The organism is Virgibacillus alimentarius, assembly GCF_000709085.1.
Lineage (GTDB): Bacteria > Bacillota > Bacilli > Bacillales > Amphibacillaceae > Virgibacillus_B > Virgibacillus_B alimentarius.
In genome coordinates, this window is sequence record NZ_JFBD01000047.1 from 1 (window position 1) to 57,671 (window position 57,671).

Sequence of the window (57,671 nt, forward strand, 5' to 3'; positions counted from 1 at the left end):
ACGTACGGTGGTGTGAGAGGTCGACTAACCAAGTAATGGTTAGTCACCTACTCGATTTATTTATGTGAGGAAAACGAACGCATGATTGTCTTAAAATAGAGAGTGTAGTATTCGATTTATCGAAATTACTTTTGTTGATTAAAGTGTATCCGCGTTTTATTTTGTACTTTATGTCATGAAAGGCTCGTCTCTTGTCATATACCTATAATAAATAGGTATTTGCCTACAGAAGGAGGGGAGGACATGGAACTGATTGGTAACTATCTGATGGCTTATATTGAATTAGGAGGATTATTTGCACCAATATTATTCATAAGTTTCCATTTACTTCGGCCCCTATTTTTTATACCAGTTGTATTTATATGTATCTCTGGGGGCGTGTTATTTGGAACTGTGGCAGGAACTATTTATTCGATTATAGGAATTACTTTATCGAGTATTATTTTTTATGGTGTAATCCGATGGATGCCAAAGACATTAGATAAACTTCTCAGTTTAAAGACAAAATTAATAGGAGAACAATCCAAATTTACAATGTCGCAGATCGCACTCCTTCGACTTATCCCTTTTATTCATTTTCATCTTTTATCTATATGTTTAATTGAAATTTCGAGGAGTTTTAAGGATTATATGAAATCATCTTTATTATCTAATATTCCTTTAGCTTTTGTGTATACTTCGATTGGGAAATGGATTTCAAATTTATCCCCACTTCATGTTTTTATCTTTTTAGCGGTGTTACTGTCATTGATTTATATACTAAGAAGAAAAGAAATCAATATTAAATGGGAAGATTTTTTCCAAGTAAGTACTTATTGATACCATTCATACGTGTGAATGGTATTTTTTTTGATTAGTATCCAAGAGGTTGTTATTAATAAAGGATTATCTTTGAAAAGGTGAATCAAAGGCAGCGATTGAAATCTATGGAGATTCCTACATTAGCAAAAAAATATGCGAAAATAGCCTTTTTAATAATGCAATATGTTACAATCGAAAAAAAGGGAAAAGAGGTTAGCATTCGTGGATTGGAATACGTTGTTTACAATGCAAGAGAAACTTGATGAATATATTGAAGAAAAAAACAATATAAAAAATACGGATGTTTTTCGGGAAAAATGCTTAGCTCTGTTAGTAGAGCTCGGTGAATTAGCGAATGAAACACGGTGTTTTAAATTTTGGAGTAAAAAGCCAAGAAATGATGATTCTGTGATTTTAGAAGAATACGTAGATAATATACATTTTCTTTTATCGCTAGGGATTGAAAAAGGATACCGATACACAATGATTCCAGAGGTAAGAGATACTTTATCTGAATCAGAGCAGTTTATGCATATATTTGACGCATGTGTACAATTTAAAAAAGAGCCAACCAAAAATAATTATGAGCATTTATTTAACCAATATCTATTGCTCGGAAATTTGCTTGGTTATAATGAAACAGATATACAAGAAGCTTATTTCAAAAAAAATGAAGTAAATTATGAAAGACAAAATCAAGGGTACTAATGATACTTTTTAAAAATTGTATTCTTTCTAAGAAAACAGATATAATGAAAGGGTAGAAAGTATTAAAAGGAGGATAAATTTACATATGGCAAAAACAGATGAAACACTTACGATGTTAAAGGATTTAACAGATGCAAGAGGAATTCCCGGTAATGAAAAAGAAGCAAGAGAAGTAATGGAAAATTACATAAAGCCTTATGCTGATAAAGTGTATACGGATAACTTAGGAAGCTTAATCGCAGAAAAAATAGGAAATCAAAATGGGCCTAAAATTATGGTTGCAGGACATTTAGATGAGGTTGGCTTTATGGTCACTCGTATTGATGATCAAGGTTTTATTTACTTCCAGACTGTTGGCGGATGGTGGAGCCAGGTTATGCTGGCACAACGTGTAACTATTTTAACGGCCAAAGGGGATATCACAGGTGTGATCGGCTCTAAACCACCGCACATTTTATCTGCTGAAGCGCGAAAAAAACCTGTAGAAATTAAAGACATGTTCATTGATATCGGTGCATCCAGTAAAGAAGAAGCGAGCGAATTTGGTGTGCGTCCAGGTGATTCTATCGTACCGTATTTTGAATTTACTCCTTTAAAAAATGAAAAGATGTTACTAGCAAAAGCTTGGGATAATAGAATAGGCTGTGCAATAGCTATTAAAGTGTTAACGTTGTTAAAAGAAGAGGATCATCCAAATATCGTATACGGTGTAGGAACAATCCAAGAAGAAGTTGGTTTGCGCGGGGCGAAAACCGCGACAAATATGATTGCCCCAGATATTGGTTTTGCAGTTGATGTTGGAATAGCTGGTGATACACCAGGAATAAGTGATAAAGATGCTGACAGTAAATTAGGTGAAGGACCTCAAATTATTTTATATGATGCATCCATGATATCGCATAAAGGTGTACGTGAATTGATCATAGATACTGCAGAGGAACATAATATACCTTTCCAATACGCAACAATGGCAGGTGGGGGAACAGATTCGGGTTCCATTCACCTAACTGCTAACGGAGTTCCTGCATTGTCGATCACTATAGCAACGAGATACATTCATTCGCATGCAGCAATATTACACCGAGACGACTTTGAAAATGCTGTAAAATTAATCGTTGAAACAATAAAAAAATTAGATACTGATACAGTAAAGGAAATTAAATTTGCGTAGGTTTATTCATATATTGTGATAGGAGAAGATCAGCAATTATTCTGTTGCTGATCTTTTCTATGCTAAATCATTCTTCATTATTTTATTTACATAATTCTTTGTCTCACGGAATGGGGGAACCCCCTGATGTTTATCAACATTACCTGGTCCTGCATTATAAGCAGCGAGAGCAAGTTCTTTGTTTCCGTTATATCTTTTTAGCATTTGACTTAAATATTTTTTTCCAGCTTCGATATTTTGCTTAGGATCAAACGGATCAGATACACCTAACCCCAGTGCTGTTCCAGGCATCAATTGCATCAGACCCTGTGCACCTGCAGAACTTTGTGCTTGTACATTATAATTCGATTCTGCCATAATGACAGAATGAATGAGACTTTCATCGACATTAAATTTTTTTGCCGCTTCCTGTATGTATTGATCAATCGTTGCAGACACAGGATCATGAGTGACCTTGGACCTGGATTGGAGAGAAGAAGCATTATAATTAATAGGATAATGATCATTGCTCGCTTTTTTGTTCGTTTTATTTAGGGCAGTTGCTTCATTTATCTTTGCTTGTAGCAATTGCCTAAATGCATTTGGCATCGATGAATCATGAGATATCCCGTTATTATTCATTCTATGTACGGACATTACTTGATGTTGAATCAGTCGCTGTAAATCGTTTGTTTCCATTTAGTTATTCCCTCCTATAATATATTTTTATTTTACTACAAAAGACCCATAAAACAATGTTCGATTTATAAGGATATTACATTTTCACCTGATTTACTTAAAATATTTTTGTAAAAGGGATCTTCTCCAATACAAAATACACGATCACAGAGATGATTAATTTCATCCATATCATGTGTAGTGTAGACAATTATTTTTTCCTTATTTATTGCATGTTCTAGCAGATAATTACCAATTTCTTTTCGTGACTTAAGATCAATTCCTACAGTTGGCTCATCTAATAATAATACAAGTGGATTATGGATCAGACTGATTGCTAAATTTAATTTACGCTTCATTCCACCTGAAAGTGTTTTTACTGGCTCTTTCCACTTTTCAAGTTTCATATCCAAGCACAGTTGTCTTAATTGTTCTTTATTCTTTCTTTTCCACGATAATTTTTCAAAAAAGATCATATTTTCCTCAACTGTAAACTCTTCCCAAACAGCAATCTCTTGAGGTACAAAGCCAATTTGTTTACGAATATTTGTTTTATTTTTTTGATAAGGTTCACCATTTAAAGCTACCGTACCTTTAGAAGGTTTTAGAGTTGTTGCCAGTATACTGAGTAAAGTAGACTTTCCTGCACCATTTTCTCCAACAAGTCCTATAATTTCTCCTTTAGCTATAGAAAAAGAAATATCATTAAGTATCAACTTTTTTCCGTAAGATTTTGTTAATCCGTGTGCATTAAGCATTGTATTTCTCCTTTCGCCCACACCATAAACCTAATAAAGCAATCAATATAACAGACCATAAATAACTTATTTGTCCTGATAGAAAGGCATGAAGCGGGTTAAAATATTCTACCCAATTATAATTTCTTGTAATGCTTTCAATTGGGAGAATAGCTCCACTTGCAATTGATAAAAATAAAGTAATGATAAATGAAACACTGTAAAATAAGAATATGTTCTTAAAACATAAGGCTAATAGAAATGCTCCTGTATTTAACATTAACCGAAAGGAGAGGATTGCACCAATGAAAGATAAATTTACCGGTTCTTTTAAAAAGGTATGAAATATACCGATCGCCACCATATCAAACATTAGAAAAAGGATCGTGTACAGTAAAAAGTTATACAATAAGTATTTTTTCCATGTAAAGCGTATAAACACAAAACGTGGTAAAATATTTGCATTCTGCTCTTTTATCAACCAATCAAATATAAATAAAGTAGTTAAAATACTTAATAATGCCCAAATACCCCAGGTATCCAAAGTGAATAATTCCCTTTTTGGTCCTTGTTTATCCGTATTGGAAAAGGTAAATTTGGTATAAAGTAGGTTTTCTTCTTTTTGAATGGATTTGCTTTTATTTATAATTTCCTTCCAAGACCATTGTTCTTTTTGTGGGTATTGTTCACTTAGATGTTGGATAATGTGAGCAGCTTTTGATCTGCTAGTTTCTTGTTGAGCATAGGATATTATCATTTCTTTGATTGGTGAAAAGGCAAAGGATAAATCAGATTGATAGCTTGTAATTAATTGATTACGCTTTCCTTGACGTATTTTCTCTTCGTATCCCTCGTGTATGATAAAAACGCTATCCAGCTCATGCTTCTTTAGCCGGTGAAGCGCATCGTCTTCGGTAGTTTCATAAACCCGGATAAAAGGTGTTTCTTTTATGTGCTGATAAAGTTCCATTGACGAGTTTGTTTTTTCTTCCAATATAATTCCAACGGGAACTTTTGTATCCGATTGAATGATATTCATTAAGTTTATAATAGCAAGTGTAGTAAGAATAGGGAACAATAACCAAAATAACAGGCTGAGCCACTGTTTTTTAATATGAATCAAGCGCGTCTTAAGGATGTCTCTCATTGCTGGACACGCTCCTTTCCTAATGAAAGTCCCATAAGGATTAACAAACCTGCCCCGTTCATTAATAGCAATGGAAGATAATCAGCATAATAACGTCCGTTTAAGACAATTTCCTGAAGCCAATGAAAAGTCACACTAGAAAAAATATAAGGCATAAATGATTGAATTTGTAATGGATAGTAAAGACTCGGTATAAAAGATCCGCTTAGCATTAATATAATACCTAGTATGGTTAATTGTAAAAACAGTCGAAGTTTCATTGCAGCTATCAATGTTTCTATCACCGCAAATGTAATGAGTAAAAGTATGCTATAAAGTCCCATAATAATGCTAATTCGCAGGTAGTTCGCTCCCCACACTTGAAAAGATAAAGAGTAGTTTAATATAGCAAACGAAATAATTGCAAATAAAGCAGTAACGAGTAATGTAACGAGCATTCTAGCAAAAATTTGATGCAGTTCTATAACCCCATAAAGTTTCATCCGCGTTTTTATACGCTGTGTTTCTTCTCTATGTAGAAATGTATAAATGATAAAAATCCAAATGGATATGGTTATAAACCAGCTGGCAATACTAAAATAGTCTGTTGGGGATGATGTAGCCTGGTTTTTTAATTCTTTTTGGTCTATGAGTTTATCCTTTCCTATTGTATAAAATAAAAAGTTCTTAAATTGCTCAAACAACATGTCATGTCGTGTTTCATCATCAATAGCCAATGCCTTTGCAAAATGATTAATGGTTAAGATATTAGCTTGTGAGGTACGAATATGTCTTGCTACGCTGTCAATTAGTTCTTTTATTAAGTGACTCTCTGTCACTTGGTTTGGATTCCCTTTGATAGGTATTGTAACAGGGGTTCCATTATACAAGTTTTTGGTAAAGTTTTTTGGTAGTTCTATATAACTGCTGATCCTATTTTTGTTTATACCATTGATTGCTTCATTTTCGGACATATTGGCTAGTTTAATATAATCTCCTAATTGTGATGTTTCGTCAATCATTTCAACAACTAATTGAGTTTCTTCAGATTTATCCAAATCGACTATTCCAACTTTAATCGGTTTACTGTCTGGGGGTGAGAAAAAAGCCACAATGATTGTAACAATTAATCCAATAGTAATGATTGGCAGAAGCAAAAGAAGAGGAAGTGAGATCCACTTCCTCCGTAATTGTATAAAGTTGTTTTTAGTAAAAAGGAACATCTGTCTTAAAAAGTTCATACAATCACATCCAGTTCATTAAAAGCTCATTCCTGGTCCGCCCATAATACCAAGAAACCACTGTTGTGCTTGAGGAGCTACATCTGTTTCGAAATAATTCTTGAGTTCATCCACATTCATACTACCTAGATCTTTGATATTATCTTCTTTAGGCATCTCGACACTCTTTATCGTTTTTCCTTTATTTTTAATATGCAGAGAGGCCATTTCCTGGGTAATGTTTAAAGATGGAAATTCAACTGAAAAACTGTGTTCCGCACTCATTTTATCCTTCTCATAATTAGCATTTCCAGTCCAAATCAATTTGCCACTGTCACCATATTGGTCATCTATGGAAAATTGACGCTCAAATTCACGCTTGCCATCTTTTAGCGTACTATTACCTTCGTATGCCAATTCCATATTCTCGGCAGATAGTTTAATAGAATCAGTTGCTTTATCATCTTTGGTTGAAAAATCTCCAGTAACACTTGCTGAACTTTCTTCATAGTCATCTGAAAATGCAAGTTTATAGTCGAAGATTTGATTGTTATCTTCTAATTTTTGCGTTCCATTCACTGTAAACTTTGCTAATTGGTCTTTTGTTGGTCCCATTTCTACAGAAAATTCGCGCTTAACTATTAATTTGTCTTTTGTCCATATGGTAGATGTTATCCCATCAGGTATTTTAAAATCTTTAAGTCCATCTTGTGCTTCTTTTAAAGCATCATCAAAATCGTTCATCATTTCATCAAAATTCATATCCAAACTAGCGTCTGCCGGCATTCCAAATTGTTGCATTTCAATTTGTTCTTGCATAATTTCTTTTAATCTATCATCTTTTTGCATTTTTTCAAAAATAGCCTTTAAAATATCTTTTACCTCATCCTCGGAAAGATGCATTGTCATTTTTTTGGTGTCTACAGATTCATCGTTTATTTTTACTGTTTCATCTGTAATTTTAAATGCACTATCCGGGAGTTTGTCATAAATCATTTTTAAGTATTCTTCATTGAAATACTTCTGATCTTCTTCAGATAAACCTCGTTTAAAGAAAACTTCAAAGTTTGGATTCTCCTCACCAGTGAATGTCATGGGATCTAGTTCATGAAGGAATTTTCCTATGTCCTTATCTTTTATTTGAAGTAATTCTTCAAGAAATGGCAGGCCGATAGTAGCTTTTTCATCGGTTAAATAAAATTGAACATCGTCAATTTCAATATCCCCAAAACTTCCTTTTATTTCAGAAGCTATTTGTTTTTTTTCCATATCCGCAGAAGTAGTAAGTGTAATTGTTGAGTTATTAATGATTTCTTGTGGACTCATTGCTCCATAGCCTGATGAAGCAGTTGGGTCATTGTATTCTGCTGAAAGGTCTATAACTGTCTCGGTCGGATTATTTTCCGTTTGTTCTAACCAATCAAATTCTGGCTTGAAGCGCTCCTCTACTTTATCCGTAAGAAACTCCATTGATTTTTTTTCTGAAAGGAAGTACTTTTCTTTGTCAGACAAATTTAACATTACATAAGCTGCTACACCACCTCCTATGACAAGAACTGCTGCAATAATAATTGCTACAATCTTTTTTGGAAACCCCTTTTTTTGTCCATCGTTAAGCGTTTCTTCCATTCCTTCTTCTCCTTTCTATTTCTGTTTCATGCTTTCCATATATATGTATTATTCAAGGCACGTAATGATAACTAAAAAGCATGTATATTGATTTTATCTCAATTTATAAAATTTAGTCAAATTATGTCGGGAAATATTTTCCTTCTTCAACATAAAAGATGGATTCTTCTTCATTTAGAAATCCATCTTTTTAAAGAATTGATTTATTTTTAACTTGTTGCTTGCTTGACACCTTGTTCTAATGCACCAATCATTTCTTGTTTTTCTTGTTCTCCAGATTGCTTCCATATCAATTCAAAAAGTACTCCTAACCCCGGAAGCATTTTTTCTTCCCCTTTTTGAATAGCATCAACGATTGTTGCTTCTAATTGTTCTTGATCATTGGAAGCAATATTGGACACAATTGCTTTCCGTAAATTTAGATCCATCTAAAATCACCTCTACTTCAGTTAGAATTTATCGATAGTTTGACCGATATAGGCCGAAATATGTATGATATAACAATAATGAAGAATAGGAATGAAAAATATGATAACATCTGTACAAAATCAAAAAGTAAAATATTGGAAGAAATTACAAAAAAGAAAGGGTAGAATTAAGGCTGGGATGTTCCTGATTGAAGGATACCACTTAATCGAGGAGGCTAAGCGTAGTAATTGGGATATTCATGAAATTATTATCAAAGAAGATCAACAGGTTCCGGATTGGTGCATGGACTTTACAATAGAAAAAGTAAACAAAACTGTTTTTCATCACATTGCACAAACGGAGTCACCGCAAGGAATTATTGCTGTTGTTAAGATGAATCAGACAGAATGCTATCCAGGGAATTATATGCTGCTTATCGATGCGGTACAGGATCCGGGTAATCTTGGTACCATGATTCGGACAGCGGATGCCGCTGGATTTGATGCGATTATCTTAGGAGAGGGGACAGTGGATGTATATAATGATAAGGTAATTCGGTCTACACAGGGTTCTCTCTTTCATATTCCTGTTTTACAGAGGAATCTTTTAGAAACAATATCAATATTAAAAAAAGAAGGATTTCGAATATGGGCTTCGGCATTGTCAGGTGCAGAACCATATAATCAAATAGAGGTTGAGGATAAAGTTGCGCTAATTATAGGCAATGAGGGAGCAGGTATTCAAGATACATTGCTTCACGAAGCTGATTCCATTGTAAATATTCCCATCTACGGAAGAGCCGAATCTTTAAATGCTAGTATTGCTGCTGGCATTTTAATGTATTATATTAGAGGATAAAGCTTGCAATTATTTGTGCGATTCTCTATAATGAAAGAAATTTGTCATAAACGACAAGCAATGAAAGAGCTAATTAACATTCATAGGTACGGAACAGGGAAGAAATGTCGTAGACTGAAAACATATCTACCGCAACGAATGTTAATGTTTCACTCTGGAGCTGACACTTAGACCTTGGAATTCAAGTAAAGGTGTTCCGGTTAATTACCGTTATCTTTATTCAAGTTGGACACAAATCATCTATTAAACCTAGCTTGTTTCGCGTAGGTTTTCACTAAGGTGTTAAAAGTGTCAACAAGGGTGGTACCGCGATAAAACAGCCTCGTCCCTTTTTGGGAAGGCTTTTTTTATTTTAAAGGAGGTATTTCAATATGAAAGAACAATTAGAGTCATTACAAAATGAAGCTTTAGATTCCATATCTAAAACACAAGATTTAAAAAAACTTCAGGAGATAAAAGTATCCTTTTTAGGCAAAAAAGGCTCACTAACCAGTGTTTTACGTGGTATGGGCAAATTATCTAAAGAAGAACGTCCAATTGTAGGGGAAGTTGCAAATCGTGTCCGCTCATCGATTACAGCGGCTATTGAGCAAAAGAATGAAGAACTTGAAGCAAAGGCGATAGAAAAACAACTTGAAGATGAAGCAATTGATGTTACACTGCCAGGACGTCCTGTCCAGGTTGGAGGAAAGCATGTACTGACTAAATTAATTGAAGAAATAGAAGATCTCTTTATCGGTATGGGTTTTGAAGTTCAGGAGGGGCCTGAAGTTGAAACAGACTTTTTCAACTTTGAAGCATTAAACTTACCACCAAACCATCCGGCTAGAGATATGCAGGATACATTCTATATTACAAACGAATTATTGCTCCGCACACATACTTCACCAGTTCAGGCACGAACAATGCGGGAATATAAAGGGAAGAAACCCGTAAAAATGATTTGTCCGGGAAAAGTGTACCGCCGAGATAATGATGACGCAACACATTCGCATCAGTTTACACAAATAGAAGGGCTATATATTGATAGAAATGTTCGCATGAGTGATTTAAAGGGTGTTTTAAATAACTTTGCGAAAAAAATATTTGGTCAAGATCGAGAAATCCGTTTACGACCTAGTTTTTTCCCATTTACGGAACCATCTGTGGAAATGGATATATCTTGCAAAATATGTGGTGGAAAAGGTTGTTCTGTTTGTAAGAAATCAGGATGGATAGAGATTCTTGGAGCGGGGATGGTTCATCCGAAAGTACTAGAGATGGCTGGTTATGATTCCAAAGAGTTTTCTGGCTTTGCATTTGGAATGGGACCTGATCGAATTGCTATGCTGAAATACGGTATAGATGATATTCGCCAATTCTATGTGAACGACACACGATTTTTAAAACAATATCATAATGCATAAGGAGGCTATATAAATTGCTAGTATCATTAAATTGGCTAAAAAATTATGTTGACATCGATTCAATAACGCCAGAAGAACTTGCTGAAAAAATTACCAAATCCGGCATTGAAGTAGATGGAATTGAGTATATTGCCGAAAAAAGTAAAAATGTTGTTGTAGGTTATGTAGAAACTTGTGAAAAACATCCAAATGCAGATAAATTAAATCTTTGTCAGGTTGATGTCGGTGATCAAAAATTACAAATCATTTGTGGTGCGCCGAATGTTCGACAAGGTCAGAAAGTTGCTGTAGCAAAACCCGGAGCAATTTTACCAGGGAATTTTAAAATTAAAAAGGTGAAATTACGAGGTGTAGAATCAAATGGTATGATTTGTTCACTACAGGAACTTGGAATTGAGGAAAAGTTCGTGCCAAAGGATACAGCAGATGGCATTTTTGTTTTTCCAAATGACGTTGAAATTGGAGAAGATGTTGAACCATTATTAAATTTAAATGATGCAATTCTGGAATTTGATTTAACTCCAAACCGGGCGGACTGTTTAAGTATGATCGGGATTGCTTATGAAGTAGCTGCAATATTGGATCAAGATATTCATTTACCTGAGGTAAAAATAAAAACCATCACTGAAAAAGCTCAAAATTATGTATCTGTTGAAGTAGAAGATAAGGAATTAAACCCTTATTATGGCGCATTTATTATTAAAGATATTGAAGTTAAGCCTTCACCATTGTGGATGCGTAATTATTTAATAGCGGCGGGGATTCGTCCAATCAATAATGTTGTTGATATTACAAACTTTGTGTTATTGGAGTACGGGCAACCTTTACATGCGTTTGATTATGACCAGCTCCAATCTGAGAAAATTGTTGTAAGACGTGCTAAAGAAAATGAAACGCTTATTACTTTAGATGAAAAAGAAAGGATGTTAACAACAGATAATCTCGTAATTACAAATGGTAAGGAACCGATTGCATTAGCTGGTGTAATGGGAGGAGCAAACACGGAAGTAAGCGAGCAAACAACTACGATTTTACTTGAGGCAGCTTATTTTGATGGTTTTTCAGTTCGTAAAACAGTAAAAGCTACTGGGTTACGCAGTGAAGCTAGTACGCGATATGAAAAAGGAATCGATCCAAGTCGGGTGAAGATCGCCGGTGAGCGTGCATGCCAACTACTATATGAATACGCTAACGGGAAAGTCTTAGCTAATAGTGTGGAAGTTGACTCCTTAGATTGTACTAAGAAAACCGTTGAAATCACAACAAATGAGATTAATAAACGATTAGGGACGGAAATCAGTACTGAGGAAATTGTCTCTATTCTGGAAAAGTTACGCTTTGCTTTTGATCAAGAGAAGGATCATTTTACTGTTGAAATACCAACAAGACGCGGTGATATATCTATTTTTGAAGATATGCTTGAGGAAGTTGCAAGAATATATGGGTATGACAATTTGCCATACACTTTACCGATTGGAGCTGCTGATGCAGGTGCTTTAACACAAAGACAAAATTTAAAGCGGAAAGTGAAAAATTTCATGGAAAGTTCAGGATTAATGGAAGGAATTACATACTCGTTAACGGATCTAAATAATTCCAAGAAATTAATAAGTCCAGATATAGAGGAGGAAAATATAACTCCTGTGAAACTAGCTATGCCAATGAGTGAGGACCATCAATTTTTACGGTTAAGTATTTTACCTGAATTACTTCGTACATTGGCATATAACAATGCTAGGGGCCAACGGAATACAGGTCTTTATGAGCTTGGGTCGATTTTTATTACGGAAGAAGAAATCTTAACGAAACAACCGGAAGAAAAACTACGTTTAGCTGGTGCACTAACTGGAGAATGGATAAGTCATCCATGGCAACAGGAGAATAAAAAAGTTGATTTTTATGTAGTTAAAGGAATCGTAGAAGGGCTGTTTGAATTTTTAAAACTTCCAGCAACATTTAAAAAGGAAAAACTCTCTGATATGCACCCTGGAAGATGTGCAAGCATTGCTGTAAACAATGAACCGATTGGTTTTATTGGACAAGTACATCCGATGTTTGTTAAAAAGATGGACTTAAAAGAGACATACGTATTTGATATCAATATGGAAAAGGTTTTTTCTGCTTATAAAAAGGAACCAGAAACGAAACCCATTCCAAAGTTTCCATCCATTACAAGGGACATTGCTTTTATCGTAGATGAGAATGTCGTCGCAGGCGATCTAAAAGCTTCGATTGAAGAAATAGGGGCGCCTCTTGTGAAAAAAGTACGTATTTTTGATGTTTATCAAGGAAAGAATTTACCGGAGGGTAAGAAGTCTATTGCTTATAGCCTGGTCTATCGTCACCCGGAAAAAACGTTAAAAGATGATGAAGTGGAAGAATCTTACCAACAGATTATCGATGAAGTAAATAAAAAATACGATTCTTATATTCGATCATAAGTAAAAGCAAAAGCCCATCAGGATTTCTTGTCCTGTGGGTTTTCTTTTATAAATATTTCTTTGCTTTATTTGTATTAGCAAAATGTGTTTTAGCACAAGTGTGTAGAACCTGCTTACCTCTCTTTTTAATAATGTTGGCGATGGTTTGGTCAACTAGATAGGAAGCACCTTTCTGTAAAGGAACTCCGATTTTTTTGGATAATTTATCCATTTCATTTAGAAAACTTGCACGTGCTATAATAGATCCTGCAGCCACTGCAAGCGAGTAGCTTTCTGCTTTTGTTATAAAATAAGTTTTTGCTGAAAGTGATTCTTTCTCGGAGCTGATATATTTTTTATATAAACTTGGCTCACAAAATTGGTCAATTAAAATACCTTTTAAAGGTTGATTATTAATTTTTTGCTGCAGGTTTTTTATTGCGTGATGATGGAGCATTGCTTTCATTTTACCTTGAGACCAACCTTTTTTCTGTAATTTATTATACTTTTCATTGCGCAGTACAAGCAGGGAGTAGGGCAAGCGAGATTTTATTATCTCTTTGGATAATTTCCGTATTTGTTCATCTGATAGATTTTTTGAATCTTTTACACCCAGTTCACTTAAAGCGGCTATTTGTTCTTTTTTAACATATGTACAAGCAACAGTAATAGGACCGAAATAATCCCCGGTTCCAGCTTCATCCGAACCAATATGCGAGTTGTTAAATAATGTTAAAGGTGGCGTGTATAACGACGTTTTTTGTGATGTAACTTTTTGCTGAGATTTAGGCACTTGTTGTTTGTTCATCCATTTTCCCGCCTCTGCTTCTGGAGACGCTCCTTGAAATAATACCTTTCCAGATTTGTAAGCAGTGATTACGGCGTTTTTGGTTTTCGCTCGAAAAACGGATCCTTGTGGGGGATCTTGAAGAAAATGCTGATAATATTTTTTCATTTTATTAATGGTCTCCAAGGTTAACTTATGGACGCTTTGTCCCAATTTCATCTCTCCCATCCTCTGTATATAGTTGACTATAACAAACTCAATTTAAAAAAGAAATGCTTTACTGGTAAATCCATTCGACTAAATAGTTTCGGTTTCCCTAAACCTGATGTTCATGTTAATATAAGGTGAATAATTTTAGATAATAAAAATATAGATTCATATTTCTTAAAATATTAAATTTTTATTGGAGGGTGCATAAATGGCCCATAAAGATAAAATACGTGTATCTGTCGATATTTATAACAGATCATATACAATTGTTGGAGAAGAAACAGCATCTCATGTTCGATTAGTTGCTAGTTTAGTGGATCAAAAAATGCGTGAGATCCAGGAGGCGAATAAACATTTAGATACAACAAGATTAGCAGTTCTTACTGCTGTTAATTCCATGAACGATTATTTAAAATTAAAAGAAGACTATGCAGCATTACTAGGCTCATTAAATAAGAAAGAGGATAAATAAGCCATGGTTACATTAATAATACTTTTCTTTCTCGGATTCGGATTTTTGGCTGGTTTAAAAAGGGGTTTTGTTTTACAAGTATTTCATTTAGTAGGATTTATTATAGCTTTTATTGTTGCATATTTGTATTATGATAAGTTATCTTCAAGCCTTGCAGTATGGGTTCCGTATACAGAATTGCCAAATGATAGCACGTGGGCATCGTTTTTACAATCCCTCCCCCTTGAAAAAGGATTTTATAATGCTATTTCCTTTGCGATTATTTTCTTCGCTACGAAAATTGTGTTGCAGATTATAGCTTCAATGCTTGATTTTGTAGCATATTTGCCAATTTTGAAATCCATTAATAAACTTGCTGGGGCTATACTAGGATTTGTCGAAATCTATCTCATTTTGTTTGTTATATTATACATTTTAGCATTAACACCGATGTCAGGAATACAAGTTTGGCTGAATAGTTCAACGCTTGCATTATTTATCATCGAACACACACCAATTCTTTCTGAATTGATAAAATCATCATGGTTTGCACAAATGAATAGCATATTAACAATCTAGAGGTGTTAAGGATGCCTCATGTACAATTTTCTAAGCAAAGCATATTAAAAAGGCTGATTCAAGTATTAGTGTACACTTTTGTATGTTTCGTACAATAAGTATTACTTTAACTGGAATCAGTCCTTTTAATGAAATGAAGGTATAAAAGAAGGTGACTGGAAAAGTGACGAAAAATAAAAAAGATGTAATAAAATTACTTGAACAAATAGCTATTTACCTAGAAATAAAAGGAGAAAATCCGTTTAAAATATCTGCTTACCGAAAAGCGGCTCAAGCATTAGAACAAGATGAAAGGTCGTTAGAAGAGATTCGTGAATTTACTAACATTAAAGGTATTGGAAAAGGGACAAGTGAAGTCATTCAGGATTATATTGCCAATGGTATTTCTGAAACATTGGAGCAATTAAAACGCGAAATACCAGAGGGATTAATTCCATTACTTCAGCTTCCAGGTCTTGGTGGTAAAAAAATATCAAAATTATATCAAGAACTGGGTATTACAGATGCATCGTCCTTAAAAGAAGCGATTGAAAAAAAACAAGTGGAGAATCTATCTGGTTTTGGAAAGAAAACAGCTGAAAAAATATTAATTGCATTGAAAGAAGCAGGCAATCGACCTGAACGATTACCGATAGCGATGATGCTGCCGATTGCTGAAAGGATACAATCCTTTTTAAGTCATGTTCCTGAGATAAAAGATTTTTCGGTAGCTGGCAGTTTAAGAAGAATGAAAGAGACGATAAAAGATATTGATTTTATTATTGCTGCAGATGAAGCAGCTAAAGTGCGTGATATTTTATTAATGATAGATAATATAAAAGAAATTATAGCTAAAGGAGATACAAAAGTATCTATTGTTTTAGATGACGTATATGATATTAATGTTGATTTTAGAATCGTTGCACCAGAAGAATTTGCTTCAACATTGCATCATTTCACAGGATCAAAGGAGCATAACGTTGCCATGCGACAACTTGCAAAAGCGCGTGGGGAAAAAATTAATGAATATGGCATTGAAATAGAAGATACTAATGAGATATTAACATTTAAGAGTGAACAAGAATTTTTTAAGCATTTCGGGTTACATTATATCCCACCAGAGATAAGAGAAAATACAGGTGAAATTGAAGCTTTTGCAAACAACCTAAACCTTATCGAAAAAAGTGATATACGTGGGGACCTGCATATGCATACAACTTGGAGTGATGGTGCACAATCGATTGAGGAAATGGTTAATCACGCGCGGAAAATTGGTTATCAGTATATAGCGATTACGGACCACTCGAAATTTTTACGTGTAGCTAATGGTTTAAATGAAACAAGATTACGGAGGCAAAGGGAAGAAATTGCTATGTTAAATGAAAAATACCCAGATATTTATATTTTTTCAGGTGTAGAAATGGATATTTTATCTGATGGAAACCTGGATTTTTCGAATGACTTTTTACGAGACATGGACTTTGTGATTGGTGCGATTCATTCAAGTTTTAATCAATCTAAAGAAAAGATCATGACAAGATTATATCATGCTTTGGAAAATCCTTATGTTTCATTAATTGCACATCCAACAGGAAGACTAATTGGACGTAGAGATGGATATAAGGTAGACGTAGAAAAATTAATGGAACGGGCGAAGGAAACGGAAACGGCACTAGAAATAAATGCCAATCCAAATCGGTTTGATTTATCTGCTGACTGGGCAAAAAAAGCGCAGGAAATTGGAGTTACTATTGCTATTAATACAGATTCACATGATTATCAAATGATGGATCATATGAAATATGGGATAAGTGTGGCAAGGAAAGGCTGGCTAAAAAAAGAAACAGTGATGAACACATGGTCACTAGAAAAATTATCTAAATTTATAAATAGTTATTAGTTGTGTATAGATAAGGATATAAAAGGAGTAAGAAAGTATGAACGAACGTATTCTACATGTTCTCGAATACAATAAAATTTTAAAACAATTAAATAACCAGGCAGCAACATCTTTAGGCAAAGATCTTATCGATGCAATAAGTCCCTCAACGGATTATATAGAGGTAAAGCAATTACAGGAAGAAACGGATGAAGCTGTACAAATCATTCGCCTCAATAAAGTAATTCCCTTAGGCGGTATATATGATATTCGTCCTAGTTTGAAAAGGAGTGTCATCGGTGGTTTATTAAATACAGAAGAATGTTTAAATATCGCAAGCACTATTTATGGAGGAAGACAGACAAAAAACTTTATTGAAAATATAGAAGAAACATTCCCTCATTTAGAAAGACTTGTTGATGTAATAACACCACTAAGAGAATTAGAGCGTCAAATTAACAGTTGTATTGACGATCACGGATATGTAATGGATAATGCTTCTGCTAAATTAAAGGGTATTCGTTCTGCGATTCGAACACACGAAACTAGGATACGTGAAAAACTGGATAATTATATAAGAAGCCAGAGTAGCATGCTTTCTGACGCGATTGTTACAATTCGCAATGAACGATACGTTATTCCTGTTAAACATGAATATCGCGGAACGATAGGTGGAATTGTTCATGATCAATCAGCTTCTGGGGCAACATTATTTATGGAGCCTAAATCGATTGTTGATCTTAATAATCAATTACAAGAGTCAGCTTTAAAAGAGAAACAGGAGATCGAACGAATATTACGTGTTTTAAGTGAAGAAATTGCTGCAAATGAGGCTGCATTAAATGAAAATGTAAAGGTTCTTGGAAAAATAGACTTCATATATGCGCGTGCAAAATTGGCTAAGAAAATGAAAGCAGCGCGACCAAAAATAAATAATCAGGGAATAATTAAAATGCAACAAGCGCGTCACCCATTGATTCCTATAGATGAAGTAGTTGCAAATGACATTGAAATTGGCGAATCCTATTTATCTATTCTTATTACTGGACCGAACACGGGCGGAAAAACTGTAACATTAAAAATGGTGGGATTATGTACGTTGATGGCTCAATCGGGTTTACAGATACCAGCTTTGGATGGCTGTGAAGTAGCTGTGTTTGAACATGTTTTTGCTGATATTGGTGATGAGCAATCGATCGAACAAAACTTGAGTACATTTTCTTCACACATGTCAAATATTGTGGAGATAATGAAACAAGTTAATCGTAAATCACTCGTGCTGTTTGATGAGATCGGGGCAGGTACAGATCCACAAGAAGGTGCGGCATTAGCTATGTCGATATTAGATGAAGTTATTTCAAGAAAGGCAAGAGTAATTGCTACAACCCATTATCCCGAACTAAAGGCATATGGTTATAACCGGGAACATGTTATTAATGCATCTGTAGAATTTGACGTTCAGACATTACAGCCGACCTATCGTTTATTAATAGGTGTACCTGGTAGAAGTAATGCTTTTGAAATTTCTAGACGATTAGGATTAAGCGATAATATAATTAATGAAGCAAAAGATTTGATCGGTGTGGATTCGAAAAGTGTGGAAAATATGATAGCTGCTTTGGAAAGTTCCCGAAAACAGGCAGAAAAAGAGTATGAAAAAGCACACCAGATTTTAATTGATAGTGAAAACTTAAAGAATGATCTCCAAAAAGAATGGAAACAATTTGAACATAAACGAGAGAAATTGTATAAGAAAGTTGAAGAAAAAGCAGAAACAGCATTGCGAAAAGCGCGAGAAGAAGCCGAAATCATTGTAGAAGAAATGAGGAACATGAAAAATGAAACTTCATTAAAAGAACATGAATGGATTGAGGCAAAAAAAAATGCTCGAGGAAGCAAAGCCTAATTTAGCATCAAAGAAAAAGAAAGAACATGATAAAAAGGCATCATCAGTAAAAATACAACCTGGTGATGATATTAAGCTGTTAACTGTCAATCAAGAGGGTACGGTGTTAGAACAAATTAGCGATCATGAGTTTCTTGTACAAGTCGGTATTATGAAAGTAAAGGTAAAGCGCGATGATTTACAGCTCATTAAAAAACAGAAAGAAACAATTGAAAAGCCAATTGCAACAATAAAAGGATCTAACCATCATGTAAGTACGGAAATCGATTTACGAGGTGAGCGATATGAAGATGCTCTATTAAGGCTAGAGAAATATGTAGATGATGCCATCTTAGCCGGTTATCCTAAGGTATCTATTATTCATGGTAAAGGTACAGGTGCTCTCAGGAAAGGAGTACAGGATTTCGCCAAAAACCACCCCAATATTCATTCGCACAGATCAGGTTCGGCTGGGGAAGGCGGTAGCGGAGTGACGGTCATTGAATTGATTTAAAAATTGATTACAAAATCATTCCCATTTGAATAACAGCTAGTACCAATGAAGGGGAGAGTATGTTGGAAACATTATCAAAAGTTTTAATTGTAGTTGCAGTTGCTTTTGTTATCGTAGGAATTATTTATTTACTTTAAAACAAAAAACTTGAATGATATCATAATTTGAGAATGTCATTCAAGTTTTTTTAGTTAGAATTAAATAAAATTTCAAAAAATAGAAATTAATCGGTATAATGGTAATAAGCTTATTATTAAAGGAGGAATATTTATGGTAAAAAATTGGCTAGATCATTATCCGGAGGAAATACCTGCGAGCATCCCCTACGATGAAAAACCTTTGCACACTTTTTTACAAGATGGGGCCGCTCGATTCAAAGAAAAGAAAGCGCTTCATTTTATGGGAAAAGAGATTTCATTTTCAGAGCTTTATCTACAGGCAAAAAAAATGGCTGGTTACATGCAATCATTAGGTGTGAAAAAGGGAGATCGTGTAGCAATCATGTTACCGAATTGTCCCCAATCTGTTATTTCTTATTATGGAGCTTTGATGGCTGGAGCAATTGTCGTACAAACCAATCCTTTATATAAAGAAAGAGAATTGGAGTATCAATTAAATGATTCGGAAGCTAAAGCTATTGTATGTTTGGATCTTTTGTTACCGCGCGTTTCCAATGTCCAAGGAAAAACAAATATAGAACATATTATTGTTACTGGTGTGAAAGATTATTTACCATTTCCAAAAAACATGATTTATCCTTTAATTCAAAAGAAGCAAACTAAAATGGTAGTTAAAATAGAGGAAAGCAAAAATATCCATCTATGGAAATCAATATTTGAACAAGAGAATCATACATTTACAGAAGTTCCAATTAACCCTAAAAATGACCTTGCATTACTTCAATATACTGGTGGAACTACAGGATTTCCAAAGGGGGTAATGTTAACTCATTACAATTTGGTTTCGAATGTTCAAATGTGTCAAGCATGGCTGTATAAAGCAAAGCCAGGGAAAGAAGTTGTATTAGGTGTTTTGCCGTTTTTTCATGTATACGGTATGACAGCAATAATGAACTTTTCTATTATGTTTGGTTCGAAAATGGTTTTACTTCCGAAATTTGATGTTAAAGAGGTTTTAAAAACAATCGATAAACAGAAACCTACCTTGTTTCCTGGTGCACCGACCATTTACGTTGGTTTACTAAATCATCCTGATTTAAATAAATATGATATATCGTCTATAAGAGCATGTGTGAGCGGCTCAGCGCCTCTTCCTTACGAAGTGCAGGAGCAATTTGAGCAGCGTACAGGTGGAAAAGTAGTTGAAGGCTATGGACTAACAGAAACCTCTCCTATAACTCATGCTAATTTTCTTTGGTCGAAAAGAGTAAATGGAAGCATTGGGGTTCCATGGCCGGACACAGATTCAAAAATCATCGATGTAAACACATTGGAAGAAGTTGATGCAGGTGAAGTAGGTGAAATTGCAGTAAAAGGACCACAAGTAATGAAAGGGTATTGGAATAACCCTGAAGAAACAGAGCATGTATTAAAAGACGGCTGGCTATTTACTGGGGATCTCGGTTACAAGGATGATGAAGGTTATTTCTACATTGTTGATCGAAAAGGTGATATGATTATAGCTGGAGGGTATAATATCTATCCTAGAGAGGTGGAGGAAGTTCTTTATGAACATGAAGGCGTTCAAGAAGCCGTTGTTGCAGGCATCCCGGATCCATATCGCGGGGAAACTGTGAAGGCCTTTGTAGTATTGAAAGAAGGATATCAATTAAGTGCAGATGAATTGAATCATTTTTGCAGAAAACATTTAGCAGCATATAAAGTTCCAAGACTTTATGATTTTCGCCGAGAATTACCAAAAACGGCAGTGGGAAAAATTCTTAGAAAAAAATTAATTGAAGAAGAAGAAGAACAATTTAAAGTTCAAGAAAATAAATAAATGGAGGTTGTTCTCTTTTTTCTTTCATACTCATACAAGCTCTATATTGACAAAGTGAATGTATCTTTGTACAATAAATAGGAATGAATGATTATTCATTCATATTTTCGTTTTAATGAAGTGATAGGAGAATATTATGAAAAAGAACAGGCCAAAGTACAAACAAATTATTGATGCTGCTGTAGTAGTCATTGCCGAGAATGGCTATCATGCTTCACAAGTTTCAAAGATTGCAAAAAAGGCAGGCGTAGCAGACGGTACAATTTATTTATATTTTAAAAATAAAGAAGATATTCTTATATCTGTGTTTGAAGAAAAAATGGGTCAATTTATTGAACAAATTGTATATAGTACAAATAAAAAGGATAATGCGTCTGAAAAATTGCTTACTTTAATTGAAGAGCATTTCCATCAGCTTGCAGAAGATCTTCACCTAGCAATTGTCACCCAATTAGAATTAAGACAGTCAAATACGGATTTACGATTAACAATTAATAAAGTATTAAAACCCTACTTAGATGTTATAGATGAAATTATCGAAGAGGGGAAAGTCGAGAATATTTTTCGCGAAAATTTAAACACGCCGCTAGTTAGACAAATGATCTTTGGAACATTAGATGAAACAGTCACAAATTGGGTTATGAAAGATCAGAAATATAACTTAGAAAAATTGGCTACTGAAGTTCATGCATTGATAACATCAGGAATTTCAAAAAAATAATCGAAAAAATCTAAATTTCCAATTAGTTCTGTTATACTGAAGTTGGGGAGGGGGGATAACTTGAAAACGATATCATACCAATTAGACGAACATGTCGCAATATTAACAATTAACAGTCCACCGGCAAATGCTTTATCTAGCGCATTAATAAATGATATTGATGAAAAACTAAATGAGATTGAAGCGAATCATTCAGTAAAGGTTATTGTACTAAAAGGTGAAGGTAAATTTTTCTCTGCTGGTGCAGATATAAAAGAATTTACTTCATTAAGAGAGAACTCGGACTATCAAGTATTATCTGAAAGAGGACAACAAGTATTTAATCGAATTGACCATTTTCCGGTACCAATAATTGCAGCAATTCATGGCGCTGCATTAGGGGGTGGACTTGAGCTTGCTATGGCCTGTCATATTCGGTTGGTAACAGCAAACACTAAATTGGGTCTTCCTGAACTAACACTGGGAATTATCCCTGGTTTTGCAGGTACACAGAGATTACCCCATTATGTTGGCACTGCAAAAGCATATGAAATGATCCTTACTGGACAGCCGATTAGCGGAAAGGAAGCGTGCTCCCTAGGACTTGCGAATCATGTTGTAGAAGAGGACCAATTGATTCCAGAAGCAATGAAATTGGCAAAGGGGATTGCTAAGAAAAGTAAAACTACCATCAACCATGTAATGAATTTAATCCCATTTTCAAAACCTGATCAGTTTACAAAAGGTTCGCAAGCAGAAGCAGAAGCTTTTGGTCATGTTTTTAATACAGAAGATGCAGCAGAAGGGATTCAAGCATTCATGGAAAAAAGAAAGCCTAATTTCAAGGATAAATAAACCACATATAATATATTTATTGCATTTAAAGGAGGAACTTACATGAATATTTATGTATTATTAAAAAAGACCTTTGATACAGAAGAAAAAATCATTATAAACGATGGTCAGATTGAAGATGATAGTGCGGAATTTATAATTAATCCTTACGATGAGTATGCTGTTGAAGAAGCCATCAATCAGCGGGATGAACATGGAGGAGAAGTTACAGTTGTAACAATTGGTGATGAGGATTCTGATAAACAGCTCCGAACAGCCCTTGCAATGGGAGCTGATAAAGCCGTTCTCATTGATACAGAAGATGATCTGGAGGACGGAGATCAATATACGACTACAAAAATTCTTGAAGCTTTCTTCCAAGATAGAGAAGTGGATTTAATTTTAGCTGGAAATGTTGCCATTGATGAAGCAAGTGGCCAAGTAGGACCAAGACTTGCTGAATGTTTAGGAATAAACTATGTAACTACTATCACAGACCTAAAAATCGATGGAGACACTGCTAACATTGATAAAGATGTTGAAGGGGACGTTGAAAAAATAGAAACTAGTTTACCACTCCTGGTAACATGTCAACAAGGATTGAATGAACCACGTTATCCTTCATTACCTGGTATCATGAAGGCTAAAAAGAAACCGATGGAAGACTTAGAGATTGACGATCTTGATTTGGAAGAAGAAGACGTAGAGCCAAAAACAAAAACAGTAGAAATATTTTTACCAGCTGAAAAAGAAGCAGGAAAAATACTTGAAGGTGAAGTGGAGGATCAAGTTAAAGAATTAGTATCCTTACTTAAAAATGAAGCAAAAGTACTTTAAATCATGCTAAAGAGAGGAGAAATAATGATATGAGTGATAAATTACTAGTTATTGGTGAATCAAGAGATGGGGAATTGCGTAACGTCACATTTGAAGCAATAGCAGCTGCAAAAAAAATCAAATCTGATGCAGAAATCGTTGGTATCATTTGTGGGAATCAGAATTTGCAGAATCAAGGCCAGGAAATGATTTATTATGGTGCTGATCGAATTGTAACGGTTCAACATGATAATTTGAAAACGTATACTTCTGAAGGTTACGGACAAGCGCTTATGGCAGTTATTAATGAAGAAAACCCTGCTGGGATAGTTATGGGGCATACCGCTATTGGGAAGGATTTGACTCCTAAGTTAGCCAGCAAACTAGAATCAGGCTTGATTTCTGATGCAGTGGATATTGAGCATAATAATGATGAGTTAATTTTCACTAGACCAATTTACTCAGGTAAGGCTTTTGAGAAAAAAGTGATCACAAGCGGAATTATTCTTGCTACGATACGTCCGAATAATATTCCTATATTGGAAAAAGATGAAACAAGATCTGGAGATATCCAATCAAAAGATGTAGATATTACAGAAATACGTACAATTATTAAGGACGTTGTACGTAAAGCATCTGAAGGTGTAGATTTATCAGAGGCAAACGTAATTATTGCTGGTGGAAGAGGAGTTAAGAGTGAAGATGGTTTTAAACCATTATATGAACTGGCAGATTTGTTAGGTGGAGCGGTTGGTGCTTCACGAGGTGCATGTGATGCAGAGTACTGTGATTATTCCCTTCAAATAGGTCAAACTGGAAAAGTGGTCACACCTGATTTATATATAGCAGTGGGAATATCAGGAGCAATACAGCATTTGGCAGGAATGTCAAACTCCAAAATCATTGTGGCAATTAACAAAGATCCAGAGGCAAATATCTTCAATGTTGCAGATTATGGTATCGTAGGTGATTTATTTGAAGTCGTGCCACAATTGACAGATGAAATAAAAAAAGCACTCCAACCTACTAGCTAAAAACTATTCTAATTGAAGATCTTCTTCAATCGAGAAAAACCATCCTACGAAAAATTGATGAAGCAAACTATTAGCATGTAGTTATAAAGGGTGGTATACTCAGTAAAGACTTTATGATTGAGGAGGGTGAATAATGGCAATTGAAAATGTTACAGACCAAAACTTTTCACAAGAAATTGCAGAAGGTCTTGTATTAGCTGATTTCTGGGCACCATGGTGCGGACCATGTAAAATGATTGCACCGGTGTTGGAAGAAATCGACGGTGAAATGTCTGAAAAAGTTAAAATAGTTAAATTAGATGTCGATGAAAACCAAGAAACTGCTGGAAAATACGGTGTTATGAGTATTCCAACTTTACTTCTATTTAAAGATGGAAGCGTAGTTGACCAAGTAATTGGTTTCCAGCCAAAAGAAGCACTTGTTGATTTAATAAATAAACACGCTTAAAAAGTGTTTCAACAACATTTAAAAGACTAAAGTAGATCCCTTGTTACAATTGTAACAAGGGATCTGCTTTAGATGGTTTGAATAAAAGGGATGAAGCATATTGAATCATACAATAAAAGAAAAATTAGCTGTTCTTCCTGCTCAACCAGGTTGTTATTTAATGAAAGACAAGAATAAAACTGTCATTTATGTCGGAAAATCAAAAAAATTAAAAAACAGAGTAAAATCTTACTTTACGGGGGCTAATGATAGAAAAACGCAACGATTAGTACAGGAAATTGTGGATTTTGAATATATTGTTACATCTTCTGAAATTGAAGCACTTATATTAGAAATGAATTTAATTAAAAAGTATGACCCTAGGTATAACGTAATGCTAAAGGATGATAAGTCATATCCATATTTAAAAATTACAAATGAACGCCATCCGAGATTGCTAATTACTCGAAAGGTAAAAAAAGATAAAGGGAAGTATTTTGGACCTTACCCAAATGTTATCGCAGCAAGAGAAACAAAAAGGTTATTAGATCGATTATTCCCCCTAAGGAAATGTAATAATCCTCCTGGACGTGTGTGTCTTTATTATCATATGGGTCAATGCCTGGCGTGCAGCGAAAAACCAGCATCAGAAGAAATGTATAAAGAAATTAAGCAAAGTATCACTTCTTTTTTACATGGAGGATATCATGAAATTAAAAATCAATTAAAAGAGAAAATGTATAAGGCTAGTCGCCAGTTGAATTTTGAAAGAGCACAGGAATTTAGAGACCAGATTCAGCATATTGAAATTGTAATGGAACAACAAAAAATGACGTTAAACGACAATGTTGATCGAGATATATTTGGATATAGCTATGATAAGGGTTGGATGTGTATTCAAGTATTTTTTGTCCGACAAGGGAAATTAATCGAACGTGACGTTGCAATTTTTCCATTCTATGATGATGCTGAAGATATATTTATAAGTTATATTGGGCAATTCTATCTTCATTTAAATCATCCTATACCTAAAAGTATCTTCGTACCAATTGGGGCAGATACCGATTTATTAAAAGAATTATTAGATACTGATGTTCACACCCCTTTTCGAGGACGTAAAAAAGAATTAGTTGAATTAGCAATGAAAAATGCAAAGATTTCATTGCAAGAAAAATTTTCACTTATTGAACGCGATGAAGAAAGAACAATATTAGCTGTTGAACGCTTGGGAAGGATACTGAATATTGAAACACCTCATCGTATAGAAGCATTTGATAACTCAAACATTCAAGGAACTGATCCTGTTTCAGCAATGGTAGTATTTATTGATGGAAAACCAAATAAAAAAGAATATCGTAAATATAAAATAAAAAATGTTAGCAGTCCTGATGACTATGAAACGATGCGAGAAGTGATTCGCAGACGTTACACCCGTGTGTTAAAGGAACAATCACCCTTACCAGATTTAATTGTTGTAGATGGTGGAAAAGGACAGATGAATGTGGCATTGGATGTCCTTGAAAATGAGCTAGGATTAGATATTCCATTATGTGGTTTAGTAAAAGATGACAAACATAAAACAGGGGAGCTACTATATGGTATGCCACCAGTTGTAATGCCTTTAAAGCGTAAATCACAAGAGTTTTATCTGGTGCAGCGCATCCAAGAGGAAGTTCACCGTTTTGCAATTACCTTCCATCGTCAGTTGCGGGGGAAAGGCTTACTTCACTCCGAATTAGATAACATTGCTGGTGTAGGGGAAAAAAGAAGAAAATTATTGTTGACGCATTTTAAAACAATTAAGGAAATTAGAAAAGCATCTATCAAAGACATAACCAATTTAGGAATTCCAAAAAATGTTGCAGAAAAAATCATAACCCACTTAAATAAGGTTAAAAAATAAGGCGCAGTTTTATTACAAACTGTACCTTTTTTATACAATTGATTTTATTTGGTATATACAACTGTAAATTCGATTTGATAGATTTTGTGATTAACCTTTTCAATGCATTCACATTCGTTACCTTTTATTATTTGAATGGCTTCTGCTAAAAATCCAGCTTCTAAACGAAATTCAGAGTTTAATGGGGATTTCAAACGATAAACGATTGCATCATCCATTAAATGAAATATTAGTTCTCTTTTTTTCTCTTTTACAAGCTCTATTTTTCCCCACCCTAATTTTTCATAGATATCATAAATATCTTCTAGTGATGTTATGTCCAGTTTCCTAGCAAGATTCCTACCCATAAAATATAGTAGAGTTTTTGATTCTGTACCTAGTAATTCAGGTAAGCTTATATAGCGTAGGATATCATATCCAGCACCTGATGTATGTAAGTCATCAAGGAGAGAAATGGGGATTTTTTGTTGTTTTTTCGACATAATTCAACGTCTCCTTTTTCATTTGAAATCTATATCGCAAACAATAAAATATCATTACACAATTATTTTTTCATAGTCCCATTATCTACATAAACAAATGAATCTGCAAGCATCTATCTGATTCTAATAAAATTTACTATTCATTTAATTATATGAAGGCAATGGATAATAACTAAAAAGGGTGTATCGTTTCCTTGACGGTTATATAAGTTAGAAGTACAATAAACATGTCACAAATTGTATAATTTTAGATAATAAATTTTTAACTTTATTATTTAAAATTTTACATTACTCATTAATATTAAACAATCTAAGGGGGGTAACTCATGGCAACGCAACGTGAATTTTTTTACCGGAGATTACATTCATTATTAGGTGTAATCCCAATAGGTGTGTTTTTAGTTCAGCACTTAGTGGTGAACCATTTTGCTGTATACGGGGAAGAGAGCTTTAATAAGGCTGCGGGAGTTATGTATGGTTTGCCATTTCGAATCGTACTAGAAACTGTTGTTATCTATCTTCCAATTTTATTTCATGCAATACTCGGTGTCTATATAGTGTTCGTATCGCGTAATAACGTGAAAAACTATGGATATTTTCGAAATTGGATGTTTTATTTACAGCGGATATCCGGAATCATCACATTAGTATTTATTGCATGGCATGTTTGGGAGACACGTATTCAAATCGGTCTTGGGAATGAAGAACTGAACTACAGTCTAATGGAAAGTATACTGACTAACCCATTTATGTTCTGGTTCTACACTATTGGAGTCTTATCTACAACGTTCCATTTTGCAAATGGTTTATGGAGTTTTCTTGTTTCATGGGGTATTATACAATCTCCGCGTTCACAAAAGATTACTACATACGCAACTTTAATTGTATTTTTAGCGATTAGCTATGTTGGTGTTAGAACTTTAATTCAATTTGCATATGGGGTTTAGTTCGTGAAAACGTTATAAGACCAACATATATGGTAATGGAAAAAGTCAGATGCGATACACCGGTCAATTAACTGGTTTTAAAGATCTGATATTAGAAAAAGGAGTTTTTATTATGAGTAATCGTAAAATTGCTGTAGTAGGTGGCGGGCTTGCTGGATTGATGGCTACAATAAAGGCGGCTGAAGCAGGAGTAAACGTTGACCTGTTTTCCATTGTGCCTGTTAAACGTTCTCATTCTGTGTGTGCCCAAGGAGGCATAAATGGTGCAGTAAATACAAAAGGAGAAGGCGATTCTCCTTGGAAACACTTTGATGATACTGTATATGGTGGAGACTTCTTAGCTAATCAGCCACCAGTAAAAGCAATGTGTGAAGCAGCACCAGGCATCATCAATTTACTAGATCGTATGGGAGTTATGTTTAACCGTACCCCAGAAGGATTATTAGACTTTAGGCGTTTTGGCGGCACAAGTGTCCATCGTACTGCATATGCAGGGGCAACAACAGGTCAACAATTACTATACGCACTTGATGAGCAAGTTCGCCGCTATGAGGTAGAAGGTTTAGTAACAAAATATGAAAGCTGGGAATTTCTTGGAGCTATTATTGATGATGATGGTGTTGGAAAAGGAATTGTAGCACAAGATATTAAGACACATGAAATAAAATCATTTCCATCCGATGCAACGATATTAGCTACAGGAGGACCTGGAATCATTTTTGGGAAATCTACAAACTCAATGATTAATACAGGTTCAGCGGCAAGTGCTTTGTATCAGCAAGGTGCAAGATATGCTAATGGAGAGTTTATTCAAATACATCCGACTGCAATACCTGGTGATGATAAATTACGTCTAATGAGTGAATCAGCACGAGGGGAAGGTGGACGTGTATGGACTTACAAAGATGGTGAACCATGGTATTTCTTAGAGGAAAAATATCCTGCATACGGAAACCTTGTTACCCGTGATATCGCTACTCGTGAAATATTTGATGTTTGCGTTAATCAGAAACTTGGAATAAACGGCGAAAATATGGTTTATCTTGACTTATCCCATAAAGATCCGAAAGAATTGGATGTTAAATTGGGGGGTATTATCGAGATCTATGAAAAGTTTGTTGGTGAGGATCCTCGAAAAGTACCTATGAAAATTTTCCCTGCTGTTCACTATTCCATGGGAGGATTATGGGTTGATTATGATCAAATGACAAGTATACCTGGTATCTTTGCAGCTGGTGAATGCGATTATTCCCAACACGGTGGCAACCGTCTAGGTGCTAATTCTTTGTTATCAGCTATTTATGGTGGATCAGTTGCAGGGCCAAATGCAATAAAATACGTTGAGGGTCTCGAAACACATGTAGAAGATATGTCTTCAGAGTTGTTTGAAAGAAGACAAAAGGAAGAGCAGGAAAAATTTGAAGCGTTGATGAAAATGGACGGCGAAGAAAATGCTTATCAAATTCACAAAGAACTTGGTGAATGGATGACAGATAATGTGACAGTTGTTAGACATAACGATAAGCTAAAACAGACAGATGAAAAGATTAAAGAACTGATGGAACGCTGGAACAATATTAATATCAACGATACAGCTCGTTGGAGTAACCAGGGAGTAATGTTTACACGTCAACTTAAAAATATGTTACAGCTAGCCCGTGTTATTACAATTGGTGCACTTAATCGTAACGAAAGCCGAGGGGCACATTATAAACCGGATTACCCAGAGCGAAATGATGTAGAATGGTTAAAAACAACAATTGCAACATATGATCAAGAGAAAAATGAACCGATCTTCACATATGAAGATGTAGATGTTTCTCTAATTGAACCAAGATTAAGAGACTATACAACAAAACACTGAGGGGGGAAATTTTAAAATGGCTGAACAAAAACAAGTTACGTTTATTATAACACGTCAAGACAGCCCGGATTCTGCTCCTTATGAGGAAACATTTCATATACCTTATAAAAAAAATATGAACGTTATTTCTGGGTTAATGGAAATTCGTCAAAATCCTATAAACGCAAAAGGTGAAAAGACAACGCCTGTGTACTGGGATATGAGCTGTTTAGAAGAAGTTTGCGGTGCTTGTTCAATGGTTATTAATGGGACTGCTCGTCAGTCATGTGCCGCACTCGTTGATCAACTAGAGCAGCCTATTCGTTTAGAGCCAATGAAAACTTTTCCGGTTGTACGTGACTTAATTGTAGATCGTGAACGAATGTTTGACGCTTTAAAACAGGTGAAAGCATGGATCCCAATTGATGGAACTTATGATTTAGGTCCAGGGCCACGTATGCCTGAAAAGAAACGTCAATGGGCATATGAATTATCAAAATGTATGACATGTGGCGTTTGTTTAGAGGCATGCCCTAACGTAAATGATAAGTCAGACTTTATTGGACCTGCTGCTTTATCACAGGCACGTTTGTTTAACGCACACCCAACTGGAGAAATGAATAAAAGTGAACGGTTAGGCGGATTAATGGAAGATGGAGGAGTCTCCGGATGTAGTAACGCACAGAACTGTGTTCAAGTATGTCCAAAAGGTATTCCTTTAACAACTTCAATTGCAGCTATGAACCGTGCAACGAATATTCAATCTTTTAAAAACTTCTTTGGTAGTGATCATTCTTATTAATATTTATTAACCTAACCCTTGCCAGTCAAACGGTAAGGGTTATTTTCATAATAGAGAGGAGACTTGAAATTGAAGACCGTTGCATATATAGAAGATATCGACCAATGGAAAGCAGAATTTTCATTTTATATATCCATTAAGATTCGTTTTTCGGAAACAGATATGTTTGGTCATGTGAATAATGTTTCTCCATTTATTTATTTTGAGGAAGCCCGGATTGAATATTTAAAGTCAATGGGATTATTTGAAGATCCAAAGCATGAAAGGGGAATCCCTATTGTTGCTGATCTGCAATGTGATTACCATCGTCAAATTTATTTTACAGACCAATTAAAAATGTATGTAAAAGCTAATCATGTTGGTAATACCTCGGTTGATATTCATTATATGGGGCTAAATCAAAAAGAAGAGCTTTGCCTGACAGGACGTGGAAGAATGGTTTACATTAATACGGATACGGGCAAACCTACGCCCTTATCTGAACCAATGAAAGAAAAACTTTTGGATGGTATTTGAAAATCAGTTGAACGATAACTTGCTTTAAATTATCTGTTTTTTTATACAGTCAGCAATTGGTATATATCATATTTAATGTTTATATCAATTGCTGGTCATGATCCCATACTGAAGGAAGTTTGAATACTTAAAGGCGGCATGTCCAATTGACAAGAACGGAGGGTAAAAAACCCTCCTATTTTAGTAGAGCTTCAATTCACCCATGCGTAGAAGCTCAACTACAGCTTGTGAACGCCCCTTAACTCCTAATTTTTGCATAGCATTTGAAATATGGTTACGGACAGTTTTTTCTGATATAAACAAATCCTGGGCAATTTCTTTTGTTGTTTTATCTTGTACTAAGAGTTCAAAAACTTCTTGCTCGCGTTTGGTCAGTAATTTTTTCTGTTTATACTCGTTTTTGTCCTTCAAATGTTAACCCCTCCTTGCTGTCAATAGAGTGCAGATTGAAGGGAATTATTTAGTCATAATAGCTTATGAAAACATTGGAAATCAGTGCGTGCTCTTGCCTGAATAATTCAATTAAATTGCATGCTGCTATTATTTTCTTCTGAAAAACAACATTTCATCAGAAAATTATATTTGTTCTCCCATGTAATGTTTTAATTCCTTTAAAAATAACAAATTTTGTTGTAAATTGTAAAAGTAATAAAATAGTGGATTAGATGTCTGTTTTTTGTTGTTCTATGATTTGACAACATTTAAATAATTTATACTAGTAAAAAGAGGCGATTATTTTGAATCATCCAATTGGAGTTATCGATTCTGGCGTAGGTGGATTAACTGTTGTTCATGAATTAATGCGACAACTTCCTAAAGAAAAATTAATATACATAGGAGATACATTGAGATGTCCTTATGGACCAAGACCAAAAAAGGAAGTAAAAAAATTTACATGGGAAATGGTAAGGTTTTTATTGAAAAAAAATATAAAAATGTTAATTGTAGCATGCAATACTGCAACAGCTTTTGCTCTAACGGAACTCCAAGAAAATCTGGACATCCCAGTTTTAGGGGTAATCCAGCCAGGAGCCCGTTCAGCTATTAAGGCTACACAAACCAATCATATTGGTATCATTGGCACAGAAGGAACCATTCGAAGTGAAGCTTATCCTACAGCTTTGAAAAGTATTAAAGCTAATATAAGTGTCAGTGCTTTAGCATGTCCATTATTCGTACCAATGGTGGAACAGGGAATATTATCAGGTGAGCAAGCGGAGAATGTAATATCAGATTCCTTGCAAACGATCAATAAAGATGATGATATGGATACGTTAATACTTGGCTGTACACATTATCCACTTATCAAGGAAACCATTCAAAAGGTTATGGGAAAAGACGTGACTCTGATCTCTTCGAGTGAAGAAACGGCAAGAGAAACTAGTACCATTCTTGATGTTCACCATTTATTAAATATAGAAGAAAAAATACCGAATCATCAATTTTATGCTACAGGAAATTTAAATATTTTCACAAAAATATCTCAAAGTATTTTTAAATACGAAAATTTAGGTAAGTTAACAATTGAAAATGTAAAGATATAATAAATCAGTTAATTTATACTTGTTTCTTTACTACATCCAGACTATTTTTAATTTTTTTCATAGATTGGTCTAATTTTTCAGGTAGGCTCGTATAGATAGTAGTACAAACTATCGTAGGAGGGAAGATCATGAAAAAATACGGTGTTCTAACATTAATGTTGATGATGATCTTATCGATCATCTTAACAGGATGTTTTCAAGGAGAACAGTCTATGAAAGAAATTGATGTGCCTCAAAATAATGAATCGGCAGAGAAAGAGGATGCTACAGATAAAAAATCGGAATCCAAGGAGACAAAGGAGGGTGAGAAAGGTCAAGATTCGGACTCAGAAAAGGTTGCTCGACAATTGTATTTAGTAGATGCTAATGGGATGGTAGTATCTCAAACTTTGGAACTGCCAAAAGAAGAGTCGAAGGAAGTAGCTACACAGGCATTGGAATATTTGGTTAAAGATGGACCCGTGACTTCCATCTTACCGAACGGTTTTCAGGCTGTTTTACCAGCTGGTACAGAAATTTTAGGCCTTAATTTGCAAGAAGATGGAACCATGATTGTTGACGTTTCCAAAGAATTTGAAAACTACGAGGCGGACGAAGAATTAAATATACTAGAGGCAATGACGTTTACAATAACGCAATTTGATGACGTTGATAAAATGAAACTAAGAATCAATGGTCATTCTGTAGAGGAAATGCCAGTAAATGGAACCCCCATTAAAGAGGGATATACAAGAGCAAATGGAATTAATCTTAAAGAATCAGATGCCCTTGATCTATTAAAAAGTGAAGCTGTAACAATGTATTATCCTGCAGAACATAATGAAAATCGTTATTATGTTCCTGTAACTCAGCATTTGGAATATGACGATCAAGATATATTTAGTTCTATTGTACAAACTTTAATTGACGGGCCTAGATTTAATATCAATGCAACACATGTTTTTAATTCCAAGACCAAATTAACTAATAAACCTGTACTAAATGAAGATGTACTTGAACTATCATTTAGCAAAGACATATTAAAAGATGGAGACAAGGCAATGATTTCAGATGAGGTAATGGAAACTTTAGTTCGCACGCTAACAGATCAGGAAGAAGTTGAAGGAGTAAAGGTAGAAGTAGAGGGTGTAGACAAACTAGTTAATGAAAATGGGGAAGCGTATACGGAGCCGGTTACAAAAAAAACGTTTGTTCCAACTGATAAGCTTTAATATGGAGGATGGTGTGAACCACCTCTTTTTTTATTGTTTAAGAAAGGATAGAGTGATCTGTTGAGTGATTAACATTTAGCTTTAGCAAAAAATATGATAAGCTTAGACTTGGAATAAGGAGGAATAAAATGAGAAATGATCAACGAAATCATAATAATTTAAGACAAATAAAAATGGTACCACACTTTGTTAAACATCCAGAAGGCTCTGTTTTAATACAAGTAGGTGATACAAAAGTGATCTGTAACGCTAGTATTGAAGATAGAGTTCCTCCGTTTATGCGCGGTCAAGGTAAAGGCTGGATTACAGCGGAATATGCAATGTTGCCACGGGCAACTAGCCAAAGAACAATTAGAGAATCATCTAAAGGTAAAGTAAGTGGAAGAACAATGGAAATCCAACGTTTAATTGGCAGGGCACTACGTGCGGTTGTTGATTTGGAAAAAATAGGCGAACGTACTGTATGGGTGGATTGTGATGTTATTCAAGCTGATGGAGGAACAAGAACGGCCTCTATCACAGGTGCATTTGTTGCGGTTGTATTAGCTTTTGATAAATTACTTCAAAATAAAATGATTAGCCATATCCCAGTAACTGACTTCCTTTGTGCTACATCCGTTGGAATATTGCCAAATGGAAAAGCAATATTGGATTTAAACTATAAGGAAGATTCTCAAGCAAACGTTGATATGAATATTGTTATGACAGGATCTGGAGAATTTGTAGAAATACAAGGAACTGGGGAGGAAGCAACATTTTCTGGTAGTCAGCTTCAAGAAATGCTTCACCTTGCAGATGAAGGATTAAAGCAAATTATTGAAAAACAAAGAGAGGTACTTGGTGATTTAGCAGATCGAATAGGCGAAACCAATATAAAAATGACCACCAAGGAACATAAATGAAAAAAATAATTATTGCTACAAAAAATAAGGGAAAAGCTGCCGAATTTAAAGCCTTTTTTAATAAAACTGGTATAGAAGCTTATTCTCTATTAGATGTAAATAACCAATTACCTGAAATAGAGGAGACCGAAAAAACTTTCGAAGGCAACGCGGCTTTAAAAGCAGAGAAAATAGCTGATGTTTTAGGTGTTCCTGTATTAGCTGATGACTCGGGTTTGATTGTTGATGCTTTAAATGGCGAACCAGGAGTTTATTCAGCAAGATATGCCGGTGAACCGACTAATGACCAGGCAAATATTGATAAAGTGTTAGAAAAAATGCAAGCTATTTCTCAAGAAAAGCGAACTGCAAGATTTATTTGCGTTTTAGCGCTTGTCATTCCTGATTCAGAAACAATATTTTGTACTGGGTATTGTGAAGGTGAAATTTCTTCCGAACAAGCAGGAACAAATGGTTTTGGATACGATCCTATTTTTATACCTGCTGGTTATTCGATTACACTAGCACAGCTGTCATCAAAGGAGAAAAATAAAATAAGTCATCGAAGTAATGCAATTGCTCAGCTGGAGAAATGGTTACAAAACATATAAAGAAGGGAAGCATTATGACGAAAGTATTGATTTTAAGTGATAGCCACGGTCTTACTGAAGAAATCGAACGAATAACAGATCGCCATCAATCCGAATATATGATTCATTGTGGTGATTCGGAATTAGATATGGACGCTCCATCATTAAAACCGTTAATTAAAGTTGGCGGAAATTGTGATTCGGATACAAGGTTTCCATCTGAGCAAGTAATTCAAATCGAAAATCTTACTTTTTTAATAACCCACGGGCATTTGCATCATGTAAAAAGGAACCTAATGACTTTATCGTATCGGGCAGAAGAAGTTAATGCACAAATTGTATGCTATGGACATACACATATTGCTGCGGCACAAAAATTTGATAATCAACTGTTCATTAACCCTGGCAGTATTCGTTTGCCTAAAGCTCGCCATGAAAAAACATATGCAGTTTTGGAGTGGATCGATTTAGATCGTATTAAAGTAGAATTTTATACAGTCGATGGGAATATCATAAAAGAATTATCTTATCAAACAACCATAGATGAAAAATAACTTTCATCGTATTGCCCCTAAGAAATAATGATAACAACTTTGGGGCAATTATATTTTTAATACTTTACTAACGTTTTTTAAAAAATATGTTGACAAAAGTCACTATAATGCATATAATAATTCTTGTCCGTTAAAAAAGTATAACTATGCAACATACATAATGGTATTTGAATATGCGGGTGTAGTTTAGTGGTAAAACCTCAGCCTTCCAAGCTGATGATGTGGGTTCGATTCCCATCACCCGCTTTGATACATAATCATATGTCCCAGTAGCTCAGTTGGATAGAGCAACAGCCTTCTAAGCTGTGGGTCGCAGGTTCGAATCCTGCTTGGGACGTCATCTGAAGAAACAGGAAACCTATACGTTGGATAATAGGTTTCTTTTTTTATAAAGAAAGTTTATTTCTAATCGAATCGGGAATGGTTATTATTATATTGTATACAATGATTAAAAAAGAGAGGAGTGAAAAAATGAAAAACAGTTCAGAAAATGTGGTTCTTTTTCCTAAGTGGAAAAAAATGCTAGAAGATAAAAGTGTGGAAGCAATAAAGCAGAAAGAATATGAAGAGGCTTTAATAAACTTAAATAAATTATTAAGCTATCATGTAAACAACCACGAAATTATTATCGGTAAAATGATTTGTTTAATGGAATTAGGAAGATATGAAGCAGCCCAGGATTATTGCGAACAAGTTCTAAAATGTAAAGATGCAAATTATTACCACTATCTACATATATATTTAACTATTTTATTTCAAACAAGCCAATATGAATTGCTAATGGATCAACTTACAGAAGAATTTATAAATAATAAAATACCAAAAATGTTTCATGAACAATTTAAACAGTTATATGATATGAGCGAACAAATGAAAAATGATTTGAACATAAAAAAACATAAAGCATATCTCAATGATTTACAGCAAGCTATAGACGAAGATGATCATAGTTTGCAATGGCGCCTTGTTGAAGATTTGCGAAAAATGGAGATAAAACCTACCCAAAGAATTTTACATTTATTAGTTGATGAATCCATTCATCCAGTAATTAAAACAGCTATATTTCTTTGGTTACAGGACGAAGAAGTTACACAAGAGGTATCTATACATAAACTGAATTTATCATTAGATATATGTCCGGTTAACGTTTCAGATTTACAATTGAATACAACGGTAAAGCAGACAATACTAATGGTCAGTGAGTTAGAGCAAAATAACCCATCATTATTTTTATTAATCAAACAGGTTCTTTATCGTTATGCATACGTCCGACACCCAATAATGTATCCTAATGAAGATATTATTGAGGTGACGAGAGCTTTGAAATATATTGGTAATCAGTATCTTAATATACATATAAACTCGGACGATAATATGCTTAATGATACTACTGTTCGTTACATAGAAGAAATAAAAATGTGTGAGGCACTTTATTTAAGTATCATCGAAGAATAATGGTTTGTAAACGAGAAATGCTTGAAAGGCAAACTATTTATGTTATAATGAGATGGTTGTAAATATGATATGATATAGTATTTATTGTAATAACGAAAAGCAAAAATAGATTTAATAGATTTTGGAGGGAATTTTTATGTCAGCAAAATGGGAAAAACAAGAAGGAAATGAAGGAGTACTAACGATTGATGTTCCAGCTGAAGATTTTGATCAAGCACTAGATAAAGCTTTCAAAAAAGTAGTTAAAACAGTCCAAATCCCTGGATTCCGAAAAGGAAAAGTTCCTCGTAAAATCTTTGAAAAAAGATTTGGTGTCGAATCATTGTATCAGGATGCGGTGGATATTGTTTTACCTGAAGCTTATATGAAAGCTGTTGAAGAAACTGGAATTTCCCCTGTAGATCAGCCTGAAGTTGATATTGAAGAAATCGAAAAAGGTAAAAATCTTGTTTTTACAGCCAAAGTAATAGTTAAACCAGAAGTTACACTTGGTGAGTACAAAGGATTAGAGGTAGAAGAGCAATCTGTTGAAGTAACAGATGAAGATGTAGAGCAGGAGCTAGAAGCACAGCGTCAACAACATGCAGAACTTGTTGTTAAAGAAGAAGGCAATGTTGAAGAAGGCGATACTGTTGTTATGGACTTTGAAGGATTCATGGATGGTGAGGCATTCGAAGGTGGAAAAGGTGAAAATCATTCTCTAGAAATCGGATCTGGACAGTTTATTCCTGGATTTGAAGAACAGTTAGTTGGTAAAGAAACTGGTGAAGAATCTGAGATTGAAATTAATTTCCCAGAAGACTACCATGCTGAAGAATTAGCAGGAAAGAAAGCGACATTTAAGGTTAAAATTCATGAAATAAAAGAAAAAGAACTACCAGAGTTAGATGACGAATTTGCTAAAGATGTAGATGAAGAGGTTGAAACACTAGATGAATTAAAGAAAAAGAAAAAAGAACAGCTCGAAGAACAGAAAAAGCAAGATGCTGAAAATCAAAAACGTGAAACATTAATTGAACAAGCTTCTAATAATGCAGAAGTAGACATCCCTGAGGCAATGGTAAATACAGAATTAGAACAGATGATTAAAGAATTTGAACAACGCCTTCAAATGCAAGGTATGACGATGGAAATGTATTACCAATTCTCAGGTCAAGATGAAAATGCGTTGAAGGAACAAATGAGAGAAGACGCTCAGAAACGTGTGAAAACAAATCTTACATTAGAAGCGATTGTTAATGAAGAGACGATTGAGGTTTCACAAGAAGACGTTGATGCTGAACTTGAAAAGATGGCATCTATGTATGGTACAGAAGTAGAGCAGCTTAAGCAAATGCTTGGCGGTAATACAGACGCACTTAAAGAAGATTTGAAATTCAAAAAAGCAATTGACTTTTTAATTGAACATAGTAAAAGTGTATAAAGTAAAAGAAAATTTATTAATATAACGGAAGTAAAAGAACAAGGTGCGATGATTCGTACCTTGTTTTACACTTTTATTAACATAAGAATATAATTTTAGAATCAAATACATAGTATATATTTATCTTCATTTGTTAATTGCATAAAGTAAAAATGGTTTTGGTTTGACTTTTGCAGTTATTTCTTCATAATTAAAAAATAAGAAATAAAATGATCATCATCATATAATCAAGAATTTGAATTGATGATCTGCTTGGATATTGCAGTGTTTTTAATCCGATGAAAAAGAGTATATCATTTTGTTTTCTATTTTTGTTCTGTTATGATGACAATGAAAGTAAGAGTCACGTATTTAAAAACATTAGAAGTAGAGTTAAACTTTTAGGGGTGAAATCAAATGTTTAAATTTAATGAGGAAAAAGGGCAACTAAAATGTTCATTTTGCGGGAAGGGTCAAGATCAAGTACGTAAACTTGTAGCTGGTCCTGGCGTTTATATATGTGATGAGTGTATTGATTTATGTACTGAAATCGTAGAAGAAGAGCTTGGAACGGAAGAAGAAACGGAGTTAAAAGAAATACCGAAGCCAAAAGAAATTTGTGAGACACTTGATGATTATGTGATCGGTCAAGAACAGGCAAAGAAAAATTTATCGGTAGCAGTGTATAATCACTATAAACGTATTAATTCCCCTAAAAATGTAGATGATGTTGAGTTGGCTAAGAGTAACATTGCTATGTTGGGGCCGACAGGAAGCGGGAAAACGTTATTAGCTCAGACACTCGCTAGAATACTTAATGTTCCATTTGCAATGGCAGATGCAACTTCGCTTACGGAGGCTGGCTATGTAGGTGAAGATGTTGAAAATATCCTGTTAAAACTAATTCAAGCGGCAGATTATGATATTGAAAAAGCTGAAAAAGGAATTATTTATATTGATGAAATTGATAAAGTAGCACGTAAATCAGAAAACCCATCTATTACGAGAGATGTATCTGGTGAAGGTGTACAACAAGCGCTTCTTAAGATACTGGAAGGAACTGTTGCAAGTGTTCCTCCGCAAGGGGGCCGTAAACATCCGCACCAGGAGTTTATTCAAATTGATACTACGAATGTTCTCTTTATTGTGGGCGGTGCGTTTGATGGAATTGACCAAATTATTAAACGTCGTCTTGGTAAAAAGGTAATAGGCTTTGGTGATAATGAAGCACAGCAAGATCTGGATACAGGTGAATTACTTGCTAAGGTGTTACCAGAAGATTTATTAAGTTACGGCTTAATACCTGAATTTATTGGGAGACTCCCAGTTATTGGAAGCCTAACGCCATTAGATGAACATGCGCTAGTTGAAATTTTAACAAAGCCTAAAAATGCATTAGTAAAACAATATAAAAAGTTATTCCAAATCGATGATGTAGAATTAGAATTTGAAGAAGAAGCTCTTGTAGCAATCGCTAAAAAGGCTATTGAACGTAAAACAGGTGCACGGGGGTTGCGCTCCATTATCGAAAATACGATGTTGGATGTTATGTTTGAATTACCATCACGTGAAGATATAGAAAAATGTGTGATAACAAAAGCTACAGTTGCTAATGAAGATGGAAATCCTAAATTGATTTTTAGTGATGGAACTGTAAAAGAAGGTAATGAAAAGTTACCAAAAGAAAGTGCATAATTTTAACTTAAAATAATACTTTCATGAGACTGATTTAGCTTATTAGCTCCTTTTATGCTTGCATTTCCAATGTAGGGAGTCTCTAATAATTGCTTCGGATCAGTCTCTTTCTTTATGATAATAGGTAGTATTTATTTGTGTAATAGGAAATGCTATACATAGGATTTATAGAGTTTACTATAACCTTCTAACTTTTGTGTATCTTATTTACAAATAGGAAAGTTTTCTATAAACTCTAAGAAAATATTAAGTGTAGTGCAATTAAAAATACATAACAATTATGGAGGTACATACGACTATGAAGAATAATATTATCCAGTTACCCCTCCTTCCTTTACGCGGATTACTTGTATTTCCATCAATGGTTCTTCACCTTGATGTAGGCAGAGATAAATCTGTAACCGCAATTGAAAAAGCAATGATGGGTGATCATCAAATTTTTCTAGCGTCTCAAAAGGAAGTTAGTATAGAAGATCCTGAACCAAAGGATATATATCAAGTGGGCTCCCTAGCGAAAGTAAAACAAATGCTGAAATTACCCAACGGGACAAATCGGGTACTTGTTGAAGGGATACAACGTGCAGAAATCATCCGCTTTACTGATAAAAAAGAGCACTTTAATGTGGAAATAAAATTATTAGAAGAAGAACATGGGGAACCAAATGAAGAGGAAGCCTTAATGCGTTCTTTATTAGAATTATTTGGACAGTACATAAAAATATCCCGAAAAATCACTGAAGAAACATTTGCAACTGTTTCTGATATAGACGATCCTGCCAATCTTGCAGATATTATTGCCTCTCACCTGCCTTTGAAAACAAAGGATAAACAAGAGTTGCTGGAAATAAAAAATGTCAAACAACGTTTAGAAAAATTAATTGAGTTAATATCAAATGAGAAAAAAGTGCTTGACTTAGAAAAAAAGATAGGAAAACGTGTTAAAACTTCTATGGAAAAAACACAAAAAGAATATTACCTACGAGAACAACTAAAAGCTATCCAAAAAGAATTAGGAGAGAAGGATGGCAAGACAGGTGAAGTAGGAGATTTAAACGAAAAAATAGAACAATCAGATATGCCAGAACGAATTGTCGAGGTTGCAAAAAAAGAATTAGATCGATTTGAAAAAATTCCTCAAAGCTCAGCTGAAAGTTCTGTTATACGAAATTATTTGGAGTGGCTATTGGCCCTTCCGTGGTCAAAAAAGACAAATGATACAGTAGAAATAAAGCATGCCCATCGCATTCTAGATGAAGATCATTATGGATTAGATAAGGTAAAAGAACGCATTTTAGAATATTTAGCAGTCCAAAAACTTACAAAATCCATTAAGGGTCCGATTCTTTGCCTGGTTGGGCCTCCAGGGGTTGGTAAAACATCTTTAGCAAAATCAATCGCAAGATCGGTCAATAGAAACTTTGTTCGCGTTTCTTTAGGTGGAGTACGTGATGAAGCAGAAATAAGAGGACATAGAAGAACGTATATTGGTGCGATACCAGGTCGTATTATCCAAGGAATGAAAAAGGCAAAGACAATAAACCCTGTTTTCTTATTGGATGAAATTGATAAAATGTCAAATGATTTTCGTGGGGATCCATCATCTGCTATGCTTGAAGTTTTAGATCCGGAGCAAAATAGTAATTTTAGTGATCACTATATAGAAGAAACCTACGATTTATCCAATGTTCTCTTTATTGCAACAGCAAATTATGTAAATCATATTCCACAACCGCTATTAGATCGAATGGAATTAATTTCAATTGCTGGATATACTGAAGTAGAAAAATTGCATATTGCGAAAGAACATTTACTTCCAAAGCAGTTAGAAGAAAATGGATTAGAAAAAAATAAACTTCAAATTAGAGATGAAGCTTTATTAAGTTTGATACGGACTTATACTCGTGAAGCAGGGGTTCGTAATTTAGAAAGGCAAATTGCTTCGCTTTGCAGAAAGGCTGCGAAAATAATTATTTCTGGTGATAAGAAACGAGTTATTGTTACTAAAAAGAACTTAGTAGAGATTCTAGGTAAACCTTTATACCGCTATGGACGTATGGAGTTAGAAGACCAAATCGGTGCTGCTACAGGGTTAGCTTATACAGCAGCTGGAGGCGATATACTATCCATTGAGGTTTCACACTATCCCGGAAAGGGAAAGCTTACTTTAACAGGAAAACTAGGAGAAGTGATGAGGGAATCCGCACAAGCTGCTTTTAGTTATATTCGTGCAAGAACTAACGAATTGCATATCGATCCCAAATTTCACGAAACATATGATATTCATATTCATGTTCCAGAAGGGGCCACACCAAAAGATGGACCTTCTGCTGGGATAACGATGGCAACAGCACTTGTTTCTGCTTTGACAGGACAGGCTGTCAAGAAAGAAGTAGGTATGACAGGGGAAATAACGCTGCGGGGAAGAGTACTGCCTATAGGCGGCTTAAAAGAGAAATCATTAAGTGCTCACCGAGCTGGGATCACTACAATAATTATTCCCCAAGATAATGAGAGGGATATTGAGGATATTCCCGAAAGTGTACGCAATGATTTAACGTTTATAAAAGTAAATCATTTAGACCAAGTACTTAAACATGCGCTTGTGGAGGAAAAATAATGAAAATAACAACAGCTGAAATTATAACGAGTGCTGTTAGTGCTAAACAGTACCCAAATGATCGAAGTCCGGAAATAGCATTAGCTGGCAGGTCAAATGTAGGTAAGTCATCCTTTATTAATAAAATGATTCAGCGAAAAAATTTAGTAAGAACATCATCAAAACCCGGTAAGACGCAAACACTAAATTTTTATAAAATAAATGATCTTTTTTATTTCGTTGACGTCCCTGGTTATGGCTATGCAAAAGTTTCTAAGAAGGAACGAGAAAAATGGGGCGGTATGATGGAGGAATACTTTCAAACGAGAGAAACGCTGAAAGCAGCTATCTTAATTACCGATATCCGTCATGAGCCGACGAAAGACGATATGCAAATGTATGGTTATCTTAAATATTTTGAGCTGCCTGTAATTATTGTAGGTACAAAACTTGATAAAATTCCAAAAGGCAAGAGAGTGAAACATTTAAATCAAACCATTCATACCTTACAAGTAGAATCAACGGACATTGTTATTCCCTTTTCAGCTGAAACAGGTGAAGGAAAAGCCGATGTATGGTCAATCTTAAAAAAATATATATAGGCAGATATAAGAAAAATAATCCATTGCTATTTAAATGGATTATTTTTTCTTATTTAATAAATAAACTCCTAAAATAATTAAAATGAGGGACCAAAATGTTTCCAGAAAGTGAATCACGTCATAAATCCAATCTAGCCAATCCGGAACATTGGTAAAAAATAGCATGCAGAGAGAAACTCCAATTAAAATAATTCCTGAAAAAAATCCGTTTTTGGTTCTTAAAAAACGTATTAAAAATGCGATACCGATAATTAGCAAGTAAACTGCCCAGTGATCAATCCAAAGTGAATAATGTATGAGGCCGTGAAAATGCACACCCAGCCCCAAAAGAAGCGTACCACTAAATAAATTTTGATAATCCTTTGCAGCATAACTATGTATAAGCAGTGTAGCCCCGACAATAATTAACAATGTAGGCCATGAATTGAATTTCGATAAAATAGGTAAATTAATTTGTTTTAATAAAAAGTAAAATCCAATACCAATTAAGATATAAGCGGAAAATGAATTTTGTTTTTTCAATTTTTCACCTCTTTCATTCTCATTAAATCAATTTCTTGATTACCAGTATATGCTATGGTAAAGTACATTCGATAATAAAAATATATGAACTATCCTATCATAATTTTTTCGAATTCTGTTCATTTTTTTAGGAATAGTAACTGTTATTTCGTGTTATAATAGATGAAGTTATATTTTTACTACGAAAAAACTTGATTTATCTTATTATACATTGTTTAAGTTTCGTTGGGGGTAAAAAAATGCATATTATTAAAGTAGGATTTAATTACAAAACGGCCCCTGTAGAAATTAGGGAAAAACTTACATTTTCTGAAAATAATATAGAAGAGGCAATGAAACAATTAAATTTGCAAAAAAGTATTTTAGAAAATGTGATTGTTTCTACATGTAACCGTACAGAAATTTATGCGGTTGTTGATCAAATCCACACAGGACGTTATTATATCAAGCAGTTTTTAGCAGAATGGTTTCAGGTTAAAAAGGAACAATTTACTGCTTTCTTACAAATCGCAGAAAGTGATGAGGCGATTGAACATTTATTTCGCGTATCAGCCGGATTAGATTCCATGATTCTAGGCGAAACGCAAATATTAGGTCAGGTAAGAGAGGCTTTTTTCACTGCACAACAAGCATATACGACAGGGACTATTTTTAATGAGTTGTTTAAACAAGCCATTAGTTTTGCTAAACGAGCGCATAAGGAAACAGCAATTGGGGAACATGCTGTCTCGGTGAGCTATGCGGCCGTACAATTAGCTAGAAAGATATTTGGCGACTTGGCAGATAAACATGTAGTTATCAATGGTGCAGGTAAGATGGGTGAATTAGCTGTTAAAAACTTGCAAGGTTCAGGTGCAACTCAAATTACCGTAGTCAACCGTACCCTTGAAAATGCTGAAGTTTTAGCGGGGAAATTTGCGGCAAATGCAGAAGAATCTTCCCATTTGTTAAAGGTTATTCAACATGCAGATATTTTAATCAGTTCAACTGGCTCAGCTTCAACGATCCTAACTAAAGAAGCACTGAAACCTGTTCAAAAAAAGCGTAAGGGAAAGCCTTTGTTCCTTGTTGATATAGCTGTTCCAAGGGATCTAGATCCAAAAATAAGTGAATTAGATAATGTTTTTTTATATGATATTGATGATTTACAGCATGTTGTTGATGAAAATCTGGCATCCAGGGAATCTGCTGCAGAATCTATAGAAGTTCTGCTTGATGCAGAAATTGTTGCATTTAACGAATGGGTAACAACATTAGGTGTTGTTCCAGTAATTTCTGCGTTACGTCACAAGGCATTGTCTATACAATCCGAAACGATGAAAAGTATAGAAAGGAAAATACCGGACTTAACAGTGCGTGAAAAGAAGGTCTTAAATAAACATACGAAAAGTATCATCAATCAGTTACTAAAGGAACCGATCAATCAGGCAAAAGAGCTTGCTGCAAGTGAAAATCCGGAGGAAGCATTGTCGTTATTTGTTGATATTCTAGGAATTAATGAAGAGGTTAAAGAGGAGTTAGTAAAACATGAGGAAAAAAAAGACGCTAATAAAACAAACGCAACGAAAAAGTTATCCTCTCGATTGATTAGAAATCTTTTGACGAGTAACTAGAAAGGATTTCATATATGTTTGAAACAGTTTGGATGTATGAAGTTATCCTATTTATTTATGGTTTAAGTTTGATCGGTTACTTTATCGATTTTATCCAACATAACCAGAAGGCGAACCGAATTGCTTTCTGGTTACTTAGTCTAGTTTGGATTTTACAAACAGCTATTTTAATAGATGAAATTCTGATTGAAAAAAATCTGCCGGTACAAACTGTAAATGACGGGTTATTTTTTTATGCCTGGGTTCTGATAACATTTTCGCTTATCATCAATCGACTGTTCAACATTTATTTTATAGTGTTTTTTTTAAATCTTTTTAGCTTTTGTATCTTGCTCTTATATTTTTTGACCAATGCACAGATTGACACTTATTCTAACGATATACCATTAGTGCATGAAATATTAATCACCCATATTACTTTAACGATTGTCTCTTACGGTTTTTTCACATTATCATTTATTTTTGCGTTAATGTATTTGATGCAATATCGTTTTTTAAAGAACAAAAAAGGATTAAAATGGATCATGCGCTTTGCAGACTTAAGGCAGTTAGATACTCATTCCATTAAAACTGTTACACTTGGGGTGCCGCTATTATTAATTGGAATTATTCTTGGTTTCGTATGGGCTTTTGTAGCTAATGCAGAATTTTATTGGTTTGATTTAAAAACAATCGGTTCTGTTTGTGTATTGGTCGTTTATATTATTTATTTATTTTTATATGTAAGAAGAGGTCAGCGTGGAAGAGTGATAGCTGTATATAATTTCGCAGCGTTTTTAGTCTTATTAATTAATTTCTTTTTATTTAGCATACTATCAAATTTTCATTTTTAATCTATTGGAGGAAAATAAATGCGCAAAATTATTGTTGGATCCAGAGGAAGCAAATTAGCTATCACACAAACAAAATGGGTCATTAATGCTTTGAAAAAAGCTGGAGTCAAAAACGAAATTAAAATTAAAGAGATAGTGACAAAGGGTGATCGCAATTTAAACGTAGCCTTGTCCAAAGTAGGCGGCAACAATATCTTTACACAAGAACTTGAACAAGCGATGTATGATCAAGAAATTGATTTTGCTGTTCATAGTATGAAAGATCTTCCATCGGTTGAACCGGAAGGACTTGTTATTGTTGGAATACCAGAAAGAGAAGATCCCCGTGATGCATATATTGCAAAAAATTCTGTTGCGTTAAAAGACCTGCCTGCTGGTTCAATTGTAGGAACAAGCAGTTTACGCCGTGCTGCACAAATTTTAGCAGTTAGACCTGATCTGAAAACAAAATGGATTAGGGGAGCAATTGATGCTCGTCTCCAAAAATTACATGATGAAGATTATGATGCAATAATATTGGCTGTTGCTGGCTTGAAGCGACTAGGCTTAAGTGAAAATATAACAGAATACTTACCAGTCGATCCATTTGTTCCCTCGGTTGGTCAAGGAGCTCTAGCTATTGAATGTCGTTCAAAGGACAAAGAGTTACGTGAAATTTTGGCAAAGATCAATGATAAAGTTGCTTTGAAAACAGTTAAAGCAGAAAGAAAATTCCTTGATTTATTACAAGGCAGCGACCAATTTCCAATAGGGGCTTATGCTTATATGGAGAACGATGAAATTATTTTGCATGCCACTGTGCTAACAACGGATGGAAAGGTCGCCTTAAAAGAGATCGTTCGAGGTGAAGATCCAGACATCGTAGGTACAGAAGCAGCAGAAAAGTTAATTAAACAAGGTGCAGCAGATATTATTAAAGAAGTTAAAGCTGAGTTAGATAAGTAATGGAGAAGATATTGCAAGATAAAAAAATTCTAATCACTAGAGAACGCAAACAAGCAAAAGCATTTTCTGAAAAAATAATGAGATTTGGCGGGATTCCGATTGAAGTACCCTTGCTGAAAATATCCTGTAAAGAGCGGGAAGAAGACAAAACTGTATTTCAAACGCTGTCAAAATATAAATGGATTTTTTTTACAAGCGCGAATGGAGTCGAATGCTTTTTCCAACTTTTAAAAAACTATAAAATCAGCTCCGGTGTTTTCAAACATATTAGGATAGCAGTTGTAGGCCATAAAACGGAAGAAGTATTAAAAAATTATGGTTATCATGCAGATTTTATTCCGACCATTTATAGTGCCGACCAAATGGTGAATGAATTTGTAAACAACTTTGCATTAAAGGATCCATTTTTACTTGTAAGAGGGAACAGGTCAAGAAATGTACTCCCTGATTTCTTTTCACGTCTTGGTATCGAGTTTGATACCGTAGAAGTATATGAAACTTTATATAATGATGAGGTAGCGGATAAATTAAATGACGTCCTGATGAATCAGCAATTGGATTTTATTACATTTACAAGTCCATCTACCGTAGATGCTTTTATAAAAATGCGAAATAGAATTCTCATGGACGGAACAATCTGTGTTTGTATAGGCACCACAACACAGCAGCGTGCTACCGAAGCAGGTTTTAATGACACAATCACTCCAGATATATTTACGATCGAAGGCATGGTAAACTGTATGAAAGACTATATTGAAAGGATAGAATATCATGGAAAATAAATTTGCACGACATCGTCGCTTACGGTCTTCAAACGCGATGCGTTCTTTGGTAAGAGAAAATCATTTACGTACAGAGGATTTAATTTACCCCATCTTTGTGACCGAGGGAGAAAACATAAAAAATGAAGTAGTTTCTATGCCTGGAATATTCCAGGTTTCTCTAGACCGCCTGGTTGAAGAGATGAAAGAGGTTGAATCATTGGATATTCGAGCTGTAATGCTGTTCGGTGTCCCTTCTGAAAAAGATGAACAAGGCTCTGGTGCTTTTATAGAAAATGGCATTGTGCAACAAGCAACTCGACTTATTAAAAAGGAAATTCCAGACTTACTCGTTATTGCCGACACATGTTTATGTGAATACACTTCACACGGGCACTGTGGTGTAATACATAATCACGATGTAGATAATGATGCGTCTCTTAAATTATTAGCTAAAACAGCTGTTAGTCAGGCTGAAGCTGGAGCAGATATTATAGCACCCTCTAATATGATGGATGGATTTGTTGCTGTGATTCGGGACGCTTTAGATGAAGCAGGGTTTTCAAATGTTCCAATTATGTCCTACGCAGTGAAATATGCTTCAGCATATTACGGTCCATTTCGTGATGCGGCAGATAGTACACCACAATTTGGGGATCGAAAGACATATCAAATGGACCCTTCTAATCGCTTAGAGGCTCTCCGTGAAGCTGAATCAGATGTAGAAGAAGGTGCAGACTTTCTTATTGTAAAACCAGCTCTTTCTTATCTTGATATTGTTCGTGATGTTAAAAACAATTTCAATGCACCGATCGTTGCTTATAATGTTAGCGGCGAATATTCAATGGTAAAAGCAGCAGCGATGAATGGATGGATTAATGAGAGGGAACTGGTTATGGAAAAGTTAACCGCAATGAAACGTGCAGGTGCAGACATGATCATAACCTATTTCGCAAAAGATGCAGCAAAATGGTTAGGAAAGTAAATTAAAATATAGGAGTGAAAAATTATGAGAAAATTTGATCATTCAGTTGACGCCTATAAAGAAGCAGTTGATTTGATGCCCGGCGGAGTGAACTCCCCTGTACGAGCATTTAAATCAGTGGAAATGTCCCCAATATTCATGCAGGAAGGCAAAGGCTCCAAAATCATCGACATTGATGGAAATGAATACATTGATTATGTTCTTAGTTGGGGACCACTAATCTTAGGACATGCTGATGAGCGTGTAGTGACTAAACTACAGGAAACAGCAGCAAAAGGGACAAGCTTTGGTGCACCGACAACGCTAGAAAATAAGCTAGCTCAACTTGTGATTGATCGTGTACCCTCTGTAGAAATGCTTCGCATGGTAAACTCTGGAACAGAAGCTACCATGAGTGCTTTACGTGTTGCTAGAGGTTATACAGGTAGAGATAAGATTCTTAAATTTGAAGGAAATTATCATGGACATGGGGATTCTTTATTAATTAAAGCTGGCTCTGGTGTAGCTACATTAGGACTTCCTGATAGCCCCGGTGTTCCTGAATCCATTGCCAGTAACACAATAACTGTACCCTATAATGATATTGCAAGTGTTCGTTCTGCATTTGAACGTTATGGTAAGGATATAGCGGCAGTAATCGTTGAGCCTGTATCAGGGAATATGGGTGTTGTACCCCCGGTAGAAAACTTCCTGCAAGACCTTCGTACGATAACAGAAGAAAATGGCTCTCTTCTTATTATGGATGAGGTAATGACGGGCTTTCGCGTAGGGTATAATTGCGCACAAGGACACTTTGGAGTAACACCTGACTTAACCTGCTTAGGAAAAGTTATCGGCGGGGGATTACCAGTAGGTGCTTATGGCGGTAAACGTGAAATTATGGAGAATGTTGCACCAACTGGAACAATATATCAGGCGGGTACATTATCAGGGAATCCATTAGCTATGACAGCTGGATATGAAACGTTAAATGCTTTGGACGAATCTTCGTATAAAGAAATTAACCAAAAGGTAGATAAATTAGTTGAAGGTTTTAGACAAGCAGCAGCAGAATTTGATATTCCTTTACACATTAATCGTTCGGGCTCTATGTTTGGGGTGTTTTTTACAGATGACTCTGTAATTAATTATGAAACCGCCCAAAAATCCAATCTTGATTATTTTGCTCAATATTACAGGGCAATGATTGAAGAAGGAGTGTTTCTTCCGCCTTCTCAGTTTGAAGGATTGTTTCTGTCTACAGCTCATACAGATGAAGACATTGAGTATACAATTAAAGCCGTACACAATGCATTTTCTAAAATTGAAAAGTGATCACATAAAAAACTATTCTAAAAGAATAGTTTTTTATTTTTGTAAAAGCTTCATTAATAAAATGCGCATAACTTATGTTTCTTACACATATAGTGATTTAAGACAGATAATTATCGAAGAGTTAGGTTGAAGGGAGGAATTTTTGAATTGTCACACGATCAACAAAAATTTAGTTTTGAGTTAAATGAGTCTCTTTATTTTGAAAAGGGACAGGAAGTTGAAGAAATGATACAAATAGCCTTAGAACCCGAAATTTCCATACAACCTTTTAATGAATATGTTTCAATCAGAGGAGTAATTGAATTACAAGGAGAATATCAAAAAGTTGAAGGGAGTGAGGAAAACCAGCAAAAAATTGCTGATATTGACAATACCCCCTCCCAGCGATTTATGGAAAGAATTACAGATATAGATGTCAATACAGCAAGCTTTTCTCATCGTTTTCCTGTAGAAATATCAGTACCTTCCTATCGGGTGAAAGACATGAATCAAATAACAGTAAGTATTGAGTCATTTGATTACGAGGTGCCTATGAATAATCAATTAAACCTAACATCAACGATTGATATTCATGGGCTAAATACTGAAAATAGTGAACCTCAACCAGTTGATACCCGCAAGACAATTGATCATGAATCGATTGAGAATCATGATTCTATCGAGCCGGCTGATGTAATAGAAGAACAACAAAAAGTAAGTAATTCCCATGAAAATGAAACACGAAACGAAATCATAGAGAACGAAGTTGATACAGATCCTGATGAAATAAAGAAACTTTCCGAAAAGAATGACGAAGAGATAAAACAAACCCCAGCTATACGTAGTATGGAACATGATGTAATGGAGGAAACGAATACTGAAGATAGGAAAAATTTTTCGGAATCTGAGCCTATAATCTCCAATGAAGAAGAAAGCTTCACATTTGATCTAAAAGCAGAAAATCAATATGAACCAGCGACTGATGGGGACACAACGAGTTCCGCTTTGGAAACACAAGATGCAGACGAGACATCATTAGAAAAAGATAGAGAAAAAAATAAAAAATCACAAACACTAGAAGAATTTTTTGAAAGTACTGCTCCTTCTGAAGGCGCTAGTAAGATGCAAGAGGAAGAATATCTAGAGCTGGAATCAACAAACGAGGAAGCTGAAGATACATTGACTTCCCTTGAAAGCAGTTTAGAGTCTAAAGCGGATGTCAGCTATCTATCAGATATGTTTAGAGATGATGATAGCGAGGAGCAGTATGCTCGGATGAGACTTTGTATTGTACAAGATAAAGATACAATCGAATCCATTGCTGAACGTTATCAAATACCAACCTTGCAGTTATTAAAACAAAATCAACTAGATGGAGATGACCTATTTGCAGGACAATTATTATATATACCAAATAGGAAGAAATAAGAAATGATACCCCTTGCAAATGCTAGGGGTATCTTCATCCTTTCGAGGAAGAGGGATAAATATTGGAAAAAATTAATGACGTTTTGGAAGCATATGCTATTTCTCCTTTAAAAATGGATCAAATATCAAGTAACACGGTTCGAATTGAGGATGCACAGAAAATGTATGCGCTCAAAAGAAGTGCATTAACAAAGGAATCTATTGAAAATTGGGAACATGTATTGCATCAAGCAAAAGTGAAAAATATAGTTAATGTATTGCCTGTATATTTAACAAAACAAGGCCATCTTTATAAAGAAATAGATGGTACAATATTTTATTTAACCCCCTGGATAAAAGCTGGAAAATTCAACGTGAAACAATTATACCAGAGTATAGGAAGGGTTCATGCTGCAACAAAGGTTACATATTCCGTTGAAACAGAAAACATGAATAATCAATTTCATACATATATGAATCGCTGTGAAGAAGCGCAGCAAATACTTCTACATTATCTGGGGGATTTTGAGAAAGTTCGATATATGTCCCCATTTGAATTGTTGGTTTGCACGCAATACAAAGACTTGGAATTGATATTAAAGGAAAATCAAAAGAGAGTGAAACAATTTTTAGAAGAATTCAATAGAGATCCTACATGGAATTATTGTCTATGTCATGGTAATTTACTGACATCTCATCATCTTGATGTACAAATTATAAATTGGGAAAAAGCACATTATGAGAATCCCATACATGATCTCGCATATTTTTTCAATCATGAAGTAAATTCTTATGACATAGACATTGAGGCTCTTTTGGAATCATTTTCTACTTATATGAAGGAAAATGAATTAACGTTGAGTGAGCTTTATTTACTAGCAATTTATTTATTAGACACTTCAGAATATATAACAGTTGTGGAGCAATATATCAATAGAAATTCGTCACTTTCAATGATTAATCAAGTAAAAGCTTTACAACGTATCTATCGGAGATTAACTTTTGGATTACGCTTTTCAGAGTACGTTGGGAAAGTATATGACACAATTGATTTAGACGATATAGAAAGTTAAATCCATTCCAAATAAAAAGCTACAAATAAACCAACTAATATCCCTAATAAAAATACATCAAGCGTTGTTGGAAAAAACAAGGTACGTATTAACTGAAATATCATAATAGGTAATGTAACTTTTTCTACTACAATAATACAATGTCGTGCCCACGGAGGTAATCGATGTCGATAAAATCTTGCCATATGGTTCACCTCTTTGATAATAATGATGCACTTTAAGAAGTATTTCTAATAAGATATGTATATAAAAACGCTTTTGGTACAAAAATGAGGTTAAAATTTGCTTTTATAAGGAGTAATAGGTAAAATAAAACCATAAATGAATCCCAAATGCAATGATAAGGAAAAAGTACAAAGTATTACCTAAAGAGAGGGAAATAGCAGCTGAGAATTTCCTAGGAAATAAATACTCTTGGAAAGTCGCCCTTGTAGCAGCTTCTTTGAAAAGGAGTAGAAGAAGCCGGACATTGACCGTTATCAATCATTGAGTGTGCAAGTTTATTATAACTTGTAAACAAAGGTGGTACCACGGAAATATAGCCTTTTCGTCCTTTTATGGATGAAAGGGCTTTTTATATTTTAAATAGGAGGAGTAAGGTATGAATGAACAATCGAATTCCCTACCATCAAAATACAATCCAAATGAGGTAGAGAAAAATCGGTATAAATTTTGGTTAGATGGTAAATTTTTCGAAGCTACAGAAGACAGTAAAAAGGATCCGTATACGATCGTTATTCCACCGCCTAACGTCACAGGTAAATTACATTTAGGTCATGCCTGGGATACAACGATGCAAGATACCATATCCCGGATGAAACGTATGCAAGGATATGATGTATTATGGCTGCCTGGAATGGACCATGCAGGAATTGCGACACAAGCAAAAGTGGAAGCCAAATTAAGAGAGCAAGGAAAGACCCGTCATGATTTGGGACGTGATGAATTTTTAGAAACTGTATGGGAATGGAAGGAAGAATATGCGGACTTTATTCGACAGCAGTGGGAAAAATTAGGTCTTGGCCTTGATTATTCCCGCGAGCGATTTACGATGGATAAAGGATTATCTAATGCAGTACGTGAAGTTTTTGTGAAATTGTATGAAAAGGGAATCATATACCGTGGTGAGTACATTATTAATTGGGACCCGCAAACTAAAACAGCTTTATCAGATATTGAGGTTATTTATGAAGAAATACAGGGCTATTTTTACCATATGCGCTATCCGTTAAAAGATAGTGATGAATATATTGAAATAGCAACAACACGTCCCGAAACCATGTTAGGTGACACAGCCATAGCTGTTCATCCGGAAGATGATCGGTATAAACATCTTATAGGAAAAACGGTAATCTTACCAATTGTCGGCAGGGAAATCAAAATTGTTGCGGACAGCTATGTAGATATGGAACTTGGTTCTGGTGCTGTTAAGATTACCCCTGCGCATGATCCGAATGACTTTGAAATCGGTAATCGTCATGAATTAGAACGAATATTAGTCATGCATGAAGATGGCACAATGAATGAAAACGCTGGAAAATATGCAGGACTTGATCGATTTGAATGCCGCAAGCAAATTGTAAAAGATTTGCAAGATCAGGGAGTTTTATTTGAAATCGAAGATCATACGCATCAAGTAGGACATTCAGAACGCAGTGGAGCTGTTGTCGAGCCATATTTATCAACACAATGGTTTGTAGACATGAAACCACTGGCTGAAGCGGCCGTTCAACTACAACAAGGAAATAAAAAAGTCAATTTCGTCCCTGAACGGTTTGAGCGAACTTATTTACATTGGATGGAAAACATACGTGATTGGTGTATTTCTCGTCAATTGTGGTGGGGACATCGTATTCCAGCTTGGTATCATAAAGAAACAAATGAAATATATGTAGGCAAAGAAGCCCCATCTGATAGCGAAAATTGGGAGCAGGATGAGGATGTTTTAGACACTTGGTTCTCATCTGCTTTATGGCCATTCTCCACAATGGGGTGGCCAGATGAAGGAGCAAAGGATTATAAGCGCTATTTTCCGACTGATGCGTTAGTAACGGGGTACGATATTATCTTCTTTTGGGTATCACGAATGATTTTTCAATCGATCGAATTTACCAATGAGCGGCCATTTAAAGATGTCCTAATTCACGGTCTTATTCGCGATGCAGAGGGAAGGAAAATGAGTAAATCACTTGGAAACGGTGTTGACCCGATGGATGTTATCGATAAATATGGTGCGGATTCGCTGCGTTATTTCTTATTAACTGGATCATCACCAGGGCAAGATTTACGTTTTCATTGGGAAAAAGTGGAAGCCACATGGAATTTTGCTAATAAGATTTGGAATGCTTCAAGGTTCTCGTTAATGAATTTAGAAGGTTTCACTTATGAAGACATTGATTTGTCGGGTGAAATGTCATTAGCAGATAAGTGGATTTTAACTCGTTTAAATGAAACGATCGAACAGGTTACGAAGAATACTAATAAATATGAGTTTGGGGAAGCAGGGCGTTATTTATATAATTTCATCTGGGATGAATTGTGTGATTGGTATATTGAAATGGCGAAGCTCCCAATTTACGGTGAAGATGAGAGAGAAAAGAATACAACAAGATCTGTCCTTGCTTATGTTTTAGATCAGACAATGCGTATGCTCCATCCGTATATGCCTTTTATTACGGAGGAAATATGGCAAAAGCTTCCGCATTCTGGAAAATCGATTACCGTAGCTTCGTGGCCTAAAGTAAGAGAAGAATTTCATGATGAAGAAGCTTCAAGTCAAATGAAAAGACTTGTTGAGATCATTAAATCCGTGAGAAATATCCGAGCTGAAGTGGATACACCAATGTCTAAACAAATAAAATTGCTCATTCACGCAGAAAATGATGAAATAGTAACAGAACTTGAAAATGAACGTGATTATTTAGAAAAATTTTGTAATCCGAGTGAGTTAAAAATTGGAACAGACGTAGATGTTCCGGAAAAAGCCATGACTGCAGTTGTTACAGGAGTTGAGCTATTTTTGCCTCTTGAAGGGCTCATTGATTTTGATAAGGAAATTGAACGATTAGAAAAAGAATTAACGAAATGGAACAAAGAAGTAGAACGCGTGCAGAAGAAATTGGCGAACGAAGGATTTGTCAACAAAGCACCCAAGGCTGTGGTTGATCAGGAAAAACAGAAAGAAAAAGATTATTTGGATAAACATTCAAAAGTTAAGGCACGACTAGCAGAACTAAAAAAGTAATAAAAAATAGGCTGTATAAAAAGTTACAGCCTATTTTTTGTCTAATTGCTGAGTTTTTGTTTGATATGTTTCACGTATTCCCGCAAAATATTTATATGACTAACAGAACTTAATGTCCTAGACCCTACCACATCTTCGATTTCATTGAACAACATTTCTCCATTTGCACCAATTAAAAAATCAATACCTACCATATCGAAATCAAAATAATTTATTATTTTGTTGATCATGGATGTTTCATTATCATTTAATTCATACCAGCGGGCAGACCCACCAAGTTTGAAATTTGCTCTAAAATCATTAGTACTCATTCTTAACACTGCCCCTATAATTTCTTTGCCGACCACAAAAACGCGGATATCTTTTCCGAGTTGTACATCACATCTTTGAATAATTATGTCATTCTCGATATATTTTTCTATACCTTCCAACCATTCTTGGTAGTTTTCGATCATGTAAACCTGTTTTCCCCCGCGCCCTAAGACGTCTTTGATAACAAATGGATATGAAATAGGAGGAGTAGCAGTTATCAATTCTTTTTTTATGTAGATTGTATCTACCATTGGGATGGATAAATCTGTTATATAATGATGTGTCAAAGCTTTATTATTACAAATTCGAGCTACATTAGAAGAGTTAAAAGCTGTTATGCCGCAAGCTTCTAAGTGTTTATTTAATAGTGGCTCAATCGTACGAACGATTGCAAAATCCGGTTGCGTAATACGTTTGCCATTTTTATAAATGATACGTTCATTATTCATGATACCAATGGTTAAT

General features: G+C 34.8%; 51 protein-coding genes, 2 tRNA genes, 1 pseudogene and 1 other annotated feature (1 of these 55 running past the window's edge). Of the genes and pseudogenes, 42 read left to right on the top strand and 12 right to left on the bottom strand.

The features are described from left to right. The first annotated feature begins 243 nt into the window (after positions 1-243). The 3 genes from GZ63_RS0108285 (at position 244) to GZ63_RS0108295 (ending at position 2,680) form a co-directional block, all read left to right on the top strand. A complete protein-coding gene (locus GZ63_RS0108285) occupies positions 244-819 on the top strand; it encodes a TVP38/TMEM64 family protein (protein WP_029268505.1) in 576 nt (191 codons plus the stop codon). Positions 820-1,023: 204 nt separating this feature from the next. Further along, positions 1,024-1,509, top strand: coding sequence for a dUTP diphosphatase (locus GZ63_RS0108290; RefSeq protein WP_029268507.1), 486 nt, complete (start codon positions 1,024-1,026; stop codon positions 1,507-1,509). Positions 1,510-1,594: 85 nt separating this feature from the next. Next, a complete protein-coding gene (locus tag GZ63_RS0108295) occupies positions 1,595-2,680 on the top strand; it encodes a M42 family metallopeptidase (RefSeq protein WP_029268510.1) in 1,086 nt (361 codons plus the stop codon). 57 nt (positions 2,681-2,737) lie between these two features. Here GZ63_RS0108295 and GZ63_RS18685 read toward each other — a convergent pair whose 3' ends face one another. The 6 genes from GZ63_RS18685 to sspI form a co-directional block, all read right to left on the bottom strand. Beyond that, complete coding sequence (locus tag GZ63_RS18685) at positions 2,738-3,358, bottom strand: lytic transglycosylase domain-containing protein (protein WP_029268512.1); 621 nt, start codon at positions 3,356-3,358, stop codon at positions 2,738-2,740. Between the two features lie 65 nt (positions 3,359-3,423). Further along, positions 3,424-4,095, bottom strand: a complete 672-nt coding sequence (locus GZ63_RS0108305) for an ABC transporter ATP-binding protein (RefSeq protein WP_029268514.1) — start codon at positions 4,093-4,095, stop codon at positions 3,424-3,426. Then, complete coding sequence (locus GZ63_RS0108310; protein ID WP_029268516.1) at positions 4,088-5,221, bottom strand: ABC transporter permease; 1,134 nt, start codon at positions 5,219-5,221, stop codon at positions 4,088-4,090. Before GZ63_RS0108310 ends, GZ63_RS0108305 begins: the two co-directional genes overlap by 8 nt. Then, complete coding sequence (locus GZ63_RS0108315; RefSeq protein ID WP_029268518.1) at positions 5,218-6,441, bottom strand: ABC transporter permease; 1,224 nt, start codon at positions 6,439-6,441, stop codon at positions 5,218-5,220. The genes GZ63_RS0108310 and GZ63_RS0108315 overlap by 4 nt, the downstream gene beginning before the upstream one ends. 18 nt (positions 6,442-6,459) lie before the next feature. Continuing rightward, a complete protein-coding gene (locus GZ63_RS0108320) occupies positions 6,460-8,049 on the bottom strand; it encodes a flagellar basal body-associated FliL family protein (protein WP_029268520.1) in 1,590 nt (529 codons plus the stop codon). Positions 8,050-8,258: 209 nt separating this feature from the next. Beyond that, complete coding sequence (gene sspI / locus GZ63_RS0108325; RefSeq protein ID WP_029268522.1) at positions 8,259-8,477, bottom strand: small acid-soluble spore protein SspI; 219 nt, start codon at positions 8,475-8,477, stop codon at positions 8,259-8,261. A gap of 91 nt (positions 8,478-8,568) precedes the next feature. Here sspI and GZ63_RS0108330 point away from each other — a divergent pair, with 91 nt between their 5' ends. The 3 genes from GZ63_RS0108330 (at position 8,569) to pheT (ending at position 13,162) form a co-directional block, all read left to right on the top strand. Further along, a complete protein-coding gene (locus GZ63_RS0108330) occupies positions 8,569-9,315 on the top strand; it encodes a TrmH family RNA methyltransferase (RefSeq protein WP_318842367.1) in 747 nt (248 codons plus the stop codon). A gap of 371 nt (positions 9,316-9,686) precedes the next feature. After that, positions 9,687-10,721 carry a phenylalanine--tRNA ligase subunit alpha gene (gene pheS, locus GZ63_RS0108335; protein WP_029268525.1) on the top strand — a complete coding sequence of 345 codons (1,035 nt, stop codon included), beginning with the start codon at positions 9,687-9,689 and terminating at the stop codon, positions 10,719-10,721. Between the two features lie 14 nt (positions 10,722-10,735). After that, positions 10,736-13,162: a phenylalanine--tRNA ligase subunit beta gene (gene pheT / locus GZ63_RS0108340; protein ID WP_029268527.1), complete on the top strand. Its 2,427-nt coding sequence runs from the start codon at positions 10,736-10,738 to the stop codon at positions 13,160-13,162. Positions 13,163-13,208: 46 nt separating this feature from the next. Here the strand turns inward: pheT and rnhC are convergent, their stop codons facing one another. Then, complete coding sequence (rnhC, locus tag GZ63_RS0108345; protein WP_029268529.1) at positions 13,209-14,141, bottom strand: ribonuclease HIII; 933 nt, start codon at positions 14,139-14,141, stop codon at positions 13,209-13,211. A 205-nt stretch (positions 14,142-14,346) separates the two neighbouring features. Between rnhC and zapA the strand changes: the two genes are divergently transcribed. The 11 genes and pseudogenes from zapA (at position 14,347) to uvrC (ending at position 27,098) form a co-directional block, all read left to right on the top strand. Next, positions 14,347-14,610, top strand: a complete 264-nt coding sequence (gene zapA / locus GZ63_RS0108350; RefSeq protein ID WP_029268530.1) for a cell division protein ZapA — start codon at positions 14,347-14,349, stop codon at positions 14,608-14,610. A 3-nt stretch (positions 14,611-14,613) separates the two neighbouring features. Next, complete coding sequence (locus tag GZ63_RS0108355) at positions 14,614-15,168, top strand: CvpA family protein (protein WP_029268531.1); 555 nt, start codon at positions 14,614-14,616, stop codon at positions 15,166-15,168. Positions 15,169-15,331: 163 nt separating this feature from the next. Next, positions 15,332-17,047: a DNA polymerase/3'-5' exonuclease PolX gene (gene polX / locus GZ63_RS0108360; protein WP_029268532.1), complete on the top strand. Its 1,716-nt coding sequence runs from the start codon at positions 15,332-15,334 to the stop codon at positions 17,045-17,047. A gap of 37 nt (positions 17,048-17,084) precedes the next feature. Further along, positions 17,085-19,425 (top strand): annotated as a pseudogene (locus tag GZ63_RS16555) (endonuclease MutS2). Between the two features lie 270 nt (positions 19,426-19,695). Continuing rightward, a complete protein-coding gene (locus tag GZ63_RS0108370; RefSeq protein WP_029268533.1) occupies positions 19,696-21,384 on the top strand; it encodes a long-chain-fatty-acid--CoA ligase in 1,689 nt (562 codons plus the stop codon). A gap of 136 nt (positions 21,385-21,520) precedes the next feature. Further along, a complete protein-coding gene (locus GZ63_RS0108375; protein WP_029268534.1) occupies positions 21,521-22,105 on the top strand; it encodes a TetR/AcrR family transcriptional regulator in 585 nt (194 codons plus the stop codon). Positions 22,106-22,165: 60 nt separating this feature from the next. Further along, on the top strand, positions 22,166-22,939 hold the full coding sequence (locus GZ63_RS0108380) for an enoyl-CoA hydratase (RefSeq protein WP_029268536.1): 774 nt from the start codon (positions 22,166-22,168) through the stop codon (positions 22,937-22,939). A gap of 42 nt (positions 22,940-22,981) precedes the next feature. After that, positions 22,982-23,755 (top strand): electron transfer flavoprotein subunit beta/FixA family protein, encoded by a 774-nt coding sequence (locus tag GZ63_RS0108385; protein ID WP_029268538.1) that lies wholly within the window; start codon positions 22,982-22,984, stop codon positions 23,753-23,755. 29 nt (positions 23,756-23,784) lie between these two features. Further along, positions 23,785-24,768: an electron transfer flavoprotein subunit alpha/FixB family protein gene (locus tag GZ63_RS0108390; protein WP_029268540.1), complete on the top strand. Its 984-nt coding sequence runs from the start codon at positions 23,785-23,787 to the stop codon at positions 24,766-24,768. 133 nt (positions 24,769-24,901) lie between these two features. After that, entirely contained in the window at positions 24,902-25,216 is a 315-nt protein-coding gene (gene trxA, locus GZ63_RS0108395; RefSeq protein ID WP_029268542.1) for a thioredoxin, read from the top strand. A 100-nt stretch (positions 25,217-25,316) separates the two neighbouring features. Beyond that, positions 25,317-27,098 (top strand): excinuclease ABC subunit UvrC, encoded by a 1,782-nt coding sequence (uvrC, locus tag GZ63_RS0108400; RefSeq protein ID WP_029268543.1) that lies wholly within the window; start codon positions 25,317-25,319, stop codon positions 27,096-27,098. A 44-nt stretch (positions 27,099-27,142) separates the two neighbouring features. Here uvrC and GZ63_RS0108405 read toward each other — a convergent pair whose 3' ends face one another. Then, a complete protein-coding gene (locus GZ63_RS0108405) occupies positions 27,143-27,580 on the bottom strand; it encodes a DUF2507 domain-containing protein (protein WP_029268545.1) in 438 nt (145 codons plus the stop codon). Positions 27,581-27,906: 326 nt separating this feature from the next. On the opposite strand from GZ63_RS0108405, the gene GZ63_RS0108410 reads away from it, so the two are divergent. The 4 genes from GZ63_RS0108410 to GZ63_RS0108425 all read left to right on the top strand — a co-directional run bounded on the left by GZ63_RS0108410 (position 27,907) and on the right by GZ63_RS0108425 (position 31,688). Beyond that, entirely contained in the window at positions 27,907-28,527 is a 621-nt protein-coding gene (locus tag GZ63_RS0108410) for a succinate dehydrogenase cytochrome b558 subunit (protein ID WP_029268547.1), read from the top strand. 112 nt (positions 28,528-28,639) lie between these two features. Further along, positions 28,640-30,391 carry a succinate dehydrogenase flavoprotein subunit gene (gene sdhA / locus GZ63_RS0108415; protein WP_029268549.1) on the top strand — a complete coding sequence of 584 codons (1,752 nt, stop codon included), beginning with the start codon at positions 28,640-28,642 and terminating at the stop codon, positions 30,389-30,391. 16 nt (positions 30,392-30,407) lie between these two features. After that, positions 30,408-31,172, top strand: coding sequence for a succinate dehydrogenase iron-sulfur subunit (sdhB, locus tag GZ63_RS0108420; RefSeq protein ID WP_029268551.1), 765 nt, complete (start codon positions 30,408-30,410; stop codon positions 31,170-31,172). A 69-nt stretch (positions 31,173-31,241) separates the two neighbouring features. After that, on the top strand, positions 31,242-31,688 hold the full coding sequence (locus tag GZ63_RS0108425) for an acyl-CoA thioesterase (RefSeq protein ID WP_029268553.1): 447 nt from the start codon (positions 31,242-31,244) through the stop codon (positions 31,686-31,688). Positions 31,689-31,868: 180 nt separating this feature from the next. Here the strand turns inward: GZ63_RS0108425 and GZ63_RS0108430 are convergent, their stop codons facing one another. After that, positions 31,869-32,099 (bottom strand): helix-turn-helix domain-containing protein, encoded by a 231-nt coding sequence (locus GZ63_RS0108430; RefSeq protein ID WP_029268555.1) that lies wholly within the window; start codon positions 32,097-32,099, stop codon positions 31,869-31,871. Between the two features lie 326 nt (positions 32,100-32,425). Here GZ63_RS0108430 and racE point away from each other — a divergent pair, with 326 nt between their 5' ends. The 12 genes from racE to yihA all read left to right on the top strand — a co-directional run bounded on the left by racE (position 32,426) and on the right by yihA (position 44,218). After that, positions 32,426-33,232: a glutamate racemase gene (gene racE, locus GZ63_RS0108435; protein ID WP_029268557.1), complete on the top strand. Its 807-nt coding sequence runs from the start codon at positions 32,426-32,428 to the stop codon at positions 33,230-33,232. 128 nt (positions 33,233-33,360) lie between these two features. Further along, positions 33,361-34,443, top strand: a complete 1,083-nt coding sequence (locus GZ63_RS0108440; RefSeq protein WP_029268559.1) for a GerMN domain-containing protein — start codon at positions 33,361-33,363, stop codon at positions 34,441-34,443. Positions 34,444-34,571: 128 nt separating this feature from the next. After that, on the top strand, positions 34,572-35,345 hold the full coding sequence (gene rph / locus GZ63_RS0108445; RefSeq protein WP_029268561.1) for a ribonuclease PH: 774 nt from the start codon (positions 34,572-34,574) through the stop codon (positions 35,343-35,345). Next, positions 35,342-35,935 (top strand): XTP/dITP diphosphatase, encoded by a 594-nt coding sequence (locus tag GZ63_RS0108450; protein ID WP_029268563.1) that lies wholly within the window; start codon positions 35,342-35,344, stop codon positions 35,933-35,935. Before rph ends, GZ63_RS0108450 begins: the two co-directional genes overlap by 4 nt. 14 nt (positions 35,936-35,949) lie before the next feature. Then, entirely contained in the window at positions 35,950-36,468 is a 519-nt protein-coding gene (locus tag GZ63_RS0108455; RefSeq protein ID WP_029268565.1) for a metallophosphoesterase, read from the top strand. Between the two features lie 175 nt (positions 36,469-36,643). Next, positions 36,644-36,714 (top strand) — tRNA-Gly (locus GZ63_RS0108460). A gap of 17 nt (positions 36,715-36,731) precedes the next feature. After that, positions 36,732-36,805: transfer RNA gene (locus tag GZ63_RS0108465), tRNA-Arg, on the top strand. Between the two features lie 134 nt (positions 36,806-36,939). Next, on the top strand, positions 36,940-37,923 hold the full coding sequence (locus GZ63_RS0108470; protein WP_029268567.1) for a tetratricopeptide repeat protein: 984 nt from the start codon (positions 36,940-36,942) through the stop codon (positions 37,921-37,923). A gap of 136 nt (positions 37,924-38,059) precedes the next feature. Then, a complete protein-coding gene (gene tig / locus GZ63_RS0108475; protein ID WP_029268569.1) occupies positions 38,060-39,346 on the top strand; it encodes a trigger factor in 1,287 nt (428 codons plus the stop codon). 396 nt (positions 39,347-39,742) lie between these two features. Then, entirely contained in the window at positions 39,743-41,020 is a 1,278-nt protein-coding gene (gene clpX, locus GZ63_RS0108480) for an ATP-dependent protease ATP-binding subunit ClpX (protein ID WP_029268571.1), read from the top strand. Positions 41,021-41,318: 298 nt separating this feature from the next. Next, positions 41,319-43,637 carry an endopeptidase La gene (gene lon / locus GZ63_RS0108485; protein ID WP_029268573.1) on the top strand — a complete coding sequence of 773 codons (2,319 nt, stop codon included), beginning with the start codon at positions 41,319-41,321 and terminating at the stop codon, positions 43,635-43,637. Beyond that, positions 43,637-44,218 (top strand): ribosome biogenesis GTP-binding protein YihA/YsxC, encoded by a 582-nt coding sequence (gene yihA / locus GZ63_RS0108490; protein ID WP_029268575.1) that lies wholly within the window; start codon positions 43,637-43,639, stop codon positions 44,216-44,218. Before lon ends, yihA begins: the two co-directional genes overlap by 1 nt. 39 nt (positions 44,219-44,257) lie before the next feature. On the opposite strand, the gene GZ63_RS0108495 is transcribed toward yihA, so the two are convergent. Beyond that, entirely contained in the window at positions 44,258-44,740 is a 483-nt protein-coding gene (locus GZ63_RS0108495; protein WP_029268576.1) for a LiaI-LiaF-like domain-containing protein, read from the bottom strand. A gap of 239 nt (positions 44,741-44,979) precedes the next feature. On the opposite strand from GZ63_RS0108495, the gene hemA reads away from it, so the two are divergent. The 8 genes from hemA to GZ63_RS0108535 all read left to right on the top strand — a co-directional run bounded on the left by hemA (position 44,980) and on the right by GZ63_RS0108535 (position 53,650). Next, complete coding sequence (gene hemA / locus GZ63_RS0108500) at positions 44,980-46,353, top strand: glutamyl-tRNA reductase (RefSeq protein ID WP_029268578.1); 1,374 nt, start codon at positions 44,980-44,982, stop codon at positions 46,351-46,353. Between the two features lie 14 nt (positions 46,354-46,367). Further along, positions 46,368-47,186, top strand: coding sequence for a cytochrome C assembly family protein (locus tag GZ63_RS0108505; RefSeq protein WP_029268580.1), 819 nt, complete (start codon positions 46,368-46,370; stop codon positions 47,184-47,186). Between the two features lie 18 nt (positions 47,187-47,204). Next, complete coding sequence (gene hemC / locus GZ63_RS0108510; RefSeq protein WP_029268582.1) at positions 47,205-48,131, top strand: hydroxymethylbilane synthase; 927 nt, start codon at positions 47,205-47,207, stop codon at positions 48,129-48,131. Between the two features lie 11 nt (positions 48,132-48,142). Further along, positions 48,143-48,913, top strand: a complete 771-nt coding sequence (locus GZ63_RS0108515; RefSeq protein WP_226374342.1) for a uroporphyrinogen-III synthase — start codon at positions 48,143-48,145, stop codon at positions 48,911-48,913. After that, complete coding sequence (gene hemB / locus GZ63_RS0108520; protein WP_029268585.1) at positions 48,903-49,877, top strand: porphobilinogen synthase; 975 nt, start codon at positions 48,903-48,905, stop codon at positions 49,875-49,877. Before GZ63_RS0108515 ends, hemB begins: the two co-directional genes overlap by 11 nt. A 24-nt stretch (positions 49,878-49,901) precedes the next feature. After that, entirely contained in the window at positions 49,902-51,191 is a 1,290-nt protein-coding gene (hemL, locus tag GZ63_RS0108525) for a glutamate-1-semialdehyde 2,1-aminomutase (protein WP_029268588.1), read from the top strand. A gap of 147 nt (positions 51,192-51,338) precedes the next feature. Next, positions 51,339-52,598 (top strand): LysM peptidoglycan-binding domain-containing protein, encoded by a 1,260-nt coding sequence (locus tag GZ63_RS0108530; RefSeq protein WP_029268590.1) that lies wholly within the window; start codon positions 51,339-51,341, stop codon positions 52,596-52,598. A 62-nt stretch (positions 52,599-52,660) separates the two neighbouring features. Beyond that, a complete protein-coding gene (locus GZ63_RS0108535; RefSeq protein ID WP_029268592.1) occupies positions 52,661-53,650 on the top strand; it encodes a phosphotransferase in 990 nt (329 codons plus the stop codon). On the opposite strand, the gene GZ63_RS0108540 is transcribed toward GZ63_RS0108535, so the two are convergent. Then, positions 53,647-53,835 (bottom strand): hypothetical protein, encoded by a 189-nt coding sequence (locus GZ63_RS0108540; RefSeq protein ID WP_029268594.1) that lies wholly within the window; start codon positions 53,833-53,835, stop codon positions 53,647-53,649. The genes GZ63_RS0108535 and GZ63_RS0108540 overlap by 4 nt on opposite strands. A gap of 143 nt (positions 53,836-53,978) precedes the next feature. Continuing rightward, positions 53,979-54,208 (top strand) — a binding site (T-box leader). 43 nt (positions 54,209-54,251) lie between these two features. On the opposite strand from GZ63_RS0108540, the gene GZ63_RS0108545 reads away from it, so the two are divergent. Continuing rightward, positions 54,252-56,894, top strand: coding sequence for a valine--tRNA ligase (locus GZ63_RS0108545; protein ID WP_029268595.1), 2,643 nt, complete (start codon positions 54,252-54,254; stop codon positions 56,892-56,894). Between the two features lie 41 nt (positions 56,895-56,935). Here the strand turns inward: GZ63_RS0108545 and GZ63_RS0108550 are convergent, their stop codons facing one another. Then, positions 56,936-57,671 carry the 3' portion of an ATP-grasp domain-containing protein gene (locus tag GZ63_RS0108550; protein ID WP_029268598.1) on the bottom strand. 122 nt of this gene lie beyond the right edge of the window, so the window shows 736 of its 858 coding nt (coding positions 123-858); its start codon lies off the right edge, out of view — the gene reads right to left on this strand; the stop codon is at positions 56,936-56,938.

Excerpts from the sequence above, each read along its gene's own strand:
- GZ63_RS0108285 (WP_029268505.1), top strand. The coding sequence starts at position 244 with ATGGAACTGATTGGTAACTATCTGATGGCTTATATTGAATTAGGAGGA.
- GZ63_RS0108295 (WP_029268510.1), top strand. The coding sequence starts at position 1,595 with ATGGCAAAAACAGATGAAACACTTACGATGTTAAAGGATTTAACAGAT.
- GZ63_RS18685 (WP_029268512.1), bottom strand. The coding sequence starts at position 3,358 with ATGGAAACAAACGATTTACAGCGACTGATTCAACATCAAGTAATGTCC.
- GZ63_RS0108305 (WP_029268514.1), bottom strand. The coding sequence starts at position 4,095 with ATGCTTAATGCACACGGATTAACAAAATCTTACGGAAAAAAGTTGATA.
- GZ63_RS0108310 (WP_029268516.1), bottom strand. The coding sequence starts at position 5,221 with ATGAGAGACATCCTTAAGACGCGCTTGATTCATATTAAAAAACAGTGG.
- GZ63_RS0108315 (WP_029268518.1), bottom strand. The coding sequence starts at position 6,441 with ATGAACTTTTTAAGACAGATGTTCCTTTTTACTAAAAACAACTTTATA.
- GZ63_RS0108320 (WP_029268520.1), bottom strand. The coding sequence starts at position 8,049 with ATGGAAGAAACGCTTAACGATGGACAAAAAAAGGGGTTTCCAAAAAAG.
- sspI (WP_029268522.1), bottom strand. The coding sequence starts at position 8,477 with ATGGATCTAAATTTACGGAAAGCAATTGTGTCCAATATTGCTTCCAAT.
- GZ63_RS0108330 (WP_318842367.1), top strand. The coding sequence starts at position 8,569 with ATGAAAAATATGATAACATCTGTACAAAATCAAAAAGTAAAATATTGG.
- pheS (WP_029268525.1), top strand. The coding sequence starts at position 9,687 with ATGAAAGAACAATTAGAGTCATTACAAAATGAAGCTTTAGATTCCATA.
- zapA (WP_029268530.1), top strand. The coding sequence starts at position 14,347 with ATGGCCCATAAAGATAAAATACGTGTATCTGTCGATATTTATAACAGA.
- GZ63_RS0108355 (WP_029268531.1), top strand. The coding sequence starts at position 14,614 with ATGGTTACATTAATAATACTTTTCTTTCTCGGATTCGGATTTTTGGCT.
- GZ63_RS0108370 (WP_029268533.1), top strand. The coding sequence starts at position 19,696 with ATGGTAAAAAATTGGCTAGATCATTATCCGGAGGAAATACCTGCGAGC.
- GZ63_RS0108375 (WP_029268534.1), top strand. The coding sequence starts at position 21,521 with ATGAAAAAGAACAGGCCAAAGTACAAACAAATTATTGATGCTGCTGTA.
- GZ63_RS0108385 (WP_029268538.1), top strand. The coding sequence starts at position 22,982 with ATGAATATTTATGTATTATTAAAAAAGACCTTTGATACAGAAGAAAAA.
- GZ63_RS0108390 (WP_029268540.1), top strand. The coding sequence starts at position 23,785 with ATGAGTGATAAATTACTAGTTATTGGTGAATCAAGAGATGGGGAATTG.
- trxA (WP_029268542.1), top strand. The coding sequence starts at position 24,902 with ATGGCAATTGAAAATGTTACAGACCAAAACTTTTCACAAGAAATTGCA.
- GZ63_RS0108405 (WP_029268545.1), bottom strand. The coding sequence starts at position 27,580 with ATGTCGAAAAAACAACAAAAAATCCCCATTTCTCTCCTTGATGACTTA.
- GZ63_RS0108410 (WP_029268547.1), top strand. The coding sequence starts at position 27,907 with ATGGCAACGCAACGTGAATTTTTTTACCGGAGATTACATTCATTATTA.
- sdhA (WP_029268549.1), top strand. The coding sequence starts at position 28,640 with ATGAGTAATCGTAAAATTGCTGTAGTAGGTGGCGGGCTTGCTGGATTG.
- sdhB (WP_029268551.1), top strand. The coding sequence starts at position 30,408 with ATGGCTGAACAAAAACAAGTTACGTTTATTATAACACGTCAAGACAGC.
- GZ63_RS0108440 (WP_029268559.1), top strand. The coding sequence starts at position 33,361 with ATGAAAAAATACGGTGTTCTAACATTAATGTTGATGATGATCTTATCG.
- rph (WP_029268561.1), top strand. The coding sequence starts at position 34,572 with ATGAGAAATGATCAACGAAATCATAATAATTTAAGACAAATAAAAATG.
- GZ63_RS0108450 (WP_029268563.1), top strand. The coding sequence starts at position 35,342 with ATGAAAAAAATAATTATTGCTACAAAAAATAAGGGAAAAGCTGCCGAA.
- GZ63_RS0108455 (WP_029268565.1), top strand. The coding sequence starts at position 35,950 with ATGACGAAAGTATTGATTTTAAGTGATAGCCACGGTCTTACTGAAGAA.
- GZ63_RS0108470 (WP_029268567.1), top strand. The coding sequence starts at position 36,940 with ATGAAAAACAGTTCAGAAAATGTGGTTCTTTTTCCTAAGTGGAAAAAA.
- tig (WP_029268569.1), top strand. The coding sequence starts at position 38,060 with ATGTCAGCAAAATGGGAAAAACAAGAAGGAAATGAAGGAGTACTAACG.
- clpX (WP_029268571.1), top strand. The coding sequence starts at position 39,743 with ATGTTTAAATTTAATGAGGAAAAAGGGCAACTAAAATGTTCATTTTGC.
- lon (WP_029268573.1), top strand. The coding sequence starts at position 41,319 with ATGAAGAATAATATTATCCAGTTACCCCTCCTTCCTTTACGCGGATTA.
- yihA (WP_029268575.1), top strand. The coding sequence starts at position 43,637 with ATGAAAATAACAACAGCTGAAATTATAACGAGTGCTGTTAGTGCTAAA.
- hemA (WP_029268578.1), top strand. The coding sequence starts at position 44,980 with ATGCATATTATTAAAGTAGGATTTAATTACAAAACGGCCCCTGTAGAA.
- GZ63_RS0108505 (WP_029268580.1), top strand. The coding sequence starts at position 46,368 with ATGTTTGAAACAGTTTGGATGTATGAAGTTATCCTATTTATTTATGGT.
- hemC (WP_029268582.1), top strand. The coding sequence starts at position 47,205 with ATGCGCAAAATTATTGTTGGATCCAGAGGAAGCAAATTAGCTATCACA.
- hemB (WP_029268585.1), top strand. The coding sequence starts at position 48,903 with ATGGAAAATAAATTTGCACGACATCGTCGCTTACGGTCTTCAAACGCG.
- hemL (WP_029268588.1), top strand. The coding sequence starts at position 49,902 with ATGAGAAAATTTGATCATTCAGTTGACGCCTATAAAGAAGCAGTTGAT.
- GZ63_RS0108540 (WP_029268594.1), bottom strand. The coding sequence starts at position 53,835 with ATGGCAAGATTTTATCGACATCGATTACCTCCGTGGGCACGACATTGT.
- GZ63_RS0108545 (WP_029268595.1), top strand. The coding sequence starts at position 54,252 with ATGAATGAACAATCGAATTCCCTACCATCAAAATACAATCCAAATGAG.